Source organism: Streptomyces sp. NPDC093097 (genome assembly GCF_044754325.1).
Taxonomy (GTDB): domain Bacteria; phylum Actinomycetota; class Actinomycetes; order Streptomycetales; family Streptomycetaceae; genus Streptomyces.
Window position 1 is genome coordinate 57672 of the sequence record NZ_JBIVOW010000024.1, and the last position, 56576, is coordinate 114247.

Here is a 56576-nt window from a genome sequence, read left to right on the forward strand (position 1 = left end):
CGGTGAACAGGCCGCGGCGCTCCCAGTAGCCGCAGGCGGCGGTGCGCAGCGGCAGGGAACCGCCGGGGGGTTCGGGGGCGGCGCGGCCGGCAGCGGCGGCGAGATGCGCGGCGAGCTCAGGGAGGACCGGCAGCCCCACGGGCGGGGCCGGAACCGGCTCCCGCTGCGGATCCGGGGCGGTCCGCTCCATCCGTACCTCCACTCCACGGCGGCCGGTCGATCGTGGGCCCATCACCTGATGAACGGCCCCGACCACCTTCGCAGATCACCGGGGAGGCGACGGCGGACGACACGTCACCGGAGGGTGACCGCTCCACCCCGAGGCCAACGGGACCGCCACGACCGAACCCGACTGAACCCGACTGACGAGATCCCGGACGTGCCCGAACGGGTTCGCCAGCGGACGCACCTACAGGTGCGCACGCCATCGCCCCGCGCGACGGCGCCCGGCGCACACTCCACGCCCGGCACGCGCTCGACGCCCCGCGCCCCGGCTACGCGCCTGCCTCCCGGCGCACCGACGGCGCCTCGTACCGATGCACCGCCACCTCTTCGGCCGCCTCGCCCTCGCCCCACACCTGTCGCTCGGTGCCGCACCGCACCCAGCCTCGACGCTCGTACAGTGCGACGGCCGACGCATCCGAGGTCTTCACCTCCAGAACCAGCCGCAGCCCGCGGACCGCCGCCTCCGTCTCGACGGCCGCCAGCAGGCGCGCACCGAGGCCGCGACCGCGTGCCCGGGGCGAGACATAGAGCCGGCTGACCTCCCGCCCGCACAAGGCGGCATGCCCGAGCACCGCTCCGTCCGCTTCCGCGACCCATGCGGCGGACAGCCCGTCAGGTGTGAGCCATCGCGCCGACTCCTCGGGCCAGTGGTGGGGATAGCCGCTGTGCGTGTGCACCTCGGCGAGCACCGCCGCACAGGCACCGAGGTCGCCATCCACCCGCCCCCTGATCACCCCTGACACCTGCTCCGCCGCCCCTCCCCCATCTCTCCACTCCCCGCTCACCAACGCCCCTTGCCCGCCCGTTCCTAGCTCGCGCATCGCGCCTCGCCTCTCCTGTCTCCCTAATGCCGCCAGCACCCCGGCCCTCCTCCCCCAGGGGCCGCTATCTCCCCTCGGGCCCGCATCCGCATCCGCATCCGCGCAGGAGATCACACAGTCCGGACGCCGGCGACCCGAATTCCGAAACCCGCCTGCGACGCCCCCTCAACTCCCGTCAGCCGACCCCGCCCTTCCCGCCCCACCCACCTGCCCGCCACCCTCACCCCGCCCACATAGCAAGACGCATCTCTCGCAATGCGAGACATCGACATACGCTGTGAGTGCACCACGCCGCAGGGCATCCGCACCCGGCCTCGGTACGTCATGGCCTCGTGCGGTCACCCCGATGTCCGTGAAGGAGCCGATCCATGCCGCAGGAATCCGCCGTCTACACCCACGGCCACCACGAGTCCGTACTGCGCTCGCACAGCTGGCGCACCGCCGCCAACTCCGCCGGATATCTGCTGGGTTCACTACTGCCCCATATGCAGATCCTGGACATCGGCTGCGGTCCCGGCACCATCACCGCCGACCTGGCGGCCCTGGTGCCGGACGGCCAGGTCACCGGCCTGGAACACGCCCCCGCCGTCCTCGACCAGGCCCGCGCCACGGCCGCCGCCCGCGGGGTGGAGAACATCCGCTTCACGGTCGGCGACGTCCATGCGCTGGACTTCCCCGACAACACCTTCTGCGTGACCCACGCCCATCAAGTCCTGCAACACGTGGGCGATCCCGTACAGGCACTGCGGGAGATGCGCCGCGTGACGAAGCCCGGCGGCATCGTCGCCGTCCGCGATGCGGACTACGCCACCATGACCTGGTATCCGGAGGTCGAGGGCATGGCCGACTGGCTGGACCTGTACCGCAGGGTGGCCCGCGCCAACGGCGGGGAACCCGACGCCGGACGCCGACTGCACGCCTGGGCGCGCCGGGCCGGCTTCCCGCAGGAGAGCATCACCGCGACGGCAGGCACCTGGTGTTACCAGACTCCCGAGGAGCGGACCTGGTGGTCCGAACTGTGGGCGGACCGCACGGTCGCCTCCTCCTACGCCGAGATCGCGGTCGACGGCGGGCACGCCACCGCCGACGAACTGACCCGCATCGCCGCGGCCTGGCGGGAGTGGGGCGCCCAGGAGGACGGCTGGTTCTCCATGCTGCACGGCGAGGTCCTCTGTCGCGTGTGATGCAACGTCAGCATGCCTGCCGATTCACGGCACTTCCGCCGGTCTGCCTCCACGGCACGACCACATCGCCGTCACATCGCCATCAGGGTTCGCGTAGCCGCTGGGAGCCCAACTAGGCTGTTTCATATGGACATTCTGGGGACCTCACTTCGGGTATGTGTCAGCGATCTCGACGCCGCGGTCACGGTCTATGAACGACTGACCGGCGCCGAGGCGATCCGTTTCCAGCGCGGCGGGGTGGCGGTCGCGGCGGTCGGGTGCTTCTTCCTGATGAGCGGTCCCGAGGCGGAGTTGTCGGTACTGCGGAAGATCACCGCGACCATCGCCGTCAAGAACGTCGACGAGGCGGTGAACGACCTCACGGCGGTCGGCGCGGACCTCATCGCCGGTCCGCTGACCACCCCCATCGGCCGGAATCTGGTCGCCCGCCACCCCGACGGATCGATCTTCGAGTACGTCGACCGCATCCAGATCACCTGAGACGGGTCGGACCACACGGGTCGCTTCACTTCTGCCCCTCAACGACCGCCACGTTCGGCTGGGGTGCGGTAAGTGAAGCGACGTCGGCCGTCCCGGATACGCCTCCCCTCTTGGACACGATCTCCGCCGGCGCGCCGACCGCCCGCGCGCCCGCACCGCGAGGCGTGGACGGGCCGCGCCTGACAACTCCCCTATGCCGGATGTCTGAACACCCAGCTCCAGCACGGGAGTTACGCCAGGCCGCCACCCCTCACACTTCGTCGCGCCTCGCGCGTCCCCTTGGGTGAACTCCGGCTCACGCCTCCAGAATGATCTTGCCTCGGGTCCGACCCGCCATGTTGAGGCGGAACGCCTCCGCGGCTTCTCGGAGAGGAAGCACCGTGTCGACCGACACGGTGAGCTTGCCCGCGTCCGCGAGGATGCCCAGCGCGGCCAGATCGGCGGCGTCCGGTCTGACCCACACCATGTGGCCGCCTTTCGCCCGGACTTCCGTGTCGGCGACCGACACCACCCGGCTGCGATCCTTCAGCAGCTCCTGCGAGACCTCCACGGCCCCGCCCCCGACGAAGTCCAGGGCGACATCGATGCCTTCGGGCACCAGGGCCCGCACCCGGTCCGCCAGTCCGTCACCGTAGGTCACCGGCTCGGCGTCCAGGGAGCGCAGGAACTCATGATTGCGCTCGCTGGCCGTGCCGATCACGCGGGCACCCTCGGCAACCGCGATCTGGACGGCCAGTGAACCGACCCCGCCGGCGGCGGCGTGCACCAGCACCACATCGCCCGCCTTCACCCGGGCCCGCTTGAGGCACTGATAGGCCGTCAAGCCGGCCAGCGGCAGGCCGGCGGCCTGGTGCCAGCTGAGCGCGTCGGGCTTGCGGGCCAGGGTGCGCACTGGCGCGGCGACCAGCTCGGCGAACGTGCCGTGCTGCACCTCGTCCTTGCGGACGTAGCCGATGACTTCGTCGCCGACCGCGTACTCGGTGGCGTCGAGGCCGACCGCCTCGACCACCCCTGCCACGTCCCAGCCGGGGATGAGCGGGAAGTGGATGTGCATGATGCCGTCCAGACCGCCCGCGACGATCTTCCAGTCGACCGGATTGACGCCGGCGGCCTTCACCCGGATCAGTACCGAGTCGGGCGCGAGCTTGGGATCGGGCTGCTCGGAGTAGGTGAGGACCTCGGGTCCGCCGTAACTGTTCGCGGTGATTGCCTTCATGACCGTCACAACGCGTAACGATCCGCGAGGATTCCGCGCCTCGCGGATCATTGCGAACTGGCATATGCCAATCACCCGCGGCCCGTTCCGAGCGGGGCACCGCCCCGACCGGCCCGCGCCGCGCGAGCTACTCCGTCTCCGTCGGCCGCATCCGGAACTCGTAGCGCTCCGGCAGCGGATGCTCCGCGCGGGCCCGTGCGGCCCCCGCCTCGCTGATCGGGCCGTCCCCCGCCACCAGCCGTTCGGCGATGGCGTACCAGGTGTCGCTCAGCGTCTCGTCGCCCTCCCGGAGATCGGCAATATCGAAGCCCTCATCGAAGATCTCGCGGGCCTCCCGCGGCCGTCCCTGAGCGAGCAGGACCTGCGCCGCCAGCAGGCGGAAGCGGCCGCCCGCGCGCTCGGCCGGCCGCAGCGCCGCCAGCATCTCCGCGGCCTCCTCGGCCCGATCGGCCGCCAGCAGCGCGGGAACCGCCTCCCGGACGAAGGCGGGCAGGACCTCCCGCCAGGCCCGTGCGGTCGCCGGATCGTCGGACGAGGCCGACCGCACGGCGCAGGCGAAACCCTCCGCGAACCGATCGGCGGCGTGCGCGGTCCCGCCCCCGATGGACTCGGCGACGGCCAGGCAGTACAGCGGCAGGCATCCGGCGCCGTGCGCCAGCGCGCGCTCCCAACTGCGCACGGCCTGCGCCCGGTCCCCGGCGTGCCATTGGGCGAGCCCGAGGTGGTACTCGGCCACCGGTCCCGGATGCGCGGCCTCCAGGAGATCGCGCCAGGCCGGGGAGACCGGCGCCGACCCGGGGACCGGGCCCGCCGCCGGCAGGTCCCCCGTCCTCAGCAGCGTCAGCCAGGGCTGCTGCTCGTCGCCCAGGGTGGCCGCGTCGAACGGCGTGCCCGGGAAGTCCCGTCCCTCGCGGGCCACTTCGAGGGCGCCCCAGCCGGAGCCGGTCGCCAGGTGCTCCTTCGGTTCCTGGTCGGCGTACGGGAGCCAGGCGGCGTACGCGTCCTCGACCCGGGCCCGGGGCAGCTCAGCGGCCAACTGGGCCTCCACGGCGCCGCGCGCCGCCGCCCAGTCGGTGCCGTGCACCGCCGCGGGGTCGGCGGCCAGCGGCCCGTACGCCTCCAGCCAGGAGAACTCCCCCTCGGCCTCCAGCGGGACGTGTTCCAACTGGGTGCGGGCCAGGCCCGCCTGGATCTCCGCGTAGCCGCCGGTGCCGGGCTCGGTGAGCCAGCGTTGCCAGCGCCGTCCGGCCCGCCCGGCGCCCCACAGGAAGAGCTTGCGGCCGGGCAGGGCGTCCGTGGAGGTCTGCACCAGACCGCGGCCCTCGCGGTCGAGGGAGGCGATCCAGGGGCGGGCGCCGTCGGGCAGGTCGTAGAAGTAGTCGGCGGGGAACTCGCTGCGCAACGGGTACGTCCGGTCGGCGCCGTCGGAATCCGGCACCGGGACGTGCCGCAGCGTGCGCTGGTATCCGAAGTGCCAGGCGTTCTCGGCCGGGGCCAGTACGCGGGTGTGCTCGTCCTCGGGGACGGCGGTGTTGGACCACCAGTACACCGGGACGGTGTGGTGGTGCGGATTGCGGATGCGCACGCCCACGTAGAGGAAGTCCGAGCCGTCCGGCAGCCACAGGTCCACCTGGAACGGCAGGTCGCGCAGCCGCTCCCACTCCCACAGCCGGAGCATCTGGCCGCCGTCGGGGGCCGGGACCCGGGCGGCGTGCAGAGGGGCGCACGAGAGGGTGGTGTGCCCGGTGGCGCCGATGTTCCATTCGATGCCGCCGGAGAACCACGCGCCGTTGAGGGCGAAGGCGGCAGGCTGCACCACCGGGTTGCGGTAGAGCAGTTCACGACCGGTGGGCTTGTGGTGGAGGGAGTGGATCCGGCCGCCGAGACCGGGCAGGACGGTGGCGCGCAGCCGGTCGTTCTCGATGACCAGCGCATCGATTGCGGTGTCGGGGCGCTCCCGGCCGTAGCCGTCGCGCCTACGGGTGGGCAGGATCGACCGCAGTGGCCGGTAGCCGAGTTGCCGCGCCATGTCGGCCGGCAGGGCGGCGTCCGAGGGGATCTCCACCTGGTGCACGTCGCCCGCGTCGTGCAGCGCGGGCAGCGGGTTGTCGGGGCCGATGGCGGCCATGGGAAGGGTCAGGGTGGTGCGTCGCACGCTCGTGGCCACGGCTGCCTCGCAAGATCCGGCCGGGCCCCCTCGGCTGCGGCGGCCCCCTGTTGACCATGGAACAACGTGATCGGCCGTCTGACCAGGGCCCCTCGGCCCCGTGGGGTCAGGGTTGCGCAAAAACGCCCTCAAGGAGGTCGGCCAGCAGCACCGCTCCGGATCCGTCGGGGTCCCGGTCCGGGTCGTAGATCGCCACCGTGATCCCCGCGCAGCGCGGGGAGGCCGCCAACGGGGCCAGCAGCGCCCGCAGTTCGCCGGTGAGCAGGCCATCGGGGTCGGGGCTGTCCACCGCCGGCATCACGGAGGGGTCCAGCACATCGGCGTCCAGATGGATCCAGAAGCCGTCCAGCGGGGAGTTCTGGAGATGCCCGAGCGCCGTCCGCGCGACCGCTTCCGGACCGCGTCGCCGGATCTCGCCGACGTTGGTGCAGCTGACGCCCAGCCGCGCCAACTCCTCCTGGTCCTCGTCCGCCTCGCGGACCCCCAGGATGCTCACGTCTTCGTCACGGACATACGGGCGCAGGCCCTCGATGTCCGTCAGGTCGGCCTGCCCGCGCCCGGTGATCTGCGCGACGCCCTCGCCGGCCGCGGCACCTACGGGGCCGGTGACTTCGGTGTTCCCCGGATGCCGGAAGTCGCCGTGCCCGTCCAGATAGGCCACGCCGTACCGGCCCAGCCGCCGCAGCGCGAGCACCGCCCCGAGCAGGATGCTGCAGTCACCACCGAGGACGATCGGGAAGTCCCCATCGCGGACATGACCCTGGACCCGCCGGGCGAGCCGCGCGCTGTACGCGGCGATCGCCGGGGCGTGGAAGTCCCCGTCTCCTTCGCGCCACTCCCCCAGGCCATAACGGGGCGGCACCACCACCCCGCCCTCCAGGGCGCCGAGCCGCCGCAGCAGTCCCTGCTCCCGCAGCGCTCCGGCGAGCTTGTAGCAACCGGGCACCGCACCAGGGGCGGGGGGCCGCAGTCCCAGGTTGGAGGGGGCGTCGATCAGCACGTTCCGGCGCATACGGCGATCGTAACGGGACTCGCCCAAACGGCCTGTCGTTGCAGGGGGTTGCACGTAAATGCGCGGGCGTACGCCGTACTCGTGCACATAGCCTCTACGGCAGCACACCGGGTGACGGCAGAACGGAAGCGGTACAGATGGCCACGCAGCACACCTACCGAGTGATCGTCCGCGGCAAGTGGGACAACCTCACGGACGAGGCCCGCACGAAGCTGCTCGCCGAGGTCGAGGACCACGGGCTCGCGCAGCTGAAGTTCACTCCCGAGGGCTCGCTGGCCTACGACACCGCGCTGCACGCCTTCAGCTACCGCTACGTCGTCGTCTCGGACGCCGAGTACGGCGAGGAGATGGCCGCCGCGCTCGGTGAGGAGAAGGCGGAGGAGGCGCTACGGGAGGCCGGCCTGGGCTACCGCGAGCTGCGCTCCACCGCCACCGACATGGACACCATGAAGATCAACCGAAAGGGCCGGTGACGGCCCTCCCGTTGGCACGGCCGGCCCGGCTCTCCCTTCGGGGCCGGCCCGTCGAGGCGAAGCCGGTTGCCGAAGGGGCCGGTCAGGGTGGAGCAGACCCCGAACGCGTCCTCCTCACCTCGCCGCCCCTCCGGGTGTCCCCGTCCGCCCTCTCGCCCTCCTAGTCGGCCTGGTCTTCCGCATCCTCCTGGAGCATCTCGCTGGTGAGGGCCCAGCGTTCGTGGTCACGCCAGGCGCCGTCGACGAAGAGGAAGTCCGGGGAGAAGCCCTCCAGGCGGAAGCCCGCACGCTCGACCAGGGAGATCGAGTGCTTGTTGGCCGGCTGGATATTGGCCTCCAGGCGGTGCAGGCCCAACGGCCCGAACGCATGGCGGAGCACCAGCCGCAGGCCCTCGCTCATCAGCCCGCACCCGGCGGCGTGCGCGAACACCCCGTAACCGATGGCTCCGCTCTGGAAGCCGCCGTGCACGATGTTGTTGATGGTGAGGTAGCCCGCGATGCGCCCGGAGTCGAGCTCGCAGATCAAGTAGCCCTCGCGCAGCGGTTCCTGAAGCCGTGCCAGGTAGCCGTCGAACGTGTCGTCGGTATCCGGGGGGAACAGCCATGGGCGGTGCAGATCGACGCTCTGCCGGGCGAAGGTGGTGAACTCCTGCCGGTCAGCGGCGGTGAAGGGCCGGATACCCACCCGGGGGCCACGCGCAAGATAGCGTTCGGTGCTCGTCATCAGCAGATCGTACGAGGGGCCGCACCACCGGACCAACCCTCTCCGCTTCCCGACGGCCCACCGCCCGACCACGGCTCCGGGCGGCGTGGAGTGCTATCCGGAGCCACGGCATCCGCGCCGTGAGAATGAACTTTGGGCCTCCATAAGGACCTCTGGGCTGTCCTGTTGCCCATCGGGGTCTCGTTCCGCCCCAGCCTTGATTCACTTACCCCTCGTTCCGAGTGGACTTCCCTCGGTACGGTCGTTGCCGTGTCCGGCGGCGTCGGGTTGGTCACCTGTGGGCGTGCGCCGGTTGATCGCGCGCGACGAGGGGAGCTGGTTCGGGCATGGCGCTTGACGCTGCGCAGAGGCCGGAAGAGGGGTTCACTTCGGCGGAGGCCGCGCGGGTGACGGCTGCCGCATGCCGGGCTGCGGGGCTCGATGAGAGAGGGGCGGAGCTGATCCGCTTCGGGGAGAACGGGCTGTTTCGGCTGGCATCGGCGCCGGTGATCGTGCGCGTGGCCCGTGGGGAAGAGTGGATGCCCAAGGCCCGTACGGAGGTGGCCGTCTCTCGGTGGCTGACAGGTGAAGGGTTCCCCGCTGCTCGCATCATCGAGGACCTGGAGCAACCACTCCTGATAGAGGGCCACCCTGTGACCTTCTGGCATCTGATCGTTGAGGGCGATCGGAAGGCCACGTACGGGGAGCTGGGCGGCATGTTGCGTGACCTTCACGCGCTGACTGTGCCGGAGGGCCTTGAGCTGCCGGCGTTTGACCCCTTCGACAAGCAGGAACTGCGCCTGGACCGCGCCTCGGTCCCCGAGGATGACAAGGTCTTCCTACGGAAGCGGTGGCAGGAGCTGCGGGACAAGTACGCCGAGCTGCGGTTCGAGTCCCCCAAGGGGCCTGTTCACGGTGACGCCCACGTGCAGAACCTCATGGTGAACGACCAAGGACAAGTGACCCTGATCGACTTCGAAGCCTTCTGCTTCGATCACCCGGAGTGGGATCTGATGGTCACGGCCGTGGAACACCACAGCCTTGGGTGGCAGACCGATGAGCAGTACGCCGACTTCGTGGGCGAGTACGGGCGGGACCTGTTCGGCTGGCACGGGTACGCGACGATGCGAGGGCTCCAGGAGTTCGGCATGACGACGTGGCTGATGCAGAACGTCACCGAGGACGAGTGGACGGCGGAGGAGTATCGACGGCGGATCGCCGGGCTGCGCAACGATGGTGGGCCGCGTGACTGGCGGCCCTGCTAGCTGCTACTCGTCGTCGAGGCGGGCAAGCGCGTCGCGTACCTGCTCCGGTGTGGTGTGGCTGGAGCTGCCGGCGGCCACGGCGCGCGAGGTGGCCCTGCTCGCCCCGGGGTGGCTGCCTAAAGCCCCCACGGCCGCCGGCCGCGATCACAACGCACCGACCTCGTACGGTGGTTGCCCGCTGGTGGGCGCTTGGTGCGTGCCGCGGTGGTGTGGGCGGTGGACGTCCGCCGGGTCCGGCCGCCAGGCCGCAGACCGGCGGGACGGCCGGACCGCCCGGCGCGCCGCGGGCGGGCCCTTGAGGAAGGGAAGACCGCTACCCGCCGATGAGCTGCTGCCTCCTATGGGGGTAGAGGTGGAGCTGGACCCGTGCTTGATGCTGCTGCCCGAGGAACCGTTCCGAACGGGATCGCGCGGGCCCGTTCAGCGCCATACGGGCGCGTCGGTGCCCCACTGGCCGGGCGGGGTCGCCCAGTTGACCGGGCCGCCGTGAAAGGACACCGGAGGCAACGCGTACCGCAGTCGCCCGGCAGGGCTGTCGGTTTCGCGGAGGTAGTGGTCGGGGTCGTAGCCCGTTGGAGGGGTGGAGGCCGTCGTGTCTTCAGGGGTGGGCCGCTCGGGCTTGTTCCCGAGGCCGTGCACCAGCCAGCGGGCCGTACGGGTCAGTGCCAGCGTCGCCAGGTGTGAACCACCCGTCCGGGACTGCTCGGTCAGTGCCCGCAGCACCGCCGCGGCCAGCAGGTACCCGGTGCCGTGGTCCAGCGCCTGCGCCGGCAGTACGCCCGGAGTGCCGGCACCGTCCGCCTCGACGGCGGCGATGCCGGTGGCCACCTGGACGAGGCTGTCGAACCCGCGCCGGCCGCCCCAGGGGCCGTCGTCGCCCCAGGCGGAGAGCCGCGCCACGACCAGCCCGGGCCGGCGCTCCGCGAGGACCTCGGGGGCGAGCCCGAAACGGTCGAAAGCGCCGGGTCGGTAGCCGGTCACCACCACGTCCGCCTCGTCCAGCAGCGCCTCGAACGACGCCCGGCCACTGGGTGATCCCAGGTCGAGAGCGGTGGAGCGCTTGCCGAAACCGGTGTCGCTGTGGGCGTCCTGGCTCTCCGGGAGCTGCGGGGCGTCGATGCGCAGGACGTCCGCGCCGAGGAGGGCGAGCGTACGGGTGGCGACCGGGCCGGCGATCACCCGGGTCAGGTCCAGGACGCGCAGCCCGGCGGCGGGCCGCACCGGGTCTCCGGCGCGGGCCGGCAGCGTGCGCGGTGGGGCGTCGGCACCGAGGGGCTCCCGGGTCAGCAGCGGGTGCCGGGAGAGGATGGCGCCCTGAGGGTGGGCGGACCACTCCTCGGGGGTGCGCGCGGCGACCGCCAGTCCCCCGGCCGCGTAGACGGTGTCCTCAAGGTCCTCGGCCCGTCGGCCGGCGATCACGGCCTCGGCTTCGGCGGGTCCCGCGGTGTCCGGCAGGCCCAGTGCGCCGAGCAGGCGGGTGCGGTGGTGCGGGTAGTTGGCGTGGGTGCGGAGCCAGCCGTCGGCGGTGCGCCAGAAGCGGGAGAGCGGCGCGAAGTTCGAGGGGGCCCGGCCGTCGATCCGCAGGTGCCGTTCGCTGACGAAGGCGGTGGCCACCGCGCCGTCGTCGACCCGTACGGCGGGCAGTGGGCCGCCGTCGCGCCGGGCGGCGAGTTCGGCCGCCGCGAGGGCGCAGACGGCGACGGTGGAGCGGGCCAGGTCCATGACCGGGAGCCGGGCGGCCAGCAGGCCGGGTGGCCCGGTGTAGGAGATCCGCTCCGTGAGCCCGGGGTCGCCTCCGAGCGCTGCCCAAGCCTGGTGGGTACCGAGGGCCTTTCGCTGTCCCGCGTCATCTCGTTGCTCCATGAACCGAGTCTGGCACTGCGTGCCATATCTGAACAGGGGGCAGCGCACCAAGCCGACCTCCGGCAGGGTGTGGAGGCATCCTTCCCGTGCAGGTCGGCCCATATGTCTGATTCCGTGCGCGGGATCGGCCGACCCCTGGATGCACACACCGGAAAGGCACCGCGTGCCAGCGCGGCTCGCCAACGGGACACTCGCTCCGAGCCAAGGGGCGCCCAATCGCGTTCCTGGTGGGGCGAGTTGAGGAAATTCAACCTCTGCACAGCCATCGCCATACGGTGGCGTACGGAGTGACCGTACGCTAGCGTATGGTCATGGCGCGAAAGCGGGCGAAGGAGACCGACGGCGACACCGCGCGACAGCGGCTGACCGTGCAGGACTGGGCCGATGCGGCCCTGGCCGCGATGGGCGAGGGCGGCCTCGCGGCGGTCGCCGTGGAGCCGTTGGCGGCCCGGCTGGGCACCACGAAGGGCAGCTTCTACTGGCACTTCGCCAACCGCGACGCACTGATCGAGGCCACCCTGGAGCACTGGGCACAGAGCCGCACCGAGGCCATGATCACCGAGCTGGCGGGGGAACGGGATCCGGGCGAGCGGCTCCGCCAGCTCCTCTTCCGGGCGACCCGCCGCGCCGCCGAGGATCCCTTGGAGGTCTCGCTGCTGGCCTCGGCGGCGGACCCGAGGGTGGCGGCCGTGCTCGCCCGGGTGACCGACCGCCGGCTCGGTTATATCGCCACCCTCTTCGTCGAGTTGGGGTTCCCCGAAGACGAGGCGCAGCACCGCGGCCTGCTCGCGTACACCACCTATCTGGGGCACACCCAGCTCAGCCACGCGGTTCCGCGTTCGCTCCCGGACGGTGGTGCGCGCGAGCGTCATCTGGACGCGATTCTGGAGACGTTGCTGCATCCGAAGGGAACGTCCGGGACGCGTCCGGGCGTTCAGGGATCAAGCCCGCGGCACCGAGCAGCGGAGACGACCGTCGAGAGGGGATGAGCACGCCCAACGGGACTGCCTGCGCCTGACGTTGGGCAGCAGGAGCGGCCCCCGGTTCACCGCAGATATCTGGAGATCAGCGCGGCCCACCTCGCCCGCACGGGGAGCGCATGTCACACGACGGCCGTCGGTGACGTCCCTCTGGCGAGCACCTCACTTCACCCGCACCGGAGGAACCGTGAGCGACACCATCTCCTTCCCCCAGGACCGCACCTGTCCGTATCACCCGCCGGCGAGCTACCGACCACTGCGCGAGTCCGCTCCGCTCTCCCAGGTCTCGCTCTACGACGGCCGCAAGGTCTGGGCGGTGACCGGCCACGCGGAGGCGCGAGCCCTGTTGAGCGATCAACGGCTGTCGGCCGACCGGCAGAATCCGCGGTTCCCCATCCCGCAGGCACGCTTCGAGAACGCCCGGCGGGTGCGGACGCCGTTGATCGGCGTGGACGACCCGGAGCACAACACCCAGCGGCGGATGCTGATCCCCACCTTCAGCGTCAAGCGGACCGCCGCGCTCCGGCCGGAGATCCAGCGCATCGTGGACGACCTGCTGGACCGGATGCTGGCACAGGGCCCTCCCGCCGAGCTGGTCTCCGCGTTCGCGCTGCCGGTCCCCTCGATGGTGATCTGCTCCCTGCTCGGCGTCCCGTACGCGGACCACGAGTTCTTCGAGGAGCAGTCCCGCCGTCTCCTGCGCGGGCCCACGGCCGAGGACGGCGAGAAGGCCCGGGTGGAGCTGGACGAGTATTTGCTGGAGCTCATCGCCCGCAAGGAGAGCGATCCGGGCGACGGCCTCCTGGACGAGCTGATCACCGAGCGGCTCCGGCCCGGGACGCTGGAGCGCGAGGAACTGGTCCGCATGGCCATGGTGCTGCTGATCGCCGGCCATGAGACCACCGCCAACATGATCTCGCTCGGCACCTTCACCCTGCTGGAACACCCGGAAAAGCTGGCCCAGTTGAGGTCGGACGAGAGTCTGATCCCGGTCGCGGTCGAGGAGTTGCTGCGGTTTCTGTCCATAGCCGACGGGATGCTGCGGGTGGCGACGGCCGATATCGAGCTCGCCGGCCAGACCATCCGCGCCGGCGACGGCGTGGTGTTCCCGACGTCGGTGATCAACCGGGATGACACGGCCTATCCGTCGCCGGACGAACTGGACCTCGGCCGCTCGGCCCGCCACCATGTGGCGTTCGGCTTCGGCATCCACCAGTGCCTGGGGCAGAATCTGGCCCGTGTCGAGATGGAGATCGCGCTGGGCTCGCTCTTCCGGCGCATCCCCGACCTGCGACTCGCCGTGCCGGCTGCCGAGATTCCGTTCAAGCCGGGAGACACTCTCCAAGGAATGATCGAACTGCCGTTGACCTGGTAGCACCGTTCGACACCATCGGAAGCGGCATGCTCACGAAAGGGGTTCCGGACATGCGGATCACCATCGACAACAAGGTCTGTATCGGCTCCGGCCAGTGCGCGCTCACGGCTCCGTCGGTGTTCACTCAGGACGACGACGGATTCAGCGCGCTGCTGCCGGGCCGCGAGGACGGCGGGGGCGACCCGTTGGTGAAGGAGGCCGCCCGCGCCTGCCCGGTACAGGCCATCACGGTCACGGAGGACTGACGCCGAACACCTGCCGGCGGACGACCGGGGCGACGCCCGTCTCCCTGACGGCCCGCCGGCGCCGGGCGGCCGCGGCGCGCCCGACACCCGCCGCCCGTGAGCCGATACCGGCGGCGCCGCTTCCCTCTGCTACGGCACTTCCCCCTGGGTGACGGGAAGTTCGAGGACCCCGGTGTCGCCGGGCGCGCTGGTCACCGTCACCCGCTTCACCCCGCGGTTGCCCGCATAGGCGGAGTCACTCGCGGCGATCACCAACCGCAGCCGGTGCCCCAGCTGGTAGCGGTGCACGATGCCCGGGAGTTCCACCGTGAACCGCCGGGTCACATCGGGCACCCGGGCCGGGGCCACCAGCCGGTGCACCAGCGTCTTCTTCCCGTCCGGTGCGATGTCGTAGAGCTTGGCGAAGAGCACCAACTTGTGTGCCGCGTCCGGGGAGTTCTGCGTCCGCTCGGCCTGCGGCGAGACCACTTTCAGCGTCAGCCTGGGGGCGCCCACCACGTCCATCGGCCCGCCCTCCACGGGCGCCGAGGTCCAGCCGAGGTAGGTGCCCTTGAGGTCGTACGGCTGGGGGTCCGGCAGGCCGAGCATCCCGGCCAGCGAGTTCTCCGAGTGGCTGGTCGGCACCCGCAGATTGCGGTAACTGCGGCTGCCGCGGGCCACCTTGGCGCGGTTGTCGACGAGCTTGCCGTCCCCGGAGAGATAGAGCCGGTGGCCGTCGCCCGCGGGGAAGGCGGAGGCGGTGGCGTAGGTGGGGCCGTCGGTCACCCAGTCCCGGTAGTACGCGAAGGCTGGTCCGGTGCGGGTGGCCGGCCGGTGGCGCAGATAGCGGTCGAACCAGGAGAGGATCCGCTGACCGACATAGCTGGTCTCCAAGTTGCCTTTGCCCAGGTTCAGTTCGCCCCTGGCCGGGTTCTTCATCCCGCCGCTGTGGCCCCAGGACTGCCAGATCATCTTCACCGGCGTGCCCTGGCCGGCGAGGGTGCGGTAGGTGGCCGCGGCCTCGTTGAGGTTGAAGAGGGTGTCGGCCTCCCCCTGGACGAGCAGCGTGGGCGCCTTCACCGACTTCAGATAGGAGACCGGGGAGACGCTGCGTGCGTACCGGAGCACCTCCCGGGTCCTGCCGGGCGGGTAACTGCGGGAGTCCAGCAGTCGCTTGGTGCGGCAGGCGGGCGCGACGAAGTGCAGACAGCCCGCACCGCCGATCCGCGACGGGTCCAGCTGCGGATGGAGCAGCCCCTGCGCCTCACCGATCAAGAAGAAGCCGTTCGTCCACTGGTACTTGTACGCACCGGGCACCGGACCGCTGACGCCGTGCGTGCGGCCGGCGTTGTTCGGGTCGAGGGCGTAGGAGAGGTCGTTCCAGGTGATCAGCGGAACCAGTGCGTCGACGCGGTGGTCGACCGCGGCGGTGGCCATCTGGATCGCCCCGCCGTACGACCCGCCGATCATGCCGACCCGGGGATCGCCCGGTCCGTCCTTGGCGACGAAGTCGACGCGGGTGCCGTCGTCGGCGGCGCGAGTGCCGGCCAGCAGGTCGATCAGCCGGCTCGCCGCCTTGCCGTCGATCTTCGGGTCGTCGAGGGAGATCGGGCAGCCGGTCTTGCCGAAGCCCAGGCCGGAGTAGGCGAGAGCGACATAGCCGCGGGTGGCGAAGGCCCGGGCGATGGCGTCGGTCGAGCCGTCCGCCTTGCTGCCGCCGAAGCCGTTGGTGGTCATCACGGCGGGTGCCGGGTGCGCGGCGTCGACGCCGCGCGGTCGGTAGAGGTCAGCGTCCACCGTGCAGGTGCGGCCGCCGGCGCGCACGGAGACCTTCAGCGCGGTGACCGCGTAGGGGGCGGCGGCGCCTCGCGCGGCGGCCGCGGGGGCGCTCAGGACGAGAGGTGTGGTGAGGGCGGTGCCGGCCAGCAGGGCGAGGGAGATGCGGAGCACGGGGCGGGAGACGCTGGGCACGCAGACCTCCAGAAGGGCACGTCGTACCAACCAGTCGGTAAGGCGCGCTCATGTTGTGACACGAGAAACGGACATGTCAACGCTCGCGACGCGAATCGGTGATAGGACGTCAGTTCAGCGCGAGGGGCATGGAGACGACGGCGGCGGTCGGCACGAAGGGGCGGCTCACGGGGCCGGCCGGCACGCTGCGCGGCCGACCGGCCCCCTCGTCAGCGGGGCATCCCTCCGTTCCCCGGCACACCGCGCAGGAAGTGGTCGAGGACCCGGACGCCGAAGTGCAGGCCCTCCACGGGCACCCGCTCGTCCACACCGTGGAAGAGCGCTTGATAGTCGAACCCCTCGGGCAGCTTCAGCGGCGAGAAGCCGTAGCCGACGATGCCCAGCCGGGAGAACTGCTTGGCGTCCGTGCCCCCGGACATGCAGTACGGCACGGTGTGGCCCTGCGGGTCGAACCGCTCGATGGCGGCCCGCATCGCGGCGAACGTCGGGGAGTCGACCGGGGCCTGGAGCGCGACCTCGCCGTGGTGGTATTCCCAGGTGACGTCGGGCCCGGTGAGCTCGTCCATGGTCGTGCGGAACTCCGCCTCGCCGCCCGGGACGACCCGGCCGTCCACGTGGGCGACGGCGGAGCCCGGGATCACGTTGACCTTGTAACCGGCGCTCAGCATCGTCGGGTTGGAACTGTTGCGCACCGTCGGCTCGACCAGCTTGGCGGCCGGTCCGAGCTTGCCGAGCAGGGCGTCGACGTCGAAGTCGGCCCGCTCGGGGTCGATGTCGAGGCCGTACAGCGCGGCGAGTTCGCGCAGGGCGGCGCGGACGGTGGGGGTGAGCCGCACCGGCCATTGGTGCGCGCCGATCCGGGACACCGCGTCGGCCAGCCGGCTGACCGCGTTGTCGCGGTTGACCTTCGAGCCGTGGCCGGCCCGGCCGTGGGCCGTCAGCTTCAGCCAGGCGGTGCCGCGCTCCCCGGCCGCGATCGGGTAGATCCGCATCCCGCCGCCGGCATGGAAGGTGAAGGCCCCGGACTCGCTGATGCCCTCGGTGCAGCCTTCGAAGAGGTCCGCGTGCCGGTCGGCCAGGAATCCCGAACCGTCCTCGGCGCTGGCCTCCTCGTCGGCGGTGAACGCCAGCACGATGTCGCGCCGGGGCCGCACTCCGCTGCGGGCCCACTGCCGGACCGTCGCGAGCATCATCGCGTCCATGTTCTTCATGTCGATGGCGCCGCGGCCCCAGACCACCCCGTCGCGGACCTCCCCCGAGAAGGGGTGGACCTGCCAGTCGGCGGGCTCGGCCGGGACCACGTCGAGGTGTCCGTGGACCAGCAGCGCCTTAGCGGACGGATCGCTGCCCTCGATGCGGGCGACGACGTTCGTCCGTCCCGGGGTGCGCTCCAGCAGGGTCGGCTCGATGCCCACGTCGGCCAGCCGCTCGGCGACGTACTCCGCGGCCGGGCGCTCCTGGCAACTGCCGTCACCGGTGTTGCTGGTGTCGATCCGGATCAGCTCCGAGGTGAAGCGGACCACCTCGTCGAGCGCCTGCTGATCGACCGTCCCGGCCTGCGGGGCGGGCCTCTGCTCCGTCAACTCGATCTCAGCCATATTGTTCCTCCACGGCGGACGAGACGACCGTGGTGACCGCCTTGAAACACCGGATGGCTTGGTACATGTCCTGACTGGTATACGTGACGCGGCGCTCCGCACAGCGCTCCACGCCGGGCACGCATGTCGCCGCTCCCACCAGATGCTCGGCGTCGAACTCCAACTCGAACCGGAACGGGCCGTTGCGGACCGGCTCGTGCCGCACCGCGAGCGCCGCGCCCCGACGGGCCGCGGCCCGTATCTCGGCCGCCGTGCGGGCCGGCGGCCGGCACACCGCCGCATAGCGCGACACATAGTCCTTGACCGCCACGCCGGGGGCCTGCGGGGCGTAGCCCTGAGCGTCGGCGCAGGTCCGGTCGTCGCCCGTCACCAGCACCACGGGCACGCCGTACTCGGCCACGACGAGGGAGTTGAGGTATCCCTCGCTGGCGCGCGTGCCGTCGACCCAGACGCCGGTGAGGGTGTTGGCCAGATAGGTGTGGGCCAGTACGCCCTCCGCGCCGGCCCCGGTGTGGTAGCCGACGAACGCGATGCCGTCGACGTCGTCGTGCTGGACGCCCTCGACCATGCTCAGTGCCTTGTGGCGCCCCGTCAGCATCTCGGCGCGCTCGTCGAGCTGCTCCAGCAGCAGGTTGCGCATCGTCCAGTGGGCCTCGTTGACGAGCACCTCGTCCGCCCCGCCGTCGAAGAACCCGGCGATGGCGGCGTTCACATCGGAGGTGAACATATGGCGGCAGCGCTCCCACTGCGGCGTACCCGGCAGCACGTCGGCGGGCCACGTGACGCCGGTGGCTCCCTCCATGTCCGCAGAGATCAGGATCTTCACATCTATCAGTCCTATCGCAGGTGAGAGGGCGTGTGCTCAGCCCTTGAGCGAGCACGTTACGCGGCCGTGAACACCCATGCCAGGGCTGTGGATAACTCCGGAGGCCCAGACCAGTGAAGATCAACTGGGGTGTCGCGCGAGCACGTTCGCGGTGCGCGCGTTCACCACTCACCGCCCCTCGCGCCGCCCGGCTCGCACCGTGCACCCCACCCCGCACGGCTCACCCCACGCGCCGCCCCGGCCCGCTCACTCCAACTCCTCCTGGCAGCGTTCCAGCCACTCCAGATCTGCCTGGAGGTGCAGCAGCGCGCCCTCTATGAGCAGATGCGCGACCCGGTTGTCCCGGTCTTCGGACGCCGCCAACCGGGAGAGTTCCCGCAGGGACTTGAGGTAGTGCCGGCGCTGCTTGCTGATCAGGGCCGTCTTGCTGGTGGCACCGGAACGGGAGGCGAGCGCGAGCTTCATGAAGAACTCGTCGCGGATCCGTGGTTCGACGATGGCGTCCTCGAACCACGCGTACACCGCCTCCCGACCTGCCTCGGTGATCCGGTAGATGCGCTTGTTCGGGCGGTCCGGCTGCTCGACCTCCTCGCCCACGATGAGGCCCGCCTTCGCCAACCGCCCCAGGGTGACGTATATCTGGCCGACGTTCGGGCGGGGGTAGGCCGCGCCCAGCAGCGCCTCCAGGGCGTGTTTGAGTTCGTAGCCGTGCGCGGGCCCGTTGGCCAGCAGTGCCAGGAGTGGCAGCCGCACGCTTTCCCTCTCCCTGTGCCTCGTCGGCCGTGTCCACCGGTTCGGCCGTTGTCCGGGTTCCTTGCGGCGAAAGGCCCCTGCGACGGCCTTTCGGCCCGGAGCGGGCCGGGCCGGTCACCGTCCCGCCCCGGAGGTCTTCCCCCGGAAGTCCTCTCCTCAAGACCACGGCCGGAAGGTCTTTCTGCGAGCTACCGGGCCCGCCCGTCCTGTATGGCCAACAGGTATACACGGACGCGGTCGTGCGGCGACCGCCACCCCCGCGGCCACCCCTCCCCGGGCTGCACGGCGCGACGCCCGCTCGCCGACACCCCGACGCAACTCCCCGGTTGCCGTCACCCCGCGCCGCCGCCCGACCCTCTGCTCCACACCTTGATGCCGTAGGCAACATCTGGCTCTACTCGCTGACAGTATCCGCGAGTTGACGACAGACGAGACGGATGAGATGCCCAACAGGGGCGATCCGACAGAGCAGTTGAGCGCCATAGGACATAAATCCGGGCACGTATCGTTCGACTTCCGTCATTCCATTGACACCGAAATGAGGGGGCTACCTAACATGCATGCATAACAGCAACTCGCAAGTCACCACGCCGACTTGCACCGTACGAAGTGGATCCCGGCAGATGCTCACAGCCACCGCAGATCGCGGCCATCCGACCCCCGCCCAGGACACGGCCCAGCGCTGGTGGCGCGATGCGGTCATCTACCAGGTCTACGTCCGAAGCTTCCGCGACACCACCGGAGACGGTATCGGGGATCTGGCCGGGGTCCGCGGCGGTTTGCCGTACCTCAAGAAGCTCGGCGTGGACGGGGTGTGGCTCAGCCCGTTCTTCCCGTCGCCGCAGCACGACCACGGCTACGACGTGGCGGACTACCGCGACGTGGACCGGGCGTACGGCGACCTCGTCGAGTTCGACCGGCTGGTGGCCGACGCCCACCGGCTCGGCCTGAAGGTGCTGCTGGACATCGTCCCCAACCACTGCTCCAGCGAGCACCCGTGGTTCCAGGCGGCGTTGGAGGACGCCCCCGGAGGGCCCTCGCGCGCCCTGTTCCACTTCGCGGACGGAAGCGGGGAGAACGGCGAACTGCCGCCCAACAACTGGCGGGCGATGTTCGGCGGGCCCGCCTGGTCCCGTATCACCGAGGAGGACGGCACCCCGGGGCAGTGGTACCTCCACATGTTCACGCCCGAGCAGCCCGACCTGAACTGGCGCAACCCCGACGTGGCGGCCGACTTCGACAAGGTGCTGCGCTTCTGGCTGGACCGCGGGGTGGACGGCTTCCGGATCGACGTGGCGGCGGGGCTCTTCAAGCACCCCGAACTCCCCGACTCCCCCGACCCGGCAGCCGACGAGCGCACCCGCGACTCGGTCAACCCGCTGGCCTGGAACCAGCCCGAGGTGCACCAGGTGTGGCGCGACTGGCGGGCCCTGTGCGAGGAGTACACCGCCCGGGACGGCCACGACCGGCTCCTGGTGGGCGAGGTCTCGGTGCGCACCCCGGTGGAGCAGGCCGCGTACGTCCGGCCCGATGAGCTGCACCAGGCGTTCTTCTTCCATCTGCTGACCGCGCGCTGGGACGTCGACCTCTTCCGCAAGGTCATCTCCGAGGCGCTCACCGACATCGCGGAGACCGGGTCGACCGTCACCTGGGTGCTCAACAACCACGACCAGGTGCGGACGGTCACCCGTTACGCGGGTGAACCGGGCTCCCGTGAAGGCACGTTGGGGCCGGACCGGGCGCGTGCCGCGGCGCTGCTGATGCTGGCCCTCCCCGGGGCCGCGTACGTCTACCAGGGCGAGGAGTTGGGCCTGCCGGAGGTCGACGACCTGCCGGACGAGGTGCTCACCGACCCGATCTTCCACCGCACGGGCAGCCGGGAGCACATCCGGGACGGCTGCCGGGTGCCGCTCCCGTGGTCGGGGCAGAGCGCTCCGTACGGCTTCAGTCCGGCCGCGGAGGCGCGGACCTGGCTGCCGCAGCCCGCGTCGTTCGCCGCGCACACCGCGGACCGGGCGGTGGCCGACACCGGGTCCTTCTGGCACCTCTACCGCGAGGCGCTCCAGTTGCGCCGGGGCCTTCCGCAGCTCGGCGACGGCACCCTGCGCTGGTTGGAGTCGGCACCGCAGGTGCTCGCGTTCGAGCGGGGCGAGGGCCTGGTCTGTGCGATCAACTTCGGCACCGAGCCGGTGCCGGCACCGGTGGCCGGTGTGCCGCTGCTGGCCAGCGGCCCCTGCCCGGCCGGCACGCTCCCGGGTGCCACGGCGGCGTGGTGGATGGATCCGGCGCAGCCGTTGATCCCGTAGGCGGGCCGCAGCGCGGAGCGGCACCTGGGCGGTGCTGCGGTATCGCGGGTATCGGGGTGGCGGCATCCGCCGTCGCCCCGATGCCGCGGGCGTGCGGCGACGCACGGGCGAGCCCCCTGATAAGGGCCCCGGCTCCCGGCCTCGGCGTCCGCCGCCCGGCGCGATGTCCCCAATGCCCGTTTGGCGAACATCACACCCGGTCGCCCTTCTCAAAGGGGACGACCGGCCCGCACCCTGGCGGAGTACCCGCTTGCAGGGAGTGCCTGCTTGCAGGGCACGGGTCGCCGCTTGATCGCCACAGCCGGTGAGATACCGGGCGCGCCTCCCCAAGGGAGGCCTGGCGGGCGGCACACACCGTGGGACAGGACACACCACCCTCATGCACGGATCACGCACCACACGTCGCACACCTCGCACACATCGCTCGCGTCGCGGACTGGCCGCCCTGGTGGCGGCCGGGGCGGCGCTCACCGTAGTGGGCGTGGCGGCGCCCGCGCCGGCGAGCACCGGCAGCAACACCGTGGGCAACGCCAAGGTCGTCTGCACCTCCAGCCGCCCGGGCCTGGCCCCCACCCTGTCCCACGACATCGCCGACGCCCTCCAGGGGCGCCAGGGCACCACAGCGCTGGCCCTCTACGACCACGCGTCGAAGACCCGCTGCGAGTTCCAGGCGAGCACCTCCTTCGACTCCGCGAGCGTGGTCAAGGTCACGATCCTGGGGACGCTGCTGCGACAGGCGCAGGAGGCGCACCGCGCGCTGACGCCGCACGAGGTCGCCCTGACCACCGCCATGATCACCAAGTCGGACAACGCCTCGACCAACGCCCTGTGGCGCCAGGTCGGCCGGGCCGAGGTCCAGCGCTTCCTGGACCTGGCCGGTATGCGGGACACGGTGCCCGGCGAGGGCGTCGCCTGGGGTCTGACCCAGATCACCGCCGCCGACCAACTCGCCCTGATGCGGCTGCTGTCGACGGACAACGCGGTGCTCAGCCCGGAGTCCCGGGCCTATGCCCTCGACCTCATGGAGAAGGTCGCCCCCGACCAGCGCTGGGGCGTCCCCGCCGGGGCGCCCGCCTCCGCCACGGCCCACCTCAAGAACGGCTGGCTCTCACGCTCCGAGCAGGGCTGGCGGGTGCACAGCGTCGGTGCGTTCGACGGCAAGGGCAACGACTACGCGATGGCCGTCCTCTCCAGCGGCAGCGACACCATGGGCGACGGGGTGGCCACCGTGGAGGCGGCCGCCAAGGCCATCAACCGGGATCTGGCCGGCGGCCACCGGTGAACAGGGCGGGACGCTCCAGCGGCCGGAGCGTCCGCCGGGCCATGGATGGCGCGGACCTCGCGACCCCTATGACGACGGGCACCCCACCGAGAGGCGAACCGTCAACCAAGGGTTGACTAGACCTTGATCGTCAACCTATGGTTGACGCATGACGGAACCCGTACGCATGACGCATCCCGTTCGCCTCGACGAATTGATCGAGGCCATCAAGAAGAACCGCTCGGACGTACTGGAGCAGCTCTCCGACGCCGTCCTCACCGCCGATCACCTCGGCGAGGTGGCCGACCACCTCATCGGGCACTTCGTTGACCAGGCCCGGCGCTCGGGCGCCTCCTGGACCGACATCGGCCAGAGCATGGGCGTCAGCAAGCAGGCCGCGCAGAAGCGCTTCGTCCCCAAGGGGCCGGCCGGCGGCTCGGACCTCGACCTCAGCCAGGGCTTCAACCGGTTCACCGACCGGGCCCGGAACGTGGTGGTGGCGGCGCAGAACGAGACCCGCACGGCCAGCAACGCCGAGATCGTCCCCGCCCACCTGGAGCTCGGCCTGCTCTGCGAACCGGACGGCCTCGCGATGCGGGCCCTGGTCGCCCAGGGGGTGACCGCCGAGGCCCTGCGCGGGGCCGCGACCATGGCGCTGCCGCCCGCGGTCGACACGCTGCCCGCCCTCATCCCGTTCAACGTCCAGTCGCGCAAGGCGCTGGAGCTCACCTACCGCGAGGCCCTGCGCCTGGGCCACAACTACATCGGCACCGAGCATCTGCTGCTGGCACTGCTGGAGTTGGAGAACGGCTCCGGTCCGCTGACCAGTCTCGGTGTCGACAAGGCGGCCGTCGAGGCGTTCGTCGGCAAGGAGCTGGCAGCGATCCTCGCCGCTCGGGAACAGAAGTAGCCCGAGCCCCGGGGGGACCGGGGCCGGCGGACGGCCGCGGGCCCCGGCTCTCCCGGGGGACGGGGCGCGCGGGGGACGCGCGCCCCGTCTCCTGGGACGTCGCGTCAGCCCTCGTGCCCCAGTTGGAGGTCCCGTTCCGTCCGGCCGCCCCCCGCGACCCGCAGCACGCTGGCGACCGGCGAGTACCCGGCGGCGACGACGGTGTACTCGCCGGCCGAGAGGTCGACGAAGCGGAACAGGCCGTCGGAGCCGGTGGTCGCGGTGTCGACGACGTTGCCCGCGGCGTCGAGCAGGGTGACCCGGGCGTCCTCGACGGGCCGTCCGCCACCGGCCCGCACGGTGCCGCGCAGCACCGCGCCGCCGGCGAGTTCGATGTCCTGACGGGTCTCACGGGACGCCTGGACGGTGACCGGGAGCGCGGCGGGCCGGAACGCCGGGGCGCTGGCGGCCAGGGTGTACTCCCCCGCCACCAACTCCCCGATGACATAGCCCCCTTCGCGGCCGCTGCGGGTGGTCGCCACCACCTCGCCGCGGACGTCGGTGAGGGTGACCATGGCATCGCGGACCGGCGTGCCGTCGGCGGTGCCGACCGCGCCGGCGAGGCGTCCGGCGCCGCCGAGCACCACGTCCAGCTCCACCGGGCGTTCGCCGACGGTCACGGTGACGGCCTGCGGCTGGTGCCCGCCGGCCGCCGCGATCAGGACGTACGCGCCGGGTCCCGGGGTGCTCAGCGCGTACCGGCCGTCCGCCCCGGTGGCACCGCGTCCGATCTGCCGTCCGGCGACGTCGATGAGGGTGAGCGCGGCGCTCGGCACGGTGCTGCCGTCGTGGTGCTGGACCGTGCCGCACACCGGGACGCCGGCCGCGGCGGGCACGGGCGCCGCGGCGTGGGCCGGGCGGGCGCCCGGGTAACCCGCCGCGGAAACCGTGGGGTTGACCGGGGCGTCGGCTGCGGTGCGGGCCGACGGGACAGCGGTGGGGTCCCCGGGGTCGCCGTACGCCGGGTACGGGGCCTGCGGGGCCTGCGGGGCCTGCGGAGCGTGGGACACCACAAGGTTCTCTTTCCGGAAGAGGGTGAACAGGAAGCCCAGGACCAGGGCCGGCGCGAGGAAGAGGAAGCCCTCCGGCACGGCCTTGGCGCAGGCGGTGAGGCCGTCCCGCAACACGCCGGGCAGGGCCGCCGACAGCCGCGGGGCGAGCGGGCCGGGGACCGGCAGCCGGGTGGCGAGGTGAGCGACGAGCAGCACGGCGGCGAGGGCCGCGCCGACGCTCCCGCCGAGCCGCCGCAGGCGGGCGGTGGCACCGGCCGCCCCGGGCACATCGGCGCGGACGGCGCCCACCAGCACCGGCAGCACCATGCCGAGGCCCAGCCCGAGGGCGCCGGTCCAGAGGGCGACGACCGGACGGGAGGTGTCCGGGCGCAGGTGGCCGAGGAGCCACGCCCCCTCCGCCGCCACCACGCAGCCCAGGACCGGCAGGACCCTGGCGCGGTCGGTGCGGCGGAGCAGCCCGCCGGTGAGGAGCCAGGCAAGCAGCAGCGCGCCCGTCATGGGCAGCATCAGCAGCGCGGCCCCGGTTGCCGTGGTGCCGCCGGCCGGCGGCAGAAGGGCCGGGAGGTGGCGCACCGCCCCGTAGAGCGCGATGCCGAGGGCGGCGGCAACCAGGCCGGTGCGCCCGAAGAGGGTGTCGCGGAGCAGCCGGGGCGGGATCAGCGGTGCGCCGGCGCGGCGTTCGACGACGGGGAAGAGTGCCGCGGCGGCCAGTGCGCCGCCGGCCAGCCCCAGGGTGACCGGCGCGTCCCAGGGGTAGCGGGTGCCGCCCCAACTGGCCAGCAGCGTCAGGCAGCTGACGAGGGCGGCGAGCAGCAGCGTGCCGGCGAGGTCGGGCCGGGGGCGGCGGCCGGCGGGGCGGGGCAGCCGCAGGGCGAACGCGGCGGCCGGGAGGAGCAGGACGCCGAGCGGGACGTTGAGGGTGAGGCACCAGCGCCAGGCGCCGTGGTCGGCGCAGTAGCCGCCGATCAACGGGCCGGCGAGCAGGGCCAGGCCGCATGCGACGGCGACGGCCGTGCGGCGGCGCCCGTCCCGGTGCGGCGCGGTTTCGGCGAGGAGCGCCCGGACACCGATCAGCAGGCCGCCGGCGCCGAAGCCCTGGACGGCCCGGAAGGTGAGCAGCGCGGCGGCCGAATGCGTCGTCCCGGCCAGCCCCGAGCCGGCGGTGAAGACCAGGAGCGCGAAGAGGAAGGCGGCCTTCCGGCCGAGCAGGTCGCCGAGCCGCCCGCCCAGCGGCAACCCGACGGCCGTCGCCAGGAGGTGGGTGGTCACCACCCAGAACACCGCCGGGTGGCCGGGCAGTTCGGCGACGACGGCCGGGAGCGCGGGGACGACGGCGGTCTGGCTGAGGGCCGCGGGCACCGCCGCGGCCAGCAGGACCGGGAAGGGAGCCCCAACCGCGCGGGGGCCGGGCGGGGCCGGCGGTTCACCGAGGGGCGCCGGTTCAGCCGTATCGGCCGGTTCGATCCGTGCTGCCGGTTCGATCGATGCCGCCGCGTCGGCCGCTTCAGGCAGCTCGGCCGGTTCGATCGTCCCGATCGGTTCGGCCGGTTCCGGCGCCGGGTCCGCGGTCGCCGCTGCGGTGGGCGGCCCGGCCGGCCGGTCCCACTCGCTCAGGGTGGTCCCGCCCACGTCCTGCTCCCCTCGTCACGCTGCTGCGGGCGCCCATTTCTCGCACTGGGCGACAACAGCGTTCAAGCGAGGAGAATCGGAACAGGAGGGGCGGTTTCGGGCATCAAATGCCGTCCGCGGGACACCTCTTGGGTCCCCAACTGGGGTTTCCACCGGCGGGCCGCCCGGAAGGCCGAACGGCGCCGCTCGGGGAAAACCACCCGAACCGGTGAGTATCGCGGCTCCCCGAACGGGTTACGGCCTATGACGGAAGGCGGCTCACTTCTCCATGTGGGCGGCGAGGTTGGCGAGGATCGCGTCGTAGATCCGGCCGAGCCCCTTGGGGGCGAAGGTCCGCTCGAAGAAGCCGCCGATACCGCCGGCGCCCTGCCAGGTGGTGGTGACGACGACCTTGGCGCGGTTCTCGCCGGCCGGGGTGACGACCCAGATGGTCACCATCGAGGAGTTGCGGTCCTTCTCGACCAGCTGGCCGTCGGTCGGCTCGTCGACCTCCAGCAGGCAGTCGCGCACCCGCTTGCTGGTGGCCTGGAGCTTCCAGTGGACGAGGGTGCCCTTGCCGTCGCCGCCCTCGCGGACCTCGTACTCGCTGAACTGCTCGGGCAGCAGCTGCCGGCGCGTGCCACTGTAGTCGGCGAGCGCGTCGAACACGTCCTCCGGGTCCGCCGCGATCTCGCGCTGCGTGCTGGCCTCTACCTGCCCCATGTGTGCCTTCCTCCAGTAGTCGGCTGCCGGACCTGCGTGCGCCGCCAACCTGCGGTGCGCCGCCAAGCCAACCACCCCTGGGCAGCGCACCCAAATCCGGGTTGACACCATCGGAGCGAACGGAGCCGCCGCGCCGGGAGCCGGCCACGCCCGTTGGCACGGCGACCACCTCGCGAGGGGCAGCGACGTCGACTGAGGCCGCCCGGCCCTCCAGTAGCAGCATCCGACACGGTTCCCGAAGGTCTCCCCGGCCGTGGCCGCGCGGACCGAAATCGGATTGACGTGTGTCCACATCGGGCCGGACCCTCTGCGGAAATGTGCCGGACCGGGGAGGCAGACATGGCGGAGGCCGATGTGCGGGGGACGCACGGGGCGGGTGGGAGGACCGCGGTACAGCCGCCGCACGGGGTGCGGATACGTGAGATGGCGGAGGCCGATGTCGACGCGGTCGCGGCGGTCCGGGTCCGCGGGTGGCAGGCGGCGTACCGGGGGCTGATGCCGCCGGCGTACCTGGACGCGATGAGTGTGGCGGAGGACGCCGGAAGGCGGCGGGAGTGGTTCGCGCGGCGCCGGCCCGAGGTGTGGGAGCTGGTGGCGGAGCGGGACGGCGAGGTCGTCGGCTGGCTGGCCGCCGGCCCCTCCCGGGATGCCGATCTGGCGCCGGGCGAAGGGGAGTTGGCGGAGGCCCGTCCGCCCGCGGCCGAGCTGATGGCCCTCTATGTGGCGCCGTCGCTCATCGGGACGGGCATCGGCCGGGCGCTGCTGGAGGCCGGGACGGACCGGGCGCGGGCACGCGGATTCGGCGCGCTGTACCTGTGGGTGGTCCGCGGCAACACCCGTGCCCAACGGTTCTACGAGCGGGCCGGTTTCATGCCGGACGGGGCGGAGCAGGCGGACGACGTGGCCGGATGGCGCGTCCCGGAGCTGCGCTACCGGCGCCCGCTCCCGTAGGACGGCGGTCCGGCGCCCCGCCCTTCAGGTGGCCGGACCGGCACCGCCGCCCTGCCCTCGCGCCCCACCGGCGGCCGGTCCGCCGCTGGCCACGCCCGGTGGGTCCTCGTGGACGCCGAGGCGGGCCAGGGAGGCCGCGGAGGCGGCGGCCAGCCGCGGATGGGCGGCGGCCGCCCGCAGCGCCGGGACGGCTCGTTTGTCGCCGAGCGCGCCCAGGCCCTCCACGCAGGCGAGCGCCACCCGCCAGTACGGGTTGTGCGGGGTCAACAGCCGCTCCAGGGTGGCGATCAGCGCGGGGGCGGACTGCGGGGCGCGGAGTTCGGCGAGCAGGCGCACGGGGTGCAGGGCGTAGGCGGTGCGCAGCGGGTTGGTGGCGAGGGCGGCCGCGGCGCGGGCGGTGCGCGGATCGCCCAGCTTGCCCAGGGCGTGCGCGGCGGTGGCACAGCGGACCGGCTCGCGGTAGTTGAGCAGCAGGACCAGGGTCTCGAAGGCGCGTTTGTCGCCGGCGCAGCCGAGGATGAAGGCGGCGATCTCCCGGGCCCACAAGGGGCGTTCCACCGCGGTCAGGATCCGGGCCAGCTCCTCGCGTCCGGCGGCGGTGTTCTTGCGGGCCAGTCCGAGCAGCCGCTCATAGGCGACGAGATCCTGTGGGGAGCGAAGTTCGGCCCGCACCCGGTCCGTCAACTCGTGGAATTCGTCTTCCATTTGCTGCTCCCCTCCCTGCCGGCCACTCCGGCTTCCTCCAGCGTGGCCCGCACCACAACCTCATGCCCCGCATTACCCCTGGCGCTTCGGTTACCCACCGGTTAACCTGCTGGAACGAGCAGTACCCCTGTTCGGGCGGCCTGGTGACGCAGCCGCCGGAGTGTGACGTCGGTTCGGCACATCGCACAGCACCACGCGTGCGCGGGCTTGGCAGCCCCGCGCGTGAGATCCACCCAGCATGCCCCGTAGGGGGAAGCGGCACGGCCTCGGGACAGGGCCCGCCGCGCTCCTCCACCGCATCAGGCGCCGCTCGCGGTGCCGTGGTTCACCGCGGCCCTTCCGCCGCCGGCAGGCCCGCGTTGCCGCAGCGCCGCGCCCGTGCGCCCACCCCTCAGTCGTCACATTCTCCCCTGCCCTTACAGGGGAACACCCTCAGGAGTCTCGTGATGGGCCCTCAGTCCACCCCTGATCCCTCCACCGCCCCCTCCCCGCTGTCCCTCTCCGCGATCGCCGTCGTCGGCCTGGGCACCATGGGCACCGGCATCGCCGAGCTGCTCACCCGCGCCGGCCGCGAGGTCATCGGCATCGACACCGACGAGGCCGCGCTCCGGCGGGCCCGTACCGCCCTCGAAACCGCCACCGCCCGCGCCGTGCGACGGGAGCGGATCACCGAGCAGGAGCGGCAGGACGCACTCTCCCGCTTCCGCACCTTCGGCGATCTCCAGGCCGCCGCGGACGCCGATCTCGTCATCGAGGTGGTGCCGGAGGAGTACGACCTCAAGCGGGAGGTGTTCACCGCGCTGGACGGCATCGTCCGCCCGGACACCATCCTGGCCACCGGTACCAACGCGCTGTCGGTGACCCGGCTCGCCGCCGACTCGCAGCGCCCCGAGCGGGTGCTCGGCGTCCACTTCTTCAACCCCGCGCCGGCCATGAAGCTGGTCGAGGTGGTCTCCTCGGTGCTGACCGCGCCGGCCGTGGTCGCCGCCGTCACCGACCTCGCCCGCGAGCTGGGCAAGGACCCGATCGCGGTGGGCGACCGCCCCGGATTCGTCGCCGACGGCCTGCTGTTCGGCTACCTCAACCAGGCCGCCGCGATGTACGAGTCGCGGTACGCGACCCGTGAGGACATCGACGCCGCGATGCGGCTGGGCTGCGGTCTGCCGATGGGCCCGCTGGCCCTGCTCGACCTGATCGGCGTGGACACCGCCCGGACGGTCCTGGAGGCGATGTACGCCGAGTCCCGCGACCGGCTGCACGCGCCCGCGCCGATCCTCGGCCAGCTCGCGGACGCCGGGCTGACCGGCCGCAAGGCGGGCCGCGGCTTCTACACCTACGAGGCGCCCGGTTCCGCGACCGTCGTGCCGGACGACCTCACCCCGGCGGCCGGCGACGGCGGCGAGCAGGCGGCCGGCCGGCCGGTCCGCAGCGTGGGCGTCGCCGGTTCCGGCACGATGGCCAGCGGGATCGCCGAGGTCTTCGCCAAGGCGGGCTACACGGTGGTGCTGGCCGCCCGCAGCCAGGAGAAGGCGGAGCGGGCCCGGGACCGGATCGCGAAGTCGCTGGGCCGCTCCGTCGACAAGGGCCGGCTGACCGCCGAGGCGCGCGACGCGGCGCTGGCGGCGATCACCCCGGCCGGATCGCTGGACGCGTTCGCCGACGTCGACCTCGCGGTGGAGGCGGTGGCCGAAGACCTGGCCGTCAAGCAGCAGTTGTTCAAGGCGCTGGACAAGGTCTGCAAGCCGGGCGCGGTGCTGGCCACCACCACCTCCTCGCTGCCGGTCGTCGCCTGCGCCCGCGCCACCTCGCGCCCGCAGGACGTCATCGGCATCCACTTCTTCAACCCGGCGCCGGCCATGAAGCTGGTCGAGGTGGTCCGCACCGTCCTCACCGCCGACGAGGTGCACGCCACGGTGCGCGCGGTCTGCACGAAGGTCCGCAAGCACCCGGTGGACTGCGGCGACCGGGCCGGTTTCATCGTCAACGCGCTGCTGTTCCCGTATCTGAACAACGCGGTGAAGATGGTGCAGGAGCACTACGCCTCGCCGGACGACATCGACGCGGCGATGAAGCTGGGCGGCGGCTATCCGATGGGCCCCTTCGAGCTGCTGGACGTGGTCGGCCTGGACGTCTCCCTCGCCATCGAGAAGGTGCTGCACGCCGCGTTCCGCGACCCGGGGCTGGCGCCGGCGCCGCTGCTGGAGCACCTGGTCGCGGCGGGCTGCCTCGGCCGGAAGACCGGCCGCGGCTTCCGTGAGTACGCCCGGCGCTGACCCGCGGCGGTGCCCCCGGGCCGGGGGCGGGTGGGGCGGGCTGCTGGAGCCCTCGGCCGGCGGCCCGCCCCAGGTCAGCGGGGCGGCAGCCGCACCTCGTGCCGCAGGCCGCAGGAATATGCAGTACCTTCCCCACATGTCCCAGCCCGCTCGCCCGCAGTCGTCCGACGCCTCCGGCACCGCCAGTCCCGGTACCCGCCGGGCGGCCGCCCAACGCCTGAAAATGCGCCGCGAACTCTCCGCCGCCGCCATGGAGCTGTTCGCGACGAAGGGGTACGAGGCGACCACCGTCGACGAGATCGCGGCCGCCGCGGGCGTCGCCCGGCGCACCTTCTTCCGCCACTTCCGTTCCAAGGAAGAGGCGATCTTCCCCGACCACGACGACACGTTGGTGCGCGCCGAGGCCGTCCTGGACGCCGCCCCGCCGCACGAGAACCCGCTCGACACGGTCTGCCGCGGTATCAAGGAAGTCATGCGGATGTACGCCTCCGCGCCGGCGGTGTCGGTGGCCCGTTACCGCCTCACCCGCGAGGTGCCCACCCTCCGGGAGGCCGAGATCGCCTCGGTCGCCCGCTACGAGCGGCTGTTCACCCGCTACCTCCTGGGCCACTTCGACGAGGACGCGCACCGCGAGGGCGACGACGACCCGTTGCTCGCCGAGGTCGCCGCGTCCGCGGTGGTCACCGCGCACAACCACGTCCTGCGCCGCTGGCTGCGGGCCGGCGCGGAGGGCGACGTCGAGGCCCAGCTGGACCATGCCTTCGCGATCGTCCGGGAGACGTTCGGCGCGGGCATCGGCGCGGGCCGGGCGACGTCCGCCGAGGCGCCCCCGGCGACGGTCTCCCGGGAGGGCGAGGTGCTGGTCGCGGTGACCCGCACGGACGCCCCGCTGGACGAGGTCATGCGCACCATCCGCAAGGCCCTCATGGAACGCCGCTGACCGGCGACGGTCCGTTTTCTGACGACTCCGCCCCGCGCGCGCCCGCCACGTATCTGTGGCGGATGCGAGCGGGGCGGAGTCAATTCCGGCCCTTTACTGGCAACTTCAGGCCAGGTGGACGGGCCCGAACCGCGGCCCACCGGCCCCTCTCCCGTACGTCGGACGCCGCCCCCGCCTCGCGCGATTGACGTACCCGCGCGCCCGCCCACCGTCCGCACCCGGATCGGTACGTAACGCCACAAAGCCACCCGCTTCGGGCCCGTTCTTTGCTCATGCGTGCCCTACGCATGACATCTGAGAGAAATTCTTGGCACTCAGTGTCTTGTCGGCTGGCACGCGGTGTCATACGTTGGAGGTGTCCGGGCGGCCGGCACACCGCACCAACCCTGGTGTGCCGACTGTCCCCGCAAGCACTTCTGTGCGCCCGGACGCCTGCGTCACAGGCACCCCCGCGCTCACCCGCGCACATGCCAGTTCCACCGGCCGAACCGACGGCACCACCACCCCCGCACCACCCCCGACGTTCCCTCAAGCCGTTCCCCAAAAGACGTGCTTCGCCGGAGGCATACCGTGAACCAGATTCTTGACGCCATCCTCGCGCCGGACAGTACGCGCGAAGACTTCGCCGCCCTCCCCCTCCCCGAGTCCTACCGCGCGGTCACCGTGCACAAGGACGAGATCGAGATGTTCGCCGGCCTGTCCACCCGTGAGAAGGACCCCCGCAAGTCGCTGCACGTCGAGGACGTGCCGGTGCCCGAACTCGGGCCGGGCGAGGCCCTGGTGGCCGTGATGGCCTCCTCGGTGAACTACAACTCGGTGTGGACCTCGATCTTCGAGCCGCTGTCGACGTTCGGGTTCCTGGAGCGCTACGGACGGCTCTCCGAGCTCACCAAGCGGCACGACCTGCCGTACCACGTCATCGGCTCCGACCTGGCCGGCGTGGTGCTGCGCACCGGGCCCGGCGTCAACGCCTGGCACCCCGGCGACGAGGTCGTCGCGCACTGCCTCTCCGTGGAGTTGGAGTCCTCCGACGGCCACAACGACACCATGCTCGACCCCGAGCAGCGGATCTGGGGCTTCGAGACCAACTTCGGCGGCCTGGCGGAGATCGCGCTGGTCAAGTCCAACCAGCTGATGCCCAAGCCCAAGCACCTGAGCTGGGAGGAGGCGGCGGCGCCGGGGCTGGTCAACTCCACCGCGTACCGGCAACTGGTCTCGCGCAACGGCGCGGGGATGAAGCAGGGCGACAACGTCCTGATCTGGGGCGCCAGCGGCGGCCTCGGCTCGTACGCGACACAGTTCGCGCTGGCCGGCGGCGCCAACCCGATCTGTGTGGTCTCCAGCGACCAGAAGGCGGAGATCTGCCGGAAGATGGGCGCCGAGGCGATCATCGACCGCAACGCCGAGGGATACAGGTTCTGGAAGGACGAGCAGAACCAGGACCCCCGGGAGTGGAAGCGGTTCGGCAAGCGGATCCGCGAGCTGACCGGCGGCGAGGACGTGGACATCGTCTTCGAGCACCCGGGCCGGGAGACCTTCGGCGCCTCGGTCTACGTCACCCGCAAGGGCGGCACCATCGTCACCTGCGCCTCGACCTCCGGCTACCAGCACGAGTACGACAACCGCTACCTGTGGATGTCGCTGAAGCGGATCATCGGCTCCCACTTCGCCAACTACCGGGAGGCGTGGGAGGCCAACCGCCTGATCGCCAAGGGCAAGATCCACCCCACGCTGTCGAAGACCTACCGCATGGACGACACCGGCCAGGCCGCCTACGACGTGCACCGCAACCTCCACCAGGGCAAGGTCGGCGTGCTGTGCCTGGCCCCCGAGGAGGGCATGGGCGTGCGCGACGAGGAGATGCGCGCCCGTCACATCGATGCCATCAACCTGTTCCGCGACACGCCGGCGGAGCGGACCGACCGCTCCAGCAAGAACTCCTGAGGTCACACTTCATGACAGAGCGTCAGAAGGATCGTCCGTGGCTGATGCGGACGTACGCCGGGCACTCCACCGCCGAGGCGTCCAACGCGCTGTACCGGCGCAACCTCGCCAAGGGCCAGACCGGGCTGTCGGTCGCGTTCGACCTCCCGACGCAGACCGGGTACGACCCCGACCACGTGCTGGCCCGCGGCGAGGTCGGCCGGGTCGGGGTGCCGGTGTCCCATCTGGGCGACATGCGGCGGCTGTTCCAGGACATCCCGCTGGAGCAGATGAACACCTCGATGACCATCAACGCCACCGCCATGTGGCTGCTGGCGCTCTATGAGGTGGTCGCCGAGGAACAGGGCGCCGACGTCGGCAAGTTGGCGGGCACCACGCAGAACGACATCGTCAAGGAGTACCTCTCGCGCGGGACGCACGTCTTCCCGCCGGGGCCCTCGCTGCGGCTGACCACCGACATGATCGCGTACACGGTCAACAACATCCCCAAGTGGAACCCGATCAACATCTGCAGCTACCACCTGCAGGAGGCGGGCGCCACTCCGGTCCAGGAGATCTCGTACGCGATGTCCACCGCGATCGCCGTGCTGGACGCGGTGTTCGCCTCCGGCCAGGTCCCCGAGGACCGCAAGGGCGAGGTGGTCGCCCGCATTTCGTTCTTCGTCAACGCCGGCGTCCGGTTCGTCGAAGAGATGTGCAAGATGCGGGCGTTCTCGCAGATCTGGGACAAGATCACGCGCGAGCGCTACGGCATCGAGAACCCCAAGCAGCGCCGCTTCCGCTACGGCGTCCAGGTCAACTCCCTCGGACTGACCGAGGCGCAGCCGGAGAACAACGTCCAGCGGATCGTCCTGGAGATGCTGGCCGTCACCCTCTCCAAGGACGCCCGCGCCCGCGCCGTCCAACTCCCGGCCTGGAACGAGGCGTTGGGGCTGCCCCGCCCCTGGGACCAGCAGTGGTCGCTGCGCATCCAGCAGGTCCTCGCGCACGAGTCGGACCTCCTGGAGTACGAGGACATCTTCGCCGGGTCGCACGTCATCGAGGCGAAGGTGGACGCCCTGGTGGCCGACTGCCTCACCGAGATCGACCGGATCCAGGAGATGGGCGGCGCGATGGCCGCCGTGGAGTCCGGCTACCTCAAGTCGCAGCTGGTGTCGGCGCACGCCGAGCGGCGGGGCCGGATCGAGTCCGGCGAGGAGAAGATCGTCGGCGTCAACTGCTTCGAGTCGACCGAGCCCAACCCGCTCACCGCGGACCTGGACACCGCGATCATGACGGTGGACCCGGCCAACGAGCAGGGCGTCGTACGGGCCCTGGACACCTGGCGGGACAACCGCGACGAGCTGCGCGCCCAGGAGTCCCTCTCGGCCCTGAAGAAGGCCGCGGCGGGCACCACCAACCTCTTCCCGGCGACGCTGGAGTGCGCACGCGCCGGGGTGACGACCGGCGAGTGGGCCTGGGCGCTGCGGGACGTCTTCGGCGAGTTCCGGGCCCCCACGGGCGTCTCGGGCGCGCCGGTGGCGGTGGCCGCGGAGGCCGGCTCGCCGCTGGCGGCGGTCCGCGAGAAGGTCGCCAGGACCGCCGCCGAGCTGGGCGGCGGGCGGCTGCGGCTGCTCGTCGGCAAGCCCGGTCTGGACGGGCACAGCAACGGTGCCGAGCAGATCGCCGTACGGGCCAGGGATGCCGGCTTCGAGGTGGTCTACCAGGGCATCCGGCTGACCCCTGAGCAGATCGTGGCGGCCGCGGTCGCCGAGGACGTGCACTGCGTGGGGCTGTCGATCCTGTCGGGGTCGCACACCGCGCTGGTGCCGGACGTACTGGAGCGGCTGCGCCGCGCCGGGGCCGCCGACCTGCCGGTCATCGTCGGCGGCATCATCCCGTCCGCGGACGCCGCGGCGCTGCGCGAGGCGGGTGTCGCCGCCGTCTTCACCCCGAGGGACTTCGGGATCACGGAGATCATCGGCCGTATCGTCGACGAGATCCGCACCGCGAACACACTCGACCCCCTGGAGGTCCCCGCATGACCGCCCGCCCGTCGCCCGCCACCGCCCCGGCGGGAAGTCGCTTCGCTCCTGCCCCATCTGCTGTGCAGCGCCTGCGTCCGCGCCGTTCCTGTCTGGCGGTGCCCGGCAGCAACCCCCGCTTCCTGGAGAAGGCCCAGGGCCTGGCGGCCGACCAGGTCTTCCTGGATCTGGAGGACGCCTGCGCGCCGCTGGCCAAGCCGGAGGCCCGGCACACCATCGTCAAGTTCCTCAACGAGGGTGACTGGACGGGCAAGACGCGGGTGGTGCGGGTCAACGACTGGACCACCGAGTGGACTTACCGGGACGTCGTCACGGTCGTCGAGGGCGCCGGGGCGAACCTCGACTGCATCATGCTGCCGAAGGTGCAGGACGCCGCGCAGGTCACCGCGCTGGACCTGCTGCTGACGCAGATCGAGAAGACCATGGGCCTGGAGGTCGGCCGGATCGGCATCGAGGCGCAGATCGAGAACGCCAAGGGCCTGGTCAACGTCGACGCGATCGCCGCCGCCTCGCCCCGCCTGGAGACCATCATCTTCGGCCCGGCGGACTTCATGGCGTCCCTCAACATGAAGTCCCTGGTGGTCGGCGAGCAGCCGCCCGGCTACCCGGCCGACGCCTACCACTACATCCTGATGCGGATCCTGATGGCGGCCCGCACCCACAACCTCCAGGCGATCGACGGCCCTTACCTCCAGATCAAGAACGTCGACGGCTTCCGCGAGGTGGCCGGCCGGTCGGCCGCGCTGGGCTTCGACGGCAAGTGGGTGCTGCACCCGGGCCAGGTCGAGGCGGCCAACGAGGTCTTCTCGCCGTCCCAGGAGGACTACGACCACGCCGAGCTGATCCTGGACGCGTACGACTGGTGCACGTCCGAGGCCGGCGGGAAGAAGGGCTCGGCGATGCTCGGCGACGAGATGATCGACGAGGCGAGCCGCAAGATGGCACTGGTCATCGCCGGAAAGGGCCGGGCCGCCGGCATGGCCCGTACGTCCACTTTCGAAGCCCCGGAGGCATGAGCGCGATGCAATTCGGCCGCACCTACGAAGAGTTCACCGTCGGCGACCTGTACAAGCACTGGCCGGGGAAGACGGTGACCGAATACGACGACCACCTGTTCTGCCTGCTGACCATGAACCACCATCCGCTGCACATGGACAGCAACTACGCGGAGCAGACCACCGACTTCGGGAAGAACGTCGTCGTCGGCAATTACATCTACTCGCTGCTGCTGGGCATGTCGGTGCCGGACGTCTCCGGAAAGGCCATCGCCAATCTGGAGGTCGAGTCGCTCAAGCACGTGGCGCCGACGTTCCACGGCGACACCATTTACGGCGAGACGACGGTGCTCGACAAGACGCCGTCGAAGTCCAAGTCCGACCGCGGCATCGTGTACGTCGAGACCAGGGGCCACAAGCAGGACGGCACGCTGGTCTGCGTCTTCCGGCGCAAGGTGATGGTCCCCACGGCCACGTACATCAAGGAGCGCGGCGGCGAGCAGCCCGGCCGCCCCGAGCCTCTGGCCCCCGCGGCCCGTAAGGAGAAGTGACCGCATGGCGCGCCTGGCACAGACCGAGGGTCTGACCGACATCCAGCGGGAAATTCTCTCCACCGTCCGGGAATTCGTGGACAAGGAGATCATCCCGGTCGCCACGGAGCTGGAACACCGTGACGAATACCCCACGCAGATCGTCGAGGGCCTGAAGGAACTCGGCGTGTTCGGGCTGATGATTCCGGAGGAGTACGGCGGGCTCGGCGAGTCGTTGCTCACGTACGCGCTGACGGTCGAGGAGATCGCCCGCGGCTGGATGAGCGTCTCGGGCATCATCAACACCCATTTCATCGTGGCGTACATGCTCAAGCAGCACGGCACGCAGGAGCAGAAGGACTACTTCCTGCCGAAGATGGCGGCCGGTGAAATCCGGGGCGCCTTCTCGATGTCGGAGCCGGCACTGGGCTCGGACGTCTCGGCCATCTCCTCCAAGGGCGTTTGGGACGGTGGGGGCACCTCCCGTTCGAGCGGAGCCGAGAACGGGGGAGAATACGTCCTCAACGGCCAGAAGATGTGGCTCACCAACGGCGGCTCGTCCACGCTCGTGGCGGTGCTGTGCCGGACGGACGAGGGCCACCCGGAGGGCACCGCTCCGCACAAGTCGATGACCACCTTCCTCGTGGAGAAGGAGGCCGGCTTCGGCGAGGTCCGCCCGGGCCTGACCATCCCCGGCAAGATCGAGAAGATGGGCTACAAGGGCGTCGACACCACCGAGCTGATCATGGACGGGCTGCGCGTCCCGGCGGATCGGGTCCTCGGCGGCGAGACCGGGCGTGGCTTCTATCACATGATGGACGGCGTCGAGGTGGGCCGGGTCAACGTGGCGGCGCGGGGCTGCGGGGTCGCCCAGCGCGCCTTCGAGCTGGGCGTGTCGTACGCGCAGCAGCGCCAGACGTTCGGCAAGCCGATCGCCCAGCACCAGGCGATCCAGTTCAAGCTGGCCGAAATGGCGACAAAGGTGGAGGCCGCCCATGCCATGATGGTTAATGCGGCACGCAAAAAGGACTCCGGGCAGCGAAACGACCTTGAAGCGGGCATGGCGAAGTACCTGGCCTCCGAGTACTGCAAGGAGGTGGTCGAGGACGCCTTCCGCATCCACGGCGGCTACGGCTTCTCCAAGGAGTACGAGATCGAGCGCCTCTACCGGGAGGCCCCGATGCTGCTGATCGGCGAGGGCACGGCCGAGATCCAGAAAATGATCATTGGTCGCCGGCTACTTGAGGAGTACCGGATCCAGGGGTGAACGTCCCCTTTGGGTTGTTTCTCGCTAGATAAAGATCACACCGTGTCATCGTTCTTCGGCCACGGATTGGCTCTGGCTCTTGGCCAGTTGCCGCTCGCAACCGATAGCATCCCAGGAAAGCCGCCGTCCCCCGTATCCATACGCGGCATCCTCCGCTACGAAGGTCATTCATGCCCCACAGCCAATCCTCTGCACATCGCGGTCGCGTCCGCCTCGCGCGCGGAGCGTCGCCGTGGCTCCTCCCGACCGTGGCAACGGCGGCGGTCAGCCTGGCCCGCTCCCGCCGGTCGGGACGCTGGGCCGCCGTCGCCGTGCCCACCACCGCACTCGCGGCGGGCATGCTGTGGTTCTTCCGGGACCCGGAGCGCGAGATCGCGTCGGGGCGCGTCATCTCTCCTGCCGACGGCGTGGTGCAGAGCATCATGCCGTGGAAGGACGGGCGCACCCGTGTCGCGATCTTCATGAGCCCGTTGAACGTCCACGTCAACCGTGCGCCGCTGGCCGGCACGGTGACGTCCGTGGAGCACATCCCCGGCGGGTTCGTCCCGGCGTTCAACAAGGAGAGCGAGAACAACGAGCGGGTCGTCTGGCACTTCGACACCGAGCTGGGCGACATCGAGATGGTGCAGATCGCAGGTGCGGTCGCCCGACGCATCGTGCCGTACGTGCCCCAGGGCACCAAGGTCGAGCAGGGCGAGCGCATCGGTCTGATCCGCTTCGGTTCGCGGGTGGACGTCTACCTCCCGGAGGGCGTCGAGCCGGCGGTCGAGGTCGGCCAGGCCACTACCGCGGGGGTGACTCGCCTTGACCGCGATTGATCCCGAGACACAGGCGAGCTGGGCGCCGGAGAACGAGGAGGACGTCGATGACATGCCGCTGTCGACGCGGCTGTCAATAGCCGACACCCTCACGCTCGGCAACGCCATCTGCGGCTTCATGGCCGTGTACTTCACCACCACCGGCGTCCTCATCCCGCACCTGACGGGGACCGAGGACGGCGGGATGGCGCGGCACAGCGCGGCGATGGCCGTGATCCTGATGCTCCTGGCGTCGGTCTTCGACCTCTTCGACGGGCTGGTGGCGCGCAAGCTGCGGGCCTCGGCGATGGGGGCGGAGCTCGACAACCTCTCCGACCTGATCAGCTTCGGGCTGGCACCCGCCTACTTCGTCGTGACCTGGGGCATGGTCGCCCAGGACGCGCACCAGCGGGTGTCGGTGGTCGCGGCGGTGGTCGTGCTGCTGGCGGTCGTGCTGCGACTCGCCCGCTTCTCCTGCGTCACGATCCGCGACGGCATCTTCCAGGGCATGCCGAGCCCCTTCGGCGCCCTGACCGTCGTCGCCATCGTCCTGCTGGAGCTGCCGTTCCTGCCGACGCTGCTGGCGATCATCGGGGTGGCCTGGCTGATGGTCAGCCGGGTCGAGTACCCCAAGCCGCAGGGCCGGCTCGCGGTGGCGATGCTCAGCTGGATCGTGCTCAGCATGGGCATGCTCGCCGCCTGGGCCCTGGACGCCCCCGGTGGCCAGCTGCTGCTCCAGACCGGCTGCTCCCTGCAGATCGTCCTGGGCGCCATGATCCCGGTCTTCGCGACGGCCCGGAGGGTCAACACCTTCCGTGACAACCGCCGCGAGTCGCGCGCCGAATCGGGCGCCGCGCACCAGCCCTGACGGGCCCGGGGCGGCGCCCCCTGAAGAACGCCGAGAGGCCCCGAGCGGAACCATCCGCTCGGGGCCTCTCGTATGTGCAGGACCGCGCCCGGCCACGGCATCTGTGGCCGCCACGTCCCGTCAGACCAGGAAGTCCCGCGCCAGCCGCTCCGCCGCCCGCTCCAGCAGCGGCCCCGCCTCGGCCATACAGCGGGCCGGGTCGGACTCCAGGTCCGTCAGCGCGTACGCCCGCCGGATACCGGCCGCGGCCAACGCCTCCGGCGGCAGCTGCAGCCGCCCGCAGACCGCGGCCACCTCCACCCCCGCCGCCCGCGCCGCCGCGGCGACCCCGGCCGGCGCCTTGCCGTGCAGGGTCTGGGCGTCCAGCGACCCCTCACCGGTGATCACGAACGTGGCCCGGGCCAGCGCCGGCGCGAAGCCCAGCACCTCCAGCATCACGTCGATGCCCGGCCGGAACGCGGCCCCCAGCCCGACCAGCGCGCCGAAGCCGATCCCGCCCGCGGCCCCCGCCCCCGGCGCCACCGCGTGCTCCGCCGCCCTGCGACCGACGGCACGCTCCAACACCTCGACGTAGTGCGCCATCGCGGCGTCCAGGACGGCGACGTCCTCCTCGCTCGCGCCCTTCTGCGGACCGTAGACCGCCGGCGCGCCCGTGGGACCGGTCAGCGGATTGTCGACATCGCTGGCGAGCACGATCTCCGTACCGGCCAGCCGCGGATCGAGCCCCGACAGGTCGGCCGTGGCCAGCTCCCGCAGTCCCCCGCCGCCCGGCCCGACCGGCGCCCCGCCGGCGTCCAGGAACCGCGCGCCCAGCGCCGCCAGCATGCCCGCGCCACCGTCCGTCGTGGCGCTGCCGCCGACCCCGAAGACGATCGAGGTGGCCCCCGCGTCCAGCGCCGCCCGCAGCAGCTCGCCCGTGCCGTACGTGCTGGCCGTGAGGGGCGCGAAGACGCCCTTCGGGAGGTGCTGGAGGCCGGACGCCTCGGCCATCTCCACCACCGCCGTACCGTCCCCGCGCAGCGCGAAGGTGGCCGTCACCGGCGTGCCGATCGGGCCGGTGACCCGCGCCTCGTGCCGGCTGAAACCGGCCGCGAGCGCAGCCGCCGTCGTCCCGTCGCCGCCGTCCGCGACCGGGACCGCCGCCACGTCCAGCCCGGGGACCACGCGCCGCAGACCGGCCGTGACGTGCTCGGCGACCTCCGCGGCCGTGAGCGAACCCTTGAACTTGTCCGCGGCGATCAGCACATGCGCGGTGCGCCCGGTGCGCGCGGTGCGCGCCCCTCCCTGTGCTGCGTTCGTCCTTGCTGCGTCCGCCACCGTGTTTCCCCTTGCCTTCGAACGGACGTCGCGCCGCTGCGACCCTATCCGCCGGGCGCGCCCGCGAACAGGGTGGAAGAGGATCATCCGTCGGTGCCGTCCCGCCCCTCCCTCCGCCCGTTCCGCCTCGTCGCGGCACGTCCTTCCCTGTCCCCTCCCGTCCCTCCCCTCCGCCCTTTCTCCTCCTTTCCCCTCCCTCTCCCCCGACCTCTGACCAGTGCTTTCCTCCCACCCGGCCACCGCCTAGGCTCGCGGCGTGACGACCATGGATGACGACTACGCCACCTACATCGCCAGCCTGCCCCGCGTCCTCGCCGGTGCGGGGGTCATCTTCCGCGACGTGGAAGGCCGGCTGCTGCTGGTGGAACCCAACTACCGCGACACCTGGGTCCTGCCCGGCGGCACGATCGAGTCGGACGACGGCGAAACGCCGCGCGAGGCCGCCCATCGGGAGACCGTCGAGGAGATCGGCCTGGACGTCGAGCTGGGCCGGTTGCTCGCGATCGACTGGGTGCGCGCCGCGGCGCGGCCACCGCTCGTGTCCTACCTCTTCGACGGCGGCGTGCTGGCCCCGGAACAGTTCGCGGCGATCCGCCTCCAGGAGCAGGAGCTGCTGTCCTGGCGCCTCGTCCACTGGGACGAGGCCGAGAAGCTGCTCGCCGAGGACCTGCGACTGCGGATCCGCGGCGCCCTGGACGCCCTGGACCGCGGCCAGGGCCCGGTGGAGTTGGAGGACGGCCACGCGCCGGCCGGGCGGCCCGCCCCGACCGGCCAACTGGGCTGATCGGGACGGCTGGTTCGGCTGGGGCTGGCGGGAGTTGGCGGGAGTTGACCCGGTTGCGGTGAGTGGGGCGGCGACGGTCGGCGGTGGCGATGGCGCCGCTCGGTCGTCCGCCGGCGCCCCTCCCTGAAGCTGACGCCGCTCGCCCCACGGGCCCGGCCCGTCCCTCCCCGTCCCCGTCCCCGTCCCCGTCCCCGGAGAACTCGTAGGCCGTGTAGACCCGGAGTATGAGAACCGTGGGTTGATTCCCTCCCGCCGCCCGCGCCCTAGTCTCCTTTGCATGAAAGAGATCGCGGCACGCATCGCGCGGGTGCCGGGGGTCGCCGGGGTCATGCTCGGGGGCAGCCGCGCACGAGGAACCAACCGCCCCGATTCCGACTGGGATCTGGGGGTCTACTACCGAGGCACACCGGATCTGCCCGCGCTGGAGGCGCTGGCGGCGGAGGTGACCGGCGGCCCTGTCGAGATATACCCGCCGGGCGCCTGGGGGCCCTGGGTGAACGGCGGGGCATGGCTGGTCCTGCCCGACGGCGGCCATGTCGACTGGATCTTCCGGGACGTCGACCGGGTGCGGCAGGTGTGGGAGGACTGCCGCGCCGGCCGCTTCGAAATCGGCATACAGGCCGGGCATCCGCTGGGTTTCTGGTCCCCCGCCTATCCGGGCGAAGTGGCCCTGGGCCGCATCCTGGCCGACGGCTCCGGGGAGTTGAGCCGTCTGAAGGAGGAGACTCAGAGCTACCCGGAGCCCCTGCGCAAGGCACTGACCGGCGCAGCCGTCTGGGACGCGGGGTTCTCGGTGGCGATGGCGGCCAAGTCGTGCGCGGCCACGGATGTCCTGCACGCCGCCCTGTGTCTCTCCCGCGCCGTGGGTGCGCTCGTCCAGGCCCTGCACGCCCACCACCGCGTCTGGTGCCTCAACGAAAAGGGCGCCCTGGCAACCGTCGCTGCTCTCCCCGGCACCCCGCCGGACTTCGCCCTCCATGCCACGTCGCTCCTCGGCGAACTCGGCCGCACCGAAGGTCAGTTGCGTCACTCCCTCACCCTGTCGGAACAGCTGGTGGCCGAGGTGCGGGAGGTGGTCACCGCGGACGGGTGACGACTCGGGCCACCCGGGAGCCACAGCGCCAGCCGCTGACCGCGAGCGTCCAGTCGCTCGTGGCGGGTGGGGTCAGCTGCTGACGCCTACGGCGTGGGCGTGGGTGGTGGGGTCGGGGATGAGGTCGAGCATGGCGCGGGCCACGTCGGCGCGCGGGATGGAGCTGCCCGCGGGGCCGGCTTCGACGGCGTGGCGGTAGTGGCCGGTGCCGGGCTTGTCGAGCAGGCGGGGCGGACGGACGGAGGTCCAGTCGAGGTCGGTTGCGCGGAGCACGGCCTCCATGCGTTCCAGATCGGTGTAGACCTCCTTGAGGATCGCCCAGAGCAGCGGGGCGAAGACCCGGTGGCTGAGGAACGGCTGCCCGGCACCGGTGCGGTTGAGCGGACCGGCGCTGACCACCAGGAGGCGGCGCACGCCGGTTGCCGTCATGGCCTCGGTCACCGCGCGGGCCGAGGTGGAGGCGGGGCGCAGCGGATCACGGCGGCCGGCCGAACCGATGCCGGAGAGGACCGCGTCGGCGCCCTCGACGGCGGGGGCGATGGAAGCCGCGTCGAGTGCGTCGGCGCGGACGACCGTCAGGCGGGGGTGGCGCTGGGTCAGCTTCTCCGGGCTGCGGAGTGCGGCGGTCACCTCGTGCCCGTCGGCCAGTGCCTGGCTGACGAGCTGCCGGCCGATGCCGCCCGAGGCTCCGACGACCGTGATTCTCATGACTCCTCCGGTGAACTGTCCTTGTCACGTCACCACCCCCGAGGAGGTGAGTGAACACTTACTCGCCAGTGTGGGTGAGTGTTCACTCACCTGTCAATGTAGGGTCGTTCCATGAGCCATGACGCCGCCGCCCCGCTGTCCGGAGGGGCTCTGACGCGCTCCCGCATCCTGGACGCCGCTGCCACGCTGATGACGAGCGTGGGCCTGGCGCACACGACGACCAAGCAGATCGCCAAGGCGGCGGGGTGTTCCGAGGCGGCTCTGTACAAGCACTTCCGGAGCAAGGAAGAGATCTTTGTGGGGGTGCTGCACGAGCGGGTGCCGCAGTTCTCGGACGCTTTGACCGAACTGCCCGAGAAGGCCGGTGACGCACGGGGCCCGGCAACGCACCTCGGGGAGGTGGCACTGGCCGCCGTGCGGTTCTACCGGCGGTCGTTCCCGATCGCGGCATCGCTGTTCGCAAGCCCGGAACTGCTGGCCACGCACCGGCGCAAGCTCGACGAACTGGGCACCGTCGGACCGCACAACGCGAGCCGGCAGCTCGCGGCGTACCTGGAGGCGGAGCAGGGCCTGGGGCGGATCTCGGCGTCGGCGGATCCGCACGCGGCGGCCAACCTGCTCATCGGGGCCTGCTTCCACCGGGCATTCCTCGACCTGTTCTTCGACGGGGAGGCGCCGGCCGGCGCGCTGCGACCGGCGGACGAGGAGGAGTTCGCGGCGGAGACGGTGCGGGCACTGCTGGGCGGGCTCATGCCGTCGGACACGTCGGACACGTAGAAACGGACCGGACACGTAGAAGGTGTCTGGCGCGTCCCACGGCGGGTGAGGTGTCGGACGGACGGCAGCCGGGGGCGGGCTCAGGGCCCTGGCCTCCCGCGCTCCGGCCCCAGGCCCCAGGCCCCGCAGCTCACGCGCACACCGCCGGCTCAGGCGAACGCCTCCGGTGGGAAGAGGCCGTCGGTGGTGCTTTCGAAGGCGAGGAGGCGGCGCTTGCGGTCGAGGCCGCCGCCGTAGCCGGTGAGGCTGCCGTTGGCGCCGACGACGCGGTGACAGGGGACGATGATGCCGATCGGGTTGCGGCCGTTGGCGAGGCCGACGGCGCGGGAGGCGGCCGGGTTGCCAAGGCGTTCGGCGAGTTGCCCGTAGGAGAGCGTCCGGCCGTACGGGATGGTGCACAGGGCGGCCCAGACGCGGCGTTGGAAGGGGGTGCCGTGCAGGGCGAGCGGCAGGTCGAAGGTGGTCAGCTCGCCCCGGAAGTAGGCGTGGAGCTGGGCGATGACCTGGGCGAAGGGCGGTTCGGTGGGGTCGGCCGGGGTGCCGAAGGTCTCCTGGGGCGGGCGGTGGCGCTGGTCGGTCATGTAGAGGCCGCTGAGGGCGTTGCCGTCGGCGACGAGGGTGAGCGGGCCCACGGGGGTGTCGTCGAGGACGGTGTAGGTGAGGGGGCCGGCAGGGGCCCTGGTGTCGGTGGTGGGTGTGGTCATGGTGGGGCTCAATTCGTCGGGAGGTAGTTGATCGGGTGGTCGTCGGTGGCCCAGAGGTACTGGACGGCGTAGGCGCGCCAGGGGCGCCAGCGGGCGGAGTGGCGGATAAGGGCCGCCGGGGTGGCCGGCATGCCGAGGCCTGCGGCGGCGCGGCGGAGGCCGAGGTCGGTGGGGGTGAAGGCGTCGGGGTCGCCGAGGGCGCGCATGGCGATGCATTCGACGGTCCAGGGGCCGACGCCGGGGAGTTCGGCGAGTCGGGCGCGGGCCTCGTCCCGGTCGCTGCCGACGCCGAGTTGGAGCGTGCCGCCGGCGAGCGCGGCGATGACGCCGGTGAGGGTGGCGCGCCGGGTGCGCGGCATGGCGAGGGTTTCCGGGTCGAGTGCGGCGAGGGCGGTGGCGGTCGGGAAGAGGTGGGTGAGGCCGCCGGCGGGGTCGTCGACGGGTTCGCCGTGGGCGAGGACCAGGCGCCCGGCGTGGGTGCGGGCGGCGGCGGTGGAGACCTGCTGGCCGAGGACCGCGCGGACCGCGAACTCGTCGGCGTCGGCGGTGCGCGGTACCCGGCGGCCGGGAGCCTTGTCGACCAGCGGCGCGAGCTGGGGGTCGGTGCGCAGCAGTCCGTCCACGGCCTCGGGGTCGGCGTCGAGATCGAGCATCCGGCGGCAGCGGGCGATGGCACCGGCGAGGTCGCGGAGGTCGGTGAGGGAGAGGCGGCAGTCGATGTGGTCGGGGCGGGGGGTGAGGGCGACGATGCCGTGGCCGTAGGGGAGGTTGAGGGTGCGGCGGTAGGCGCCGTCCCGCCATTCCTCGACGCCGGGGACGGCGGTGGCGGCGAGGTGCCCGAAGAGGTTGTCGGGGTTGAGCGGCTGGCGGAAGGGGAGCCGTAGGGCGAGGGTGCCGGGGGTGGCGGTGTGGGACCCGGGGCCGGTGCGGGTGCGGAGTGCGGTCGGGGAGAGCGCGAAGACCTCGCGGACGGTCTCGTTGAAGGTGCGGATGCTGGTGAATCCGGCGGCGAAGGCGATCTCGGCCATGGGCAGTGCGGTGGTCTCGATCAGGAGCCGGGCGGTCTGGGCGCGCTGGGCGCGGGCCAGGGCGAGGGGGCCGGCGCCGAGTTCGGCGAGGAGTTGGCGTTCGATCTGGCGGGGGCTGTAGCCGAGCCGGGCGGCCAGTCCGGGGACGCCCTCGCGGTCGACGACCCCGTCGGCGATCAGTCGCATGGCGCGGGCGACCAGGTCGGCCCGCTCGTCCCATTGGGGGGAGCCGGGGCTGGCGTCGGGACGGCAGCGTTTGCAGGCCCGGAAGCCGGCTTGCTGGGCGGCGGCCGCGCTGGGGTAGAAGGTCATGTTCTCGGGCTTGGGGGGCACGACCGGGCAGCTGGGCCGGCAGTAGATGCCGGTGGTGCGGACGGCGGTGTAGAACCAGCCGTCGAAGCGGGCGTCCTTGGACTGCACGGCGCGCAGACAGCGCTCGGTGTCGGTGTGCATGTCCTCCAGGATTGCTCAGCCGGACCGATCCGGCTGGCGGAAATCCGACATCAACCTTGACCCATCAGCGCGGATGTCTGTCGCGGCCTCCTGTCAGCGCCTCGTGCCGTTCTGTGCGTCGGTCGGTGTCAGCGGACCTGTGCGGCGAACGCCGCGTACGCCTGCTCGTCGAAGAGGACGAACCGCACCTCTTCGACGGCCGTGGGGGTGGTGCGGACGGTCTCGACGGCGATCCGGGCGGCGTCCTCGATCGGCCAGCCGTAGACGCCTGCGGAGATGGCCGGGAAGGCCACCGTCCGCGCGCCGAGCTCGTCCGCGAGGCGCAGCGACTCCCGGTAGCAGGAGGCGAGCAGGGCGCTGCGGTCCTGGGAGGCGGAGTGGACAGGGCCGACGGTGTGGAGCACCCAGCGGGCCGGGAGGCGGCCGGCGGTGGTGGCGACAGCTTGGCCGGTGGGCAGGCCGCGGCCGTAGTGGCCGGCGCGCAGGGCGCGACACTCGGCGAGGATGTCGGGGCCGCCGCGGCGGTGGATCGCGCCGTCGACGCCTCCGCCGCCGAGGAGGGAGGAGTTGGCGGCGTTGACGACGGCGTCGACGGTCTGCTCGGTGATGTCGCCCTGGACGAGGGTGAGGGTGGCGCTCATGGGGCGAGCGTAGGGGCTGGAGAGGCGTGGCGGGGTGTTCCCGCCCCTGATCCGCCGGAGGGGCCCGAGGGGCTGTCGTCGGGATACTCCTGTCCGTCGGCGGACGGGAGTTCCCGGACATTGGGCGGGAGTTGCCGGACAGTGAGCGGGAGATCCCGGACCGAGGGCGCGAACTCCCGGACAGCGGGTGGGAGTTGACTCGCGCCCCGGACCGCTTGGGCCCGCCCCTACCCGACCTATCGGCCGCTGCCGCGGAGGCGGCGCCAGACCGCCCTGGCGGCGTGGTGGCCGGACATGCCGTGGACGCCGGGGCCGGGTGGGGTCGCCTGGGAGCAGAGGAAGACCGCGGGGTGGGCGGTCTCGTAGGGGACGCGGGTGAGTTTGGGGCGGATGAGGAGGCGGAGGCCGGCGGCGGAGCCGGTGGCGGTGTCGCCGCCGACGTAGTTGGCGTTGCGGGCGGCGAGCTGCGGGGGGCCGGCGACGGCGCGGGCGAGGATCAGGTCGCGGAAGCCGGGGGCGAAGCGCTCGATCTGGCGCTCGACGACCTCGGTGGCGTCGCCCTCCCAGCCGTTGGGGACGTGGCCGTAGGCCCAGAAGGTGTGGCGGCCCTCGGGGGCTCGGGTGGGGTCGATGAGGCTGGGCTGGGCGGTGATGAGGAAGGGGACGGAGGGGTCGCGGCCTTCGACGGCGGCGTCCAGGGCGGCGGAGATCTCGCCGCTGGTGGGGCCGATGTGGACGGTGCCGGCGCGGCGGGCTTCCTCGGCGGTCCAGGGCGCGGGGCCGGAGAGCGCGTAGTCGATCTTGAAGACGCTGGGGCCGTAGATGACGTCCCGGTAGGCGTTGCCCAGGCCGGCGATGCGGGCGAGGGCGGTCGGGGAGGTGTCGAAGACGTAGGCGCGGGCGGGCGGGAGGTCGTCCAGGCGCTTGACCTCGAAGCCGGTGTGCAGGGCGCCGCCATGGGCGCGCAGGAGGCCGGCCAGGGCGTCGGAGATGGCCTGGGAGCCGCCGCGGGGCACCGGCCAGCCGTTGGCGTGCGCGGCGAGGGCGAACATCAGGGCCAGGCCGCTGGTGCCGAGGCCGCGGAGCGGGGCGATGGCGTGGGCGGCGAGGCCGGCCAGCAGGGCGCGGGCCTTCTCGTCCTGGAAGCGGCGGTTGAGGAGGGTGACGGGCTGCATGGCGACCAGGCCGAAGCGGGCGTAGGTCACCGGGTCCTGGGGCAGGCCGAGCCACTGGGTGCGGAGGAAGTCGTGGGCCATGGTGTCCCACTTGCCGGTGAACGGGGAGATGAGCCGGCGGTAGGTGCCGGCGTCGCGCGGTCCGAAGGACATCGCGGTCTCGCCGACGGAGTGCGCCAGGACGGCGGCGGTGCCGTCGGGGAAGGGGTGCGCCATCGGGAGGTCGGGGTGGAGCCAGTGCAGGCCGTGCCGTTCCAGGGGCATGGCGCGGAAGGCCGGTGAGCCGACGCCGAGCGGATGCACCGCGGAGCAGGGGTCGTGGCGGAAGCCGGGGAGGGTGAGTTCCTCGGTGCGGGCGCCGCCGCCGATGCCGTCGCGGGCCTCGAAGACCTCCACGGACATACCGCGGCGGGCGAGTTCGACCGCCGCCGTCAGGCCGTTGGGACCCGATCCGATCACCACGGCGTCGAGCATCGTCGGCACCTGCGCCACTCCCCTCGTGTCCGACCCTCGTCGGTGAGGGTCAGTTGGCGGCCGCCAGACGCCGCTCCTTACCTCCGCGGAGATCCGTCAGAAGCGCCCCAGCAGTCCGAGGATACGCCGCGCCGTTGCGGCATCCCGCGCCGCGGTGAAGGGCAGCGCGTTGCCTCCCTCGATGCGGAAGGGTTCGCCGGCGACCGTGCCGCTGGCGCCGCCCGCCTCGTGGACGAGGAGGAGTCCGGCGGCGTGGTCCCAGCAGTTCTCCCAGCTGAAGGCGGTGGCGTCGAGCCGGCCCTGGGCTATGTGGAGGTATTCCAGGCCCGCCGAGCCGCAGGGGCGGGGCGCGACGCCGGGAGCCTGGAGGGCGGCCAGGACGCGCTTTTGGTCGTCGGTGGTGAAGTCGGGGTGGGAGGTGGCGACTTCGAGGGCGGCGCCGGGCGCGGGGTGGCCGGCGGTGAGCCGCTCGCCGTTGAGATGGGCGCCGGCGCCGCGGCGCGCGACGGCCATCTGGCCGAGGGCGGGCGCGTACGTCCAGGAGGCGAGGACCTCGCCGCGGTAGGCGAGAGCGACCAGGGTGGCGAAACCGGGGTCGCCGTGGACGAACTGGCGGGTGCCGTCGACCGGGTCGACGATCCAGACGAGGGCGTCGCCGTGCAGCGCGTCGAGGACGGTGGGGTCGGCGTGCACGGCTTCCTCGCCGACGACGCGGGAGCCGGGCAGCAGGGCGGTGAGGGCGGCCGTGAGGTGGTCCTCGGCGCGCCGGTCGGCGGTGGTGACGAGGTCGTGCGGGCCGTTCTTCTCGACGACGTCCTCGGCGGCGAGCTGCCGGAAGCGGGGCATGATCTCGTCGGCCGCGGCCTGCCGGACGGCGGCCTCGACGGCGGCCAGGTCCAGTCCGGAGAGATCCGGGGTGGACGGCGCGGCGGGCGCGGGCGGCTGGGCGAGGGTGGTGCTGAGGTCGGCGGCGTCGGTGAGGGCCGTGGTGTCCGTGGTGTCTCCCGTGTTGTGGGTCCGCAGTGCTTCGATCATGTGTCCCATCGAACCACGTGCCACTGACACTCCGGACGGATGGAGGGTGAACTCCAGGTTCCGCCAGGACTACGGGAGGGTGCGGCCGCGGCCCGCCGGAGCGCGGCCGCACCCTCACTCGGCGACATCACCGCAGGTCAGACCCAGTAAGGGCAGAGGATGGGGCACATGAGATCCGGTCCGGCGGCCGCTGGCCGAGGACCGCCCCGGCCAGCGCGGACCGACCGCGCACCGACCGCGTACCAACCGCTGCGACGCGGACCACTGCCGCCCGTCGCGGACCAGCACGAACCGGTGCCGACGGATACGGACCACCGCCGCTCAGCGTCCGACCGCGTACCCCTGCATGCCGCGCGGGTTCGCGGCGGCCGACAGCACCCCGGTCCGGGGGTCGCGGGCGACCGCGCTCAGCCGCCCCTCCGACCAGGCGCCGCCGACCGTCACGTCGTGGCCGCGCCGGCGCAGCCCGTCGATGACCCGCTCGCCGATCCGGGATTCCACGGTGACGCTGCCGGGCCGCATGGTGCGCGGGAAGAAGGAGCTGGGGAAGGAGTCGTTGTGCCAGTTGGGGGCGTCGATGGCGCCCTGGAGGTCGAGTCCGCCGCGGACCTGCGGGCGCAGTGCGACGGCCAGGAAGAAGTGCAGCTGCCACTGGTCCTGCTGGTCGCCGCCGGGGGTGCCGAACGCCATGACGGGGACGCCGTCGCGCAGGGCGAGGGAAGGGGTGAGGGTGGTGCGGGGGCGGCGTCCGGGGGTGAGGGAGTTGGGCAGGCCCTCTTCGAGCCAGGTCATCTGGAGGCGGGTGCCGAGCGGGAAGCCGAGGCCGGGGACGACCGGGTTGGACTGGAGCCAGCCGCCGGAGGGGGTGGCGGAGACGAGGTTGCCCCAGCGGTCGACGATGTCGATGTGGCAGGTGTCGCCGCGAGTGGTGCCGTCGCGGTCGACCTCGGGGGCGGCGGCCGGTTCGCTGCGGGCCACGGTCGGTTCGCCGGCGCCGCTCGCCAAGGCGCCCAGCGGGTCGGGCCCGCCGGTGCCGGTGGCCACCGCGCGGGCGTGCTTGCTCAGGCGCGGGGTGCGGCCGTCGGGGCTGCCGGGCCGCAGCTCGGCGGAGGCGCGGTCGCCGACGAGGGCGCGGCGGGCGGTGTTGTAGGCGTCGCCGAGGAGGGTGGAGAGCGGGACGTCGGCCGCGTCGCCGTACCAGGCCTCGCGGTCGGCCATCGCCAGTTTGCAGCCCTCGATGAGCAGGTGGACGTAGTCGGGGCTGCCGTGGGCGGGCAACTCCTCGGGGAGGAGGGCGAGTTGCTGGAGGAGGGCCGGGCCCTGGGTCCAGCCGCCGGCCTTGGCGACCGTCCAGCCGTGCCAGTCGTAGGTCACCGGTTCCTCGTAGGTGGCGGTGAAGGCGGCGAGGTCGTCGCCGGTGAGGGTGCCGGCGTGGCGTTCGCCGGTGGGGGTCCCCCCGCCGAAGGCAGGGGGAGTGTCCATGGCGGGGCGGGCGGCGGTGGCGGCGAGCGCCTCGCCGATGAAGCCCTCGCGCCAGATGCGGCGGGCGGCGTCGATCTGCGCCTCGCGGTCGGTGGCGGCGGCCTCGGCCTCGGTGACGAGGCGGCGCCAGGTGGCGGCCAGCGGCGGGTTGGTGAGGAGTTCGCCGGGGCGGACGGCGCGGCCGCCGCGGAGGTAGAGCTCGGCGGAGGAGGTCCACTCGGTGGTGAAGAGTTCGCGGACGGTCTCCACCGTCTCCCCGATCCGTTCGACGGCGGGGTGCCCGTGCTCGGCGTAGCCGATGGCGTAACGGAGCACGTCGGCAAGGGACTTGGTGCCGTGGTCGCGCAGCAGCAGCATCCAGGCGTCGAAGGCGCCGGGGACGGCGGCGGCGAGCGGTCCGGTGCCGGGCACCAGGCCCAGGCCGAGGGAGGTGTAGTGGGCGACGGTCGCGCCGGCCGGGGCCGGGCCCTGGCCGCACAGCACCCGCACCGGCCCGTCCGCCGGGGCCAGGATGATCGGCACCTCGCCGGCCGGCCCGTTCAGGTGCGGTTCGACGACGTGCAGCACGAATCCGGCGGCGACGGCGGCGTCGAAGGCGTTGCCGCCGTCCTCCAGGACGGCCATCGCGGACTGGGAGGCCAGCCAGTGGGTGGTGGCGGCCATGCCGAAGGTGCCTTGGAGGGTGGGGCGGGTGGTGAACACGGGGCTCCTCGGGGTCGTGGGGCGTTCCGTCGCGGCGTGGGCGGGCGCGGCGTACCGATCGTCCGTAGCCTCCCCGTATGGCGGGGCGTCGTACCTCTCCACCCAGGGGCGGCCCGCCCGTGCCCACTCGCACGGACAACCCGGTCGCCCTCCCCCGCCCCGTTCCGTACGCTCGCCCCATGAGCAGTGCCGACGCCCCGAGCAGTGCCGACGGACGGCCCGCGCGCCGCCCCCTGGTGGCGATCCTGAGCGGTGCCGGGATCTCCACCGACTCCGGGATTCCCGACTACCGCGGCCCCAACGGGCTGTGGCGGCGCGATCCGGAGGCCGAGAAGCTGGTCACCTACGACACGTACATGGCGGATCCGGAGATCCGGCGGCGGTCGTGGCGGATGCGGCAGGAGAGCCCGGCGTTCCGGGCCCGGCCGAACGCGGCGCATGAGGCGGTGGCCCAGTTGGCGCGGTCCGGGACGCCGGTGCGGGTGATCACCCAGAACGTGGACGGTCTGCACCAGCTCGCCGGGATGCCGGCCCGCAAGGTGCTGGAACTGCACGGCACCGCGCGGGAGGTGAGCTGCACCCGGTGCCACGCCCGGTCGTCGATGACGGAGGCGCTGGAGCGGGTGAAGGCCGGCGATCCCGATCCGGCGTGCCTGGTGTGCGGCGGGATTCTGAAGTCGGCGACGGTGATGTTCGGGGAGCGGCTGGATCCGCGGGTGTTGGGCGAGGCGGTGGGGGTGGCGAAGGCCGCTGAGCTGTTCTTCGCGGTCGGCACCACGCTCCAGGTGCAGCCGGCCGCCTCGCTCGTCGGGGTGGCGGTGGAGCACGGTGCGCGCCTGGTGATCGTCAACGCCGACCCGACGCCCTATGACCCGTTGGCCGCCGAGGTGGTGCGGGAGCCGATCGGGACGGCGCTGCCGCGGCTGCTGGCGGCGCTGGGCTGACGGACGAGGCAGCGCATCCGGCCCTTTTTGCCGGGAATGCCGGTGACCGCGTCACGGGGGTCGGCGCCGCCGATCCCCTCCGCAGATCGCGCTCCCTTCCCACAACGCCAGGGGAGCGAAAAGGGCATATCCCGTAGCGCGTTATCGTGGAATCGATCACGACGATGGAGGCGAAGCCGCATGCACGGCGAGTACAAGATTCCTGGCGGAAAGCTCGTAGTAGTGGACCTGGACAGCCGGGATGGCGTGCTGCGCGACGTCCAGGTGGCCGGCGACTTCTTCCTGGAACCGGACGAGGCCCTCGCCGCCATCAATCACGCGCTCGAAGGCGCCCCCGCCGACACCCCCGCGGCCGGGCTCGCCTCCCGCATCGACTCGGCGCTCCCCGCAGGCACCACGATGTACGGCATCACGGCCGAGGGAGTCGCGGTCGCGGTACGGCGGGCCCTGACTCAGGCCACGGACTGGACCGACTACGACTGGCAACTCATCCACGAGCAGCCCCAGTCGCCCGCCCTGCACATGGCTCTCGACCAGGTCATCACCGAGGAGGTCGCCGCGGGGCGCCGCCCGCCGACCCTTCGGGTCTGGGAATGGGATTCCCCAGCCGTCATCATCGGCAGCTTCCAGTCGCTCCGGAACGAGGTGGACCCTGCGGGCGCCGCTCGCCACGGAGTCACTGTCGTCCGGCGGATCTCCGGCGGCGGGGCCATGTTCGTCGAGGCCGACAACACCATCACGTATTCCCTCTCGGTCCCGGCCTCGCTGGTCTCCGGGCTGTCCTTCGCCGAGTCCTACGCGTACCTCGACGACTGGGTGCTCAACGCCCTCGGCGACATGGGAATCCAAGCCTGGTACCAACCGCTGAACGACATCGCCTCCACCGAAGGAAAGATCGCCGGTGCCGCACAGAAGCGTCTCGCCAGCGGCGACGGCGCCGTACTGCACCACGTGACGATGTCCTACGACATCGACGCCGACAAGATGGTCGACGTGCTGCGCATCGGCAAGGAGAAGCTGTCGGACAAGGGCACCAAGAGCGCCAAGAAGCGCGTCGACCCGCTTCGCCGCCAGACGGGCCTCCCCCGCGCCGAGGTCATCGACCGCATGATCACCTCCTTCCGCACCCGCTACGGCCTCACCCAGGGCCACGTCACCGCCGAGGAGATGGCCCGCGCCGAGGAGCTCGCCGTCACTCGGTACAGCAACGAGGAATGGACGGCGCGGGTGCCGTAGGAACGGGCCCCGAGTCCGCGGTCAACGGACCACCGCCGTCACGTAGTTCGTCGCTGCGACGGTCTCGCCTTCCCGGGCGCGGAAGGCGAGGACGCACTTGCAGTCGACCGTCGACGTCGACATGCCCCGCCTAGTTCGTCTTCTTCAGCGCAATGCTGCCAACGATGTTCGAGACATCCCGCTCGGACAGCGAGCCCGGCGTGGAGTTCACCGTGATCAGGTAGGGGCGCTGCTCGGCGTCCAAACCGGTCAGCATCACGCCCTCCAGCCTGGTGCCCTTGGGGGGCGTGCCCTCTCTGCCCTTCGAGGCGAAGGTGTAGGCGATCTTCCTGGCCTCTTCAGGGCCGTTGGGCCCGGCCACCTTGATCTCCGTGGTCTTCACCGGGGTGGCGCCGAACTGGATCCGGGCCTCGGCTCCGGTGGCCGCCATGTCGGGGGTGTTCAAACCGGTACCGAAGTCGAACTCGACACTCATGGAGGCGACCACGACGCTCCCCTCGGTGAGCGTCGCCCGGGCCACCTCGTACGGGTTGCCCTTGCGGACGGTGACTTTCGTGAAGCCCTTGGGGTGGCCGACAGAGAGCCGCTTGGTGTCCAGGGTGCCCCAGCCCTCCGGGGTGGTGGCCCCCGCCTGACCGCCGCCGCAACCGGTGAGCAGCAGTCCGGCGGTGCCTGCCGCTATCGCCACACGAAGGCCGTGCTTCGACTTCCCGTTCATCCCCGATGTACCTCGCTCTTTTCCGCACGGCTCGTCCCCCACAACAAGATCCGGTATCGGGGTGTTCGTCAACCCGGGGTGACCCCGATCGCGCTGGCCGACGCCTGGAACGTGCCCCGCCGTGCGAGGGATCCACGCGGTGATCGCCGCGGACAGCGGCTCGTCGCGCCGGATCTCAGGCATGTTTGAGAAGTACCTTTGGGCAGACTTGTGCAGTGACGCTGCCTGACCAACCGTCCCGTGTTCGACTGACCGCTGGTGTCAGCTCATGTGTGCCGTCGTTGCCGTCAGCGTTGCCGTCACGATGACCACGGCAGAGACCGGTGCCCTGGTAAGCGCTTTTCTGACAAACCCAAGGCGTAGCTGACTGACCCAAGTCCATGGCCCCTGGACCTCGGCGCCTGCCCACCATTGCCAGCGCAAGGTGATCGGGTCAGTAGGCGAAGACGCTCTCACCGAACTCGTAGGTGGCTTCCCGGCCTGGTTCGAGCGTGGCGATGCTGCTGCCCTGGCAGTTCGCACGGCCGTAGATCAGAACACGGTAAGTGGTCTGGTTTTTGACGCTCATTGGAAGGCGTTGCGAGTTGTAGCAGCCGCGCGGGTTGTTGTACCGCTGGCCGTTGATGTACAAGGTGCCCTGAACTGCCGTCGCGAGCCGGGCAGGGATAGAGCCATCGTCCCGGCCATGGCCATGCTGGCGAATGCGATCGTTACGCGTCGCATGATCGGCCCCCTCCAGGGATTGCGGACAGGGAGGCACATGTCCACCCCTGGGGTATTGCATGCCCGTGAAGTAACGCCACAGATAGCGGCATTCACCCGCCTGCATCCATATTTCACCCATCGAGTGACTGAACCCGTCGTGACCTGCCGGCGGCTTTGCACCACCGGTCAGCGCCTCAGCCTCGCATCCAGATCCGCTTTCGCAACAAGCCCAAAGGTCGGCCGCCTCATGCCTTCAACTGGACTTGTCCACCGGACGTGCGCACGCCTTCGCCACAGGGTGCCCGAGCCG

The 56576-nt window shown here is 71.9% G+C and carries 49 protein-coding genes (1 of these 49 only partly in view); 25 read left to right on the top strand and 24 right to left on the bottom strand.

Annotation, left to right across the window (positions count from 1 at the left end):
- Window positions 1-190 carry the start of an aminotransferase class I/II-fold pyridoxal phosphate-dependent enzyme gene (locus ACIQE0_RS31740; protein ID WP_402338705.1) on the bottom strand. The gene continues 1154 nt to the left of window position 1, outside the view, so 190 of the gene's 1344 nt are visible here — the first part of the coding sequence; it begins with the start codon at window positions 188-190; its stop codon lies off the left edge, out of view.
- Between the two features lie 304 nt (window positions 191-494).
- The gene (locus ACIQE0_RS31745; protein WP_402338706.1) at window positions 495-944 is read right to left on the bottom strand and encodes a GNAT family N-acetyltransferase; all 450 of its coding nucleotides are present in this window, start codon (window positions 942-944) and stop codon (window positions 495-497) included.
- Window positions 945-1414: 470 nt separating this feature from the next.
- Here ACIQE0_RS31745 and ACIQE0_RS31750 point away from each other — a divergent pair, with 470 nt between their 5' ends.
- Both ACIQE0_RS31750 and ACIQE0_RS31755 read left to right on the top strand, forming a co-directional pair.
- Window positions 1415-2230: a class I SAM-dependent methyltransferase gene (locus ACIQE0_RS31750; protein WP_402338707.1), complete on the top strand. Its 816-nt coding sequence runs from the start codon at window positions 1415-1417 to the stop codon at window positions 2228-2230.
- A 126-nt stretch (window positions 2231-2356) separates the two neighbouring features.
- Window positions 2357-2710 (top strand): VOC family protein, encoded by a 354-nt coding sequence (locus tag ACIQE0_RS31755; protein WP_384094340.1) that lies wholly within the window; start codon window positions 2357-2359, stop codon window positions 2708-2710.
- A gap of 295 nt (window positions 2711-3005) precedes the next feature.
- On the opposite strand, the gene ACIQE0_RS31760 is transcribed toward ACIQE0_RS31755, so the two are convergent.
- The 3 genes from ACIQE0_RS31760 to ACIQE0_RS31770 all read right to left on the bottom strand — a co-directional run bounded on the left by ACIQE0_RS31760 (window position 3006) and on the right by ACIQE0_RS31770 (window position 7105).
- On the bottom strand, window positions 3006-3926 hold the full coding sequence (locus ACIQE0_RS31760; RefSeq protein ID WP_402338708.1) for an NADP-dependent oxidoreductase: 921 nt from the start codon (window positions 3924-3926) through the stop codon (window positions 3006-3008).
- 127 nt (window positions 3927-4053) lie between these two features.
- Window positions 4054-6093 carry a DUF5107 domain-containing protein gene (locus ACIQE0_RS31765; protein WP_402338709.1) on the bottom strand — a complete coding sequence of 680 codons (2040 nt, stop codon included), beginning with the start codon at window positions 6091-6093 and terminating at the stop codon, window positions 4054-4056.
- Window positions 6094-6199: 106 nt separating this feature from the next.
- Window positions 6200-7105, bottom strand: a complete 906-nt coding sequence (locus ACIQE0_RS31770) for an arginase family protein (protein ID WP_402338710.1) — start codon at window positions 7103-7105, stop codon at window positions 6200-6202.
- Between the two features lie 137 nt (window positions 7106-7242).
- Between ACIQE0_RS31770 and ACIQE0_RS31775 the strand changes: the two genes are divergently transcribed.
- Window positions 7243-7578 carry a DUF6204 family protein gene (locus ACIQE0_RS31775; protein WP_366333153.1) on the top strand — a complete coding sequence of 112 codons (336 nt, stop codon included), beginning with the start codon at window positions 7243-7245 and terminating at the stop codon, window positions 7576-7578.
- Between the two features lie 160 nt (window positions 7579-7738).
- Here the strand turns inward: ACIQE0_RS31775 and ACIQE0_RS31780 are convergent, their stop codons facing one another.
- On the bottom strand, window positions 7739-8302 hold the full coding sequence (locus ACIQE0_RS31780) for a GNAT family N-acetyltransferase (RefSeq protein WP_402338711.1): 564 nt from the start codon (window positions 8300-8302) through the stop codon (window positions 7739-7741).
- A gap of 326 nt (window positions 8303-8628) precedes the next feature.
- On the opposite strand from ACIQE0_RS31780, the gene ACIQE0_RS31785 reads away from it, so the two are divergent.
- A complete protein-coding gene (locus ACIQE0_RS31785; protein WP_402338712.1) occupies window positions 8629-9546 on the top strand; it encodes an aminoglycoside phosphotransferase family protein in 918 nt (305 codons plus the stop codon).
- A 420-nt stretch (window positions 9547-9966) separates the two neighbouring features.
- Here the strand turns inward: ACIQE0_RS31785 and ACIQE0_RS31790 are convergent, their stop codons facing one another.
- Window positions 9967-11409, bottom strand: a complete 1443-nt coding sequence (locus ACIQE0_RS31790) for a CoA transferase (RefSeq protein ID WP_402338713.1) — start codon at window positions 11407-11409, stop codon at window positions 9967-9969.
- A 305-nt stretch (window positions 11410-11714) separates the two neighbouring features.
- On the opposite strand from ACIQE0_RS31790, the gene ACIQE0_RS31795 reads away from it, so the two are divergent.
- The 3 genes from ACIQE0_RS31795 to ACIQE0_RS31805 all read left to right on the top strand — a co-directional run bounded on the left by ACIQE0_RS31795 (window position 11715) and on the right by ACIQE0_RS31805 (window position 14009).
- The gene (locus ACIQE0_RS31795) at window positions 11715-12398 is read left to right on the top strand and encodes a TetR/AcrR family transcriptional regulator (protein WP_402338714.1); all 684 of its coding nucleotides are present in this window, start codon (window positions 11715-11717) and stop codon (window positions 12396-12398) included.
- 178 nt (window positions 12399-12576) lie between these two features.
- Window positions 12577-13764: a cytochrome P450 gene (locus ACIQE0_RS31800; RefSeq protein WP_402338715.1), complete on the top strand. Its 1188-nt coding sequence runs from the start codon at window positions 12577-12579 to the stop codon at window positions 13762-13764.
- A 50-nt stretch (window positions 13765-13814) separates the two neighbouring features.
- Window positions 13815-14009 (top strand): ferredoxin, encoded by a 195-nt coding sequence (locus tag ACIQE0_RS31805; protein WP_366333144.1) that lies wholly within the window; start codon window positions 13815-13817, stop codon window positions 14007-14009.
- Between the two features lie 129 nt (window positions 14010-14138).
- Here the strand turns inward: ACIQE0_RS31805 and ACIQE0_RS31810 are convergent, their stop codons facing one another.
- The 4 genes from ACIQE0_RS31810 to ACIQE0_RS31825 all read right to left on the bottom strand — a co-directional run bounded on the left by ACIQE0_RS31810 (window position 14139) and on the right by ACIQE0_RS31825 (window position 19136).
- On the bottom strand, window positions 14139-15959 hold the full coding sequence (locus ACIQE0_RS31810; RefSeq protein WP_402338716.1) for a CocE/NonD family hydrolase: 1821 nt from the start codon (window positions 15957-15959) through the stop codon (window positions 14139-14141).
- A gap of 209 nt (window positions 15960-16168) precedes the next feature.
- A complete protein-coding gene (locus tag ACIQE0_RS31815) occupies window positions 16169-17557 on the bottom strand; it encodes a M20/M25/M40 family metallo-hydrolase (RefSeq protein WP_402338717.1) in 1389 nt (462 codons plus the stop codon).
- Window positions 17550-18383 carry a M55 family metallopeptidase gene (locus ACIQE0_RS31820; protein ID WP_366333138.1) on the bottom strand — a complete coding sequence of 278 codons (834 nt, stop codon included), beginning with the start codon at window positions 18381-18383 and terminating at the stop codon, window positions 17550-17552. Before ACIQE0_RS31820 ends, ACIQE0_RS31815 begins: the two co-directional genes overlap by 8 nt.
- Window positions 18384-18629: 246 nt before the next feature.
- A complete protein-coding gene (locus ACIQE0_RS31825) occupies window positions 18630-19136 on the bottom strand; it encodes a PadR family transcriptional regulator (RefSeq protein WP_402338718.1) in 507 nt (168 codons plus the stop codon).
- Window positions 19137-19759: 623 nt separating this feature from the next.
- On the opposite strand from ACIQE0_RS31825, the gene ACIQE0_RS31830 reads away from it, so the two are divergent.
- From ACIQE0_RS31830 to ACIQE0_RS31840, 3 genes are all read left to right on the top strand, one after another.
- Entirely contained in the window at window positions 19760-21442 is a 1683-nt protein-coding gene (locus tag ACIQE0_RS31830; RefSeq protein ID WP_402338719.1) for a glycoside hydrolase family 13 protein, read from the top strand.
- 379 nt (window positions 21443-21821) lie between these two features.
- Window positions 21822-22724, top strand: coding sequence for a serine hydrolase (locus ACIQE0_RS31835; RefSeq protein WP_366333133.1), 903 nt, complete (start codon window positions 21822-21824; stop codon window positions 22722-22724).
- Between the two features lie 148 nt (window positions 22725-22872).
- Entirely contained in the window at window positions 22873-23613 is a 741-nt protein-coding gene (locus tag ACIQE0_RS31840) for a Clp protease N-terminal domain-containing protein (protein ID WP_402338720.1), read from the top strand.
- Window positions 23614-23717: 104 nt separating this feature from the next.
- On the opposite strand, the gene ACIQE0_RS31845 is transcribed toward ACIQE0_RS31840, so the two are convergent.
- Together ACIQE0_RS31845 and ACIQE0_RS31850 are read right to left on the bottom strand one after the other, a co-directional pair.
- A complete protein-coding gene (locus ACIQE0_RS31845; protein WP_402338721.1) occupies window positions 23718-26294 on the bottom strand; it encodes an MFS transporter in 2577 nt (858 codons plus the stop codon).
- A 258-nt stretch (window positions 26295-26552) separates the two neighbouring features.
- Window positions 26553-26996, bottom strand: coding sequence for an SRPBCC family protein (locus ACIQE0_RS31850; protein WP_402338722.1), 444 nt, complete (start codon window positions 26994-26996; stop codon window positions 26553-26555).
- Between the two features lie 423 nt (window positions 26997-27419).
- Between ACIQE0_RS31850 and ACIQE0_RS31855 the strand changes: the two genes are divergently transcribed.
- Window positions 27420-27947 carry a GNAT family N-acetyltransferase gene (locus ACIQE0_RS31855; protein WP_402338764.1) on the top strand — a complete coding sequence of 176 codons (528 nt, stop codon included), beginning with the start codon at window positions 27420-27422 and terminating at the stop codon, window positions 27945-27947.
- A 24-nt stretch (window positions 27948-27971) separates the two neighbouring features.
- Here ACIQE0_RS31855 and ACIQE0_RS31860 read toward each other — a convergent pair whose 3' ends face one another.
- Entirely contained in the window at window positions 27972-28652 is a 681-nt protein-coding gene (locus ACIQE0_RS31860; RefSeq protein ID WP_366333123.1) for a HEAT repeat domain-containing protein, read from the bottom strand.
- Between the two features lie 446 nt (window positions 28653-29098).
- On the opposite strand from ACIQE0_RS31860, the gene ACIQE0_RS31865 reads away from it, so the two are divergent.
- The 9 genes from ACIQE0_RS31865 (at window position 29099) to pssA (ending at window position 40290) form a co-directional block, all read left to right on the top strand.
- Window positions 29099-30925 carry a 3-hydroxyacyl-CoA dehydrogenase family protein gene (locus ACIQE0_RS31865; RefSeq protein ID WP_402338723.1) on the top strand — a complete coding sequence of 609 codons (1827 nt, stop codon included), beginning with the start codon at window positions 29099-29101 and terminating at the stop codon, window positions 30923-30925.
- A gap of 136 nt (window positions 30926-31061) precedes the next feature.
- Window positions 31062-31865: a TetR family transcriptional regulator gene (locus ACIQE0_RS31870; RefSeq protein ID WP_402338724.1), complete on the top strand. Its 804-nt coding sequence runs from the start codon at window positions 31062-31064 to the stop codon at window positions 31863-31865.
- A gap of 570 nt (window positions 31866-32435) precedes the next feature.
- Window positions 32436-33809 (top strand): crotonyl-CoA carboxylase/reductase, encoded by a 1374-nt coding sequence (gene ccrA / locus ACIQE0_RS31875; RefSeq protein ID WP_402338725.1) that lies wholly within the window; start codon window positions 32436-32438, stop codon window positions 33807-33809.
- An 11-nt stretch (window positions 33810-33820) separates the two neighbouring features.
- A complete protein-coding gene (locus ACIQE0_RS31880; protein ID WP_402338726.1) occupies window positions 33821-35833 on the top strand; it encodes a protein meaA in 2013 nt (670 codons plus the stop codon).
- Window positions 35830-36849: a CoA ester lyase gene (locus ACIQE0_RS31885; protein WP_366333114.1), complete on the top strand. Its 1020-nt coding sequence runs from the start codon at window positions 35830-35832 to the stop codon at window positions 36847-36849. Before ACIQE0_RS31880 ends, ACIQE0_RS31885 begins: the two co-directional genes overlap by 4 nt.
- A gap of 5 nt (window positions 36850-36854) precedes the next feature.
- Complete coding sequence (locus ACIQE0_RS31890; RefSeq protein ID WP_402338765.1) at window positions 36855-37379, top strand: MaoC family dehydratase; 525 nt, start codon at window positions 36855-36857, stop codon at window positions 37377-37379.
- 4 nt (window positions 37380-37383) lie between these two features.
- Window positions 37384-38625 carry an acyl-CoA dehydrogenase family protein gene (locus tag ACIQE0_RS31895; protein WP_366333112.1) on the top strand — a complete coding sequence of 414 codons (1242 nt, stop codon included), beginning with the start codon at window positions 37384-37386 and terminating at the stop codon, window positions 38623-38625.
- Window positions 38626-38795: 170 nt separating this feature from the next.
- Complete coding sequence (locus tag ACIQE0_RS31900) at window positions 38796-39443, top strand: phosphatidylserine decarboxylase (protein ID WP_366333110.1); 648 nt, start codon at window positions 38796-38798, stop codon at window positions 39441-39443.
- On the top strand, window positions 39430-40290 hold the full coding sequence (gene pssA, locus ACIQE0_RS31905; RefSeq protein WP_366333108.1) for a CDP-diacylglycerol--serine O-phosphatidyltransferase: 861 nt from the start codon (window positions 39430-39432) through the stop codon (window positions 40288-40290). Before ACIQE0_RS31900 ends, pssA begins: the two co-directional genes overlap by 14 nt.
- A 120-nt stretch (window positions 40291-40410) precedes the next feature.
- Here pssA and ACIQE0_RS31910 read toward each other — a convergent pair whose 3' ends face one another.
- Window positions 40411-41535 carry a glycerate kinase gene (locus tag ACIQE0_RS31910; protein WP_402338766.1) on the bottom strand — a complete coding sequence of 375 codons (1125 nt, stop codon included), beginning with the start codon at window positions 41533-41535 and terminating at the stop codon, window positions 40411-40413.
- Window positions 41536-41872: 337 nt separating this feature from the next.
- Here ACIQE0_RS31910 and ACIQE0_RS31915 point away from each other — a divergent pair, with 337 nt between their 5' ends.
- Together ACIQE0_RS31915 and ACIQE0_RS31920 are read left to right on the top strand one after the other, a co-directional pair.
- The gene (locus tag ACIQE0_RS31915) at window positions 41873-42391 is read left to right on the top strand and encodes an NUDIX hydrolase (RefSeq protein ID WP_366333229.1); all 519 of its coding nucleotides are present in this window, start codon (window positions 41873-41875) and stop codon (window positions 42389-42391) included.
- 277 nt (window positions 42392-42668) lie between these two features.
- Window positions 42669-43484 (top strand): nucleotidyltransferase domain-containing protein, encoded by an 816-nt coding sequence (locus ACIQE0_RS31920; protein WP_402338727.1) that lies wholly within the window; start codon window positions 42669-42671, stop codon window positions 43482-43484.
- Window positions 43485-43556: 72 nt separating this feature from the next.
- Here ACIQE0_RS31920 and ACIQE0_RS31925 read toward each other — a convergent pair whose 3' ends face one another.
- On the bottom strand, window positions 43557-44192 hold the full coding sequence (locus tag ACIQE0_RS31925; protein WP_402338728.1) for an NAD(P)-dependent oxidoreductase: 636 nt from the start codon (window positions 44190-44192) through the stop codon (window positions 43557-43559).
- A 111-nt stretch (window positions 44193-44303) separates the two neighbouring features.
- Between ACIQE0_RS31925 and ACIQE0_RS31930 the strand changes: the two genes are divergently transcribed.
- Complete coding sequence (locus ACIQE0_RS31930) at window positions 44304-44969, top strand: TetR/AcrR family transcriptional regulator (RefSeq protein WP_402338729.1); 666 nt, start codon at window positions 44304-44306, stop codon at window positions 44967-44969.
- Window positions 44970-45118: 149 nt separating this feature from the next.
- Here ACIQE0_RS31930 and ACIQE0_RS31935 read toward each other — a convergent pair whose 3' ends face one another.
- The 6 genes from ACIQE0_RS31935 to ACIQE0_RS31960 form a co-directional block, all read right to left on the bottom strand.
- A complete protein-coding gene (locus tag ACIQE0_RS31935) occupies window positions 45119-45673 on the bottom strand; it encodes a methylated-DNA--[protein]-cysteine S-methyltransferase (RefSeq protein ID WP_402338730.1) in 555 nt (184 codons plus the stop codon).
- An 8-nt stretch (window positions 45674-45681) separates the two neighbouring features.
- The gene (locus ACIQE0_RS31940; protein ID WP_402338731.1) at window positions 45682-47154 is read right to left on the bottom strand and encodes an AlkA N-terminal domain-containing protein; all 1473 of its coding nucleotides are present in this window, start codon (window positions 47152-47154) and stop codon (window positions 45682-45684) included.
- A 128-nt stretch (window positions 47155-47282) separates the two neighbouring features.
- The gene (locus ACIQE0_RS31945) at window positions 47283-47795 is read right to left on the bottom strand and encodes an O-acetyl-ADP-ribose deacetylase (RefSeq protein ID WP_402338732.1); all 513 of its coding nucleotides are present in this window, start codon (window positions 47793-47795) and stop codon (window positions 47283-47285) included.
- 236 nt (window positions 47796-48031) lie between these two features.
- The gene (locus ACIQE0_RS31950; protein ID WP_366333094.1) at window positions 48032-49453 is read right to left on the bottom strand and encodes an NAD(P)/FAD-dependent oxidoreductase; all 1422 of its coding nucleotides are present in this window, start codon (window positions 49451-49453) and stop codon (window positions 48032-48034) included.
- Window positions 49454-49540: 87 nt separating this feature from the next.
- Window positions 49541-50479: an inositol monophosphatase family protein gene (locus ACIQE0_RS31955; protein ID WP_402338733.1), complete on the bottom strand. Its 939-nt coding sequence runs from the start codon at window positions 50477-50479 to the stop codon at window positions 49541-49543.
- Window positions 50480-50800: 321 nt separating this feature from the next.
- Complete coding sequence (locus ACIQE0_RS31960; RefSeq protein ID WP_402338734.1) at window positions 50801-52663, bottom strand: gamma-glutamyltransferase family protein; 1863 nt, start codon at window positions 52661-52663, stop codon at window positions 50801-50803.
- A gap of 179 nt (window positions 52664-52842) precedes the next feature.
- Between ACIQE0_RS31960 and ACIQE0_RS31965 the strand changes: the two genes are divergently transcribed.
- Entirely contained in the window at window positions 52843-53607 is a 765-nt protein-coding gene (locus ACIQE0_RS31965; RefSeq protein ID WP_366333088.1) for a Sir2 family NAD-dependent protein deacetylase, read from the top strand.
- Window positions 53608-53787: 180 nt separating this feature from the next.
- On the top strand, window positions 53788-54843 hold the full coding sequence (locus tag ACIQE0_RS31970; protein WP_402338735.1) for a biotin/lipoate A/B protein ligase family protein: 1056 nt from the start codon (window positions 53788-53790) through the stop codon (window positions 54841-54843).
- Between the two features lie 130 nt (window positions 54844-54973).
- Here ACIQE0_RS31970 and ACIQE0_RS31975 read toward each other — a convergent pair whose 3' ends face one another.
- Both ACIQE0_RS31975 and ACIQE0_RS31980 read right to left on the bottom strand, forming a co-directional pair.
- Complete coding sequence (locus ACIQE0_RS31975) at window positions 54974-55561, bottom strand: hypothetical protein (protein ID WP_402338736.1); 588 nt, start codon at window positions 55559-55561, stop codon at window positions 54974-54976.
- 433 nt (window positions 55562-55994) lie between these two features.
- Window positions 55995-56405 carry a hypothetical protein gene (locus ACIQE0_RS31980; RefSeq protein ID WP_402338737.1) on the bottom strand — a complete coding sequence of 137 codons (411 nt, stop codon included), beginning with the start codon at window positions 56403-56405 and terminating at the stop codon, window positions 55995-55997.
- Window positions 56406-56576: the final 171 nt, after the last annotated feature.

Excerpts from the sequence above, each read along its gene's own strand:
- ACIQE0_RS31975 (WP_402338736.1), bottom strand. The coding sequence starts at position 55,561 with ATGAACGGGAAGTCGAAGCACGGCCTTCGTGTGGCGATAGCGGCAGGC.
- ACIQE0_RS31955 (WP_402338733.1), bottom strand. The coding sequence starts at position 50,479 with ATGATCGAAGCACTGCGGACCCACAACACGGGAGACACCACGGACACC.
- ACIQE0_RS31855 (WP_402338764.1), top strand. The coding sequence starts at position 27,420 with ATGGCGGAGGCCGATGTCGACGCGGTCGCGGCGGTCCGGGTCCGCGGG.
- ACIQE0_RS31865 (WP_402338723.1), top strand. The coding sequence starts at position 29,099 with ATGGGCCCTCAGTCCACCCCTGATCCCTCCACCGCCCCCTCCCCGCTG.
- ACIQE0_RS31755 (WP_384094340.1), top strand. The coding sequence starts at position 2,357 with ATGGACATTCTGGGGACCTCACTTCGGGTATGTGTCAGCGATCTCGAC.
- ACIQE0_RS31890 (WP_402338765.1), top strand. The coding sequence starts at position 36,855 with ATGCAATTCGGCCGCACCTACGAAGAGTTCACCGTCGGCGACCTGTAC.
- ACIQE0_RS31785 (WP_402338712.1), top strand. The coding sequence starts at position 8,629 with ATGGCGCTTGACGCTGCGCAGAGGCCGGAAGAGGGGTTCACTTCGGCG.
- ACIQE0_RS31805 (WP_366333144.1), top strand. The coding sequence starts at position 13,815 with ATGCGGATCACCATCGACAACAAGGTCTGTATCGGCTCCGGCCAGTGC.
- ACIQE0_RS31915 (WP_366333229.1), top strand. The coding sequence starts at position 41,873 with ATGGATGACGACTACGCCACCTACATCGCCAGCCTGCCCCGCGTCCTC.
- ACIQE0_RS31965 (WP_366333088.1), top strand. The coding sequence starts at position 52,843 with ATGAGCAGTGCCGACGCCCCGAGCAGTGCCGACGGACGGCCCGCGCGC.
- ACIQE0_RS31925 (WP_402338728.1), bottom strand. The coding sequence starts at position 44,192 with ATGAGAATCACGGTCGTCGGAGCCTCGGGCGGCATCGGCCGGCAGCTC.
- ACIQE0_RS31900 (WP_366333110.1), top strand. The coding sequence starts at position 38,796 with ATGCCCCACAGCCAATCCTCTGCACATCGCGGTCGCGTCCGCCTCGCG.
- ACIQE0_RS31795 (WP_402338714.1), top strand. The coding sequence starts at position 11,715 with ATGGTCATGGCGCGAAAGCGGGCGAAGGAGACCGACGGCGACACCGCG.
- ACIQE0_RS31895 (WP_366333112.1), top strand. The coding sequence starts at position 37,384 with ATGGCGCGCCTGGCACAGACCGAGGGTCTGACCGACATCCAGCGGGAA.
- ACIQE0_RS31870 (WP_402338724.1), top strand. The coding sequence starts at position 31,062 with ATGTCCCAGCCCGCTCGCCCGCAGTCGTCCGACGCCTCCGGCACCGCC.
- ACIQE0_RS31880 (WP_402338726.1), top strand. The coding sequence starts at position 33,821 with ATGACAGAGCGTCAGAAGGATCGTCCGTGGCTGATGCGGACGTACGCC.
- ACIQE0_RS31970 (WP_402338735.1), top strand. The coding sequence starts at position 53,788 with ATGCACGGCGAGTACAAGATTCCTGGCGGAAAGCTCGTAGTAGTGGAC.
- ACIQE0_RS31930 (WP_402338729.1), top strand. The coding sequence starts at position 44,304 with ATGAGCCATGACGCCGCCGCCCCGCTGTCCGGAGGGGCTCTGACGCGC.
- ACIQE0_RS31940 (WP_402338731.1), bottom strand. The coding sequence starts at position 47,154 with ATGCACACCGACACCGAGCGCTGTCTGCGCGCCGTGCAGTCCAAGGAC.
- ACIQE0_RS31840 (WP_402338720.1), top strand. The coding sequence starts at position 22,873 with ATGACGGAACCCGTACGCATGACGCATCCCGTTCGCCTCGACGAATTG.
- ACIQE0_RS31980 (WP_402338737.1), bottom strand. The coding sequence starts at position 56,405 with ATGGGTGAAATATGGATGCAGGCGGGTGAATGCCGCTATCTGTGGCGT.
- ACIQE0_RS31780 (WP_402338711.1), bottom strand. The coding sequence starts at position 8,302 with ATGACGAGCACCGAACGCTATCTTGCGCGTGGCCCCCGGGTGGGTATC.
- ACIQE0_RS31885 (WP_366333114.1), top strand. The coding sequence starts at position 35,830 with ATGACCGCCCGCCCGTCGCCCGCCACCGCCCCGGCGGGAAGTCGCTTC.
- ACIQE0_RS31770 (WP_402338710.1), bottom strand. The coding sequence starts at position 7,105 with ATGCGCCGGAACGTGCTGATCGACGCCCCCTCCAACCTGGGACTGCGG.
- ACIQE0_RS31850 (WP_402338722.1), bottom strand. The coding sequence starts at position 26,996 with ATGGGGCAGGTAGAGGCCAGCACGCAGCGCGAGATCGCGGCGGACCCG.
- ACIQE0_RS31860 (WP_366333123.1), bottom strand. The coding sequence starts at position 28,652 with ATGGAAGACGAATTCCACGAGTTGACGGACCGGGTGCGGGCCGAACTT.
- ACIQE0_RS31775 (WP_366333153.1), top strand. The coding sequence starts at position 7,243 with ATGGCCACGCAGCACACCTACCGAGTGATCGTCCGCGGCAAGTGGGAC.
- ACIQE0_RS31760 (WP_402338708.1), bottom strand. The coding sequence starts at position 3,926 with ATGAAGGCAATCACCGCGAACAGTTACGGCGGACCCGAGGTCCTCACC.
- ACIQE0_RS31790 (WP_402338713.1), bottom strand. The coding sequence starts at position 11,409 with ATGGAGCAACGAGATGACGCGGGACAGCGAAAGGCCCTCGGTACCCAC.
- ACIQE0_RS31945 (WP_402338732.1), bottom strand. The coding sequence starts at position 47,795 with ATGAGCGCCACCCTCACCCTCGTCCAGGGCGACATCACCGAGCAGACC.
- ACIQE0_RS31750 (WP_402338707.1), top strand. The coding sequence starts at position 1,415 with ATGCCGCAGGAATCCGCCGTCTACACCCACGGCCACCACGAGTCCGTA.
- ACIQE0_RS31835 (WP_366333133.1), top strand. The coding sequence starts at position 21,822 with ATGCACGGATCACGCACCACACGTCGCACACCTCGCACACATCGCTCG.
- ACIQE0_RS31920 (WP_402338727.1), top strand. The coding sequence starts at position 42,669 with ATGAAAGAGATCGCGGCACGCATCGCGCGGGTGCCGGGGGTCGCCGGG.
- ACIQE0_RS31935 (WP_402338730.1), bottom strand. The coding sequence starts at position 45,673 with ATGACCACACCCACCACCGACACCAGGGCCCCTGCCGGCCCCCTCACC.
- ACIQE0_RS31830 (WP_402338719.1), top strand. The coding sequence starts at position 19,760 with ATGCTCACAGCCACCGCAGATCGCGGCCATCCGACCCCCGCCCAGGAC.
- ACIQE0_RS31815 (WP_402338717.1), bottom strand. The coding sequence starts at position 17,557 with ATGGCTGAGATCGAGTTGACGGAGCAGAGGCCCGCCCCGCAGGCCGGG.